Raw genomic sequence first — 55781 nt, 5'->3', positions numbered from 1 at the left:
TGCTGTCGCTGATCCTGATGGTGGGGATGACGGCGACAAACCCGTTCTCGGTCGCTGCATTCGGTGAGTTCGAATTCTGGTTCGCCGGAATCAAAGTCGCCGCGATCGTCGTCTTTTTGGCTCTCGGCTCGCTGTTTGTTCTGGGAGCCTGGCCGCGGCACGGTATCGACTTCAGCAACCTGACCTCACATGGCGGATTCTTTCCGCACGGCGTCGGCACGGTCTTCGGTGCCGTCTCGGTAGTCATCTCCGCGATGGTCGGCGCCGAAGTGGCCACCATCGCGGCCGCCGAAACCGCTGATCCCGAGCGGGCGGTTGCGCGCGCGACCAAATCGGTGGTCGTGCGGATCGTGATCTTCTACGTGGGATCGGTGTTCCTGCTGGCGGTGATCGTGCCGTGGAACGCACACCAACCGGGAACCTCGCCCTACGTTGCGGCGCTGCAGGAGATGGGGATTCCCGCCGCGGGTCACCTCATGAATGCGGTGGTGCTCACCGCGGTGCTGTCGTGTCTGAACTCGGGCCTCTACACCGCGTCGCGGATGCTGTTCGTGCTGGCCGCCCGGCACGAAGCTCCGGTGGAGTTGGTCAAAGTCGGTAAACGCGGGGTGCCCTACGTTGCCATTCTGTGTTCGTCGGTAGTGGGCTTTTTGTGTGTGGTCATGGCGTGGGTCGCGCCCGGTGCCGTGTTCGTCTTCCTGCTGAAATCATCGGGCGCCCTGGTGCTTTCGGTGTATCTGTTGATTGCGCTTTCTCAGATCGTGTTGCGTCGCCGGACGCCGCCGGAGCGGCTGCGCGTGAAGATGTGGTTCTTCCCGGGACTGTCGGTGCTCACTACGGTCGCGATCGTCGGCGTGCTGGTGCTAATGGCATTCGACCCGAGGGCTCGTGTCGAGTTGTGGCTGGGCCTGCTGTCCTGGGCGGTGGTTTTGGCGCTGTACTTCGTGCCCAGGTGGCGGCGTGGGCCCGCCAAGCTCGAGCCGGCAATGCCGCCGACCGGCAAGGCTACCCGCGTCCTGGTGCTGGCCAACAAAAACGTTTCCACGAGTGAGCTTTTCGACGTAGTGCGCCGCGTCGACGCCCGGCAGCGCGCCGATTACTTCATCTGCGTTCCGGTGAACCCGGTCGACACCGGGCAAGCCGAGCGCACCGGCCCGGTGTTCGTTCTGGACGCCACGGTCACAGCGGCGCAAGAACGGCTCGACGCCATTCTGACCGCGATGCGCGACATCGGTCTGTCCGCAGCCGGAGAGCTCGGCGACTACCGGCCGTTGCGAGCGTTGAACGCTGCGGTGCAACGCTTTCAGCCCGATCAACTGGTGATCGCCGAAGCTCGCGCATCGTGGCTGCGGCTCGGGCTGGTCGACAAAGCACGTGCCGCGTATCCGATCCCGGTTACCCACGTGGTACCTCGCCGGCAGACAGCGGATTTGGCTGCCGCGCCGATGCAGGCGACCTGACTTCGGCGTTGATGAGCGCCACACCGCAACTGCGCCAAGGTTTGTCGCAACGACAGCTGATGATGATCGCCATCGGCGGAATCATCGGCGCCGGATTTTTCGTGGGATCCGGCGTCGTCATCGGTAAAACCGGCCCCGCCGCATTCCTGACCTACGCGCTCTGCGGTGTGCTGATCATCCTCCTGATGCGGATGCTCGGTGAGATGGCCACCGCGAACCCCACGACGGGATCATTCGCCGAGTACGCCCGGCAGGCCCTGGGCGGCTGGGCGGGGTTCTCGGTCGGCTGGCTGTATTGGTACTACTGGGTGATCGTTGTCGGTTTCGAGGCGGTTGCCGGGGCGAAAGTCATCACGTACTGGTTCCACGCGCCACTATGGCTGCTGTCGCTGCTTTTGATGGTGTTGATGACGGTGACGAACTTGTTCTCGGTCGCATCCTATGGCGAATTCGAATTCTGGTTCGCCGGAATCAAAGTCGCGACCATCGTGCTTTTCCTGGTTCTCGGCATGATGTACGCATCGGGGCTGTGGCCCCATCGTCACGCGGATTTTTCCAACCTGCACTCTCATGGCGGGTTCTTCCCGAACGGTGTGCATGGGGTCTTCGCCGCAATCGTGGTCGTGATCTTCTCGATGGTCGGTGCGGAGGTCGCGACCATCGCTGCCGCGGAAACTCCGGATCCGCAGCGTGCGGTCCAGCGAGCGACGAACGCGGTGGCCGCCCGCATCGCGATTTTCTATGTGGGCTCAGTCTTCTTGCTCGTGGTGATATTGCCGTGGAACTCCGTGCAGGCTGGCTCTTCGCCGTATGTGGCCGCGTTGAAGCAGATGGGAATCCCGGGTGCCGATCATCTGATGAATGCGGTGGTGCTCACCGCGGTGCTGTCGTGTCTGAACTCCGGGCTCTACAGTGCGTCTCGGGTGTTGTTCGTGCTCGCCGGTCAGCGAGAGGCGCCGGCCCAGATGGTCAAAGTCAGCCGACGCGGGGTCCCTTACATCGCGATCGTGTGCTCGTCGGTGGTTGGTTTTCTGTGCGTCATCATGGCGGGGGTGGCTCCGGGCACAGTGTTCCTTTTCCTGCTCAACTCGTCGGGCGCCATCGTGCTGTTCGTCTACTTGTTGATCGCACTGTCGCAGATCGTTTTGCGCCTCAAGACGCCGCCGGAGAAGTTGCGGGTCAAGATGTGGTTCTTCCCGGTGCTCTCGATCCTGGCGGTAGCCGGGATCGTCGGCGTGCTAGTGCAAATGGCGTTCGACAGCTCCGCCCGTGTCCAGTTTTGGCTGAGTCTGCTGTCCTGGGCCGTGGTGGTCGTGCTGTACTTCGTTAGCAAACGTGTTGTCGCCCAAGCTAACCCACCGCCGTAGCGTAGAGAGTTGCGCGATTAGTTGGTCTTTGTCAGCAGAACCGCCTGCTCGAAGGGCATCCTGGCGAAGAGCCGCCGCGACGCGCCGCTGACGTGCGGCGCCGCCTCAGCCTTGGTGACGGTCCGCGGATTGCTGACGCCGAAGGTCTTGGCATGGCGGTGCATCCGCCCGCCGCCAGCCGCGTTGAGGTTCTTCAGCCAGTCACGGTCCGGGCCGTACGTCAACAGGATCGCCACGCCCGGCTTTCCGTCGACTTCGGCGTTGAACACTGTCAACGGGGTGCGGTACGGCTTGCCGGAGCGCCGGCCGACGTGCTCGAGAATGCCGAACGATGGGGCCCAACCGGCCCACATCCGCTGAATGGGGTTGGTGACGTGTCGGTTGAATCGGGCGAGCCGTTGCGGTAGTTGCATACCGCCATCAAACTCTTTCGGCATGGCCTACCTCAAGCCGCCGTGGTTCACCGTCAGGGTCTTCAACCGGATCGCGATGGCCACCGGCATCAGCAACAGCGAAACCCTCACCGTCACCAAGCGGGGCAGCAGAGGGCCGCAGCACATTCCCGTCGTCACGGTCGACGTCGGCGGCACCCGGTATCTGGTGTCCACCCGCGGCGAGTCGCAGTAGGTGAAAAACGTGCGGGCGCATCCGGACCGTCACGGTCACCAACAAGTCCGGCGCCGCGACCTACGTCGCGCGCGAAACACCGACCTCGCAGCGCCAGCCGATCCTGACCGCCTACCAGCAAAAGGCGGGTCGGGCCGTGGACGGCTACTTTCGCAAATTGCCCGATCCGGCCGACCACCCGGTGTTTGCGCTCACCGCGTCGGCGTGACGGGCAAAAGCCTGCGCGACAGCCGGGCCAGCCGCGACGGGGCCGGATTCCACGGCTGCCGGTCACCCGCAGGCCAGGCGTAGCAGGGCGTTTGGCCCGACAGCAGCTGCCGGAGGCCCGGCGTGTCCAGCTCGGTGGCCGACCAGGCGTAGAGGCGGTCGACCCGGGGTGAGATGACGCCGACGTCGAGCAGATGGCCTACTCCGTGTTCGAGCTGCGCGTACGGCGCGATGTCGTCGCCGAGCGGATAGCGGTCGGGCAGCACTTGCGAAAGTGACAGGAAGATGCTGGTCATGCCCAGCCGTGGATCGCCGAGGACCCGGCCGGCGGGAGCCAGCCAGCCCAGTGCCAGTCGCGGCGCGGCGACGATCGCGTGGGTGTACAGCACCCGGACCAGCACCAGGTTGATGAAGAACCGTTCGATTCGGCCTTCGCGCGCCGCCAGATGCTCATGCTCGAGGTAGGCGCCGACCACGCTCATGTTGTGCGCCCGGTACCAGCTCGCGGCGCTGGGACGTCGAATGAACTCCCGCCACGCGGCGACCGTGGGCGAGCTGGGCGGCCCGGGATGACCGAAGGCCAGCGCGCGGGCTTCGGCGCCGGCGTAGAGGAGGCGCTCGTTGATCGCCCGCCACCATGGGCTGCCCGGCCTGGGCGAGTCGATCGGGTTGAGCAGTCCTCGCCGTAGTTGCCATCGCATGAAGGCCGACGCTGCCTGCCGGAACGGCAGATAGCCGCGGTCCACGTCTGGTGGGACGCGGTACTGGCTGCGCATCAGCGCCAGCCGCCCGTCCGGGTCGTCTCGGACGGCAGCGACACTGGCGACCGCGACCGCACGGGCCGATTGGGAGGTCACCCGTCGATTGTTCCAATGCCAGGGGGTCGTCTAGCGCAAGAGGGCGGTGAGCAAATGGTTGAGCCATGCCCGCGCCCGCGTCTAATCTTCCGAGGGTGGCACCGGCTCACCGTGAGGAAACACCGCGAATGGGCCGCCGTCTGTATATTGGTCGACCGATAAGATGAGTGTTTCCGCAGGGCTGTTTAGATCATCGACATATTGATGGCGTGGCCCTTCTGTGTCGACCAGTGGCTCGATCAAATTGAGCATCTCAACCAGTTTCGCATCATCGAAACGCCACACAACAGTCTGCGATCCCAGTTCGATGTCAGCTGCACCGTCTTGTCGCGCGACGTGATGCTTAATTGCGTCGAATTCGAAGCTCGCCGCACCGTCCTCATGTGCGGATCGCACCGCGGATTGAAATACGCGCATTCCATCCCGATCCGCACCTACGAGAACCACATCCTCGCCACAGTCAAAATCTGAGAAAAAACCGACACGAAAGATGGCCAAGTCCGTCCCTGGAGTCTTATGCACGCTCGGTGCCGGCCTGCTCCGTCGGGAGCGACGGCGGCGATGGCTTGACCTGAAGAGCACCTGGGTCGGGGCCGGCTTCGCTGCCCAAAGCGGTCGATCTCTGCGAATCTACACGGGGTGGCACCGGCAAACCGTGAGGAAACGCCGCGAACGGGCCGCCGCTTACGTATTCATCAACAGATAGCATCAGCGTTGCGTCTGGATCATTTAAGTCATCGAAGTAATTATGAGCCGGCTTTATGATATCGACCAGTGGCTCGATCAAATTGAGCATCTCTGCCAGTTTCGCATCATCGAGCCGCCACACAACACTCTGCGATCCCAGTTCGATATCAGCTGCACCGTCTTGCCGCACGACGTGATGCTTAATTGCGTCGAATTCGAAGCTCGCCGCCCCGTCCTCATGTGCCGATCGCACCGCGGATTGAAACATGCGCATTCCATCTCGATCCGCACCTACGAGAACCACATCATCACCCCAAAGAAAATCTGGAAAAAACCCGACACGAAAGATAGTCATTCTCACTCCTTCCGGGGTAGAAGATCGCCTAGGCTCGGGCAACCGGCGATGGTACTGCCGCGATGGTACTGACGAATGCGTCGCGGACGGCGATACTGAGTTCGCTGATGTCATTGTGCAGGCCAGCTTGGTGTCTTATGCACGCTCGGTGTCGGTCTGCTCCGTCGGGGGCGACGGTGGCGACGGCTTGACCTGAAGAGCACCTAGGTCGGGGCCGGCTTCGCTGCCCAATGCGGTCGATGTCTGCGACTGTGTGGGGAGCGGTGGCACCGGCATACCTTGAGGAAACTCGGCGAAGGGACCGCCGTCTACATACTCATCAACCGACATCATGAGCGTTGCGTCAGGACTATTTAGGTCATCAAAATAATTGTGAGCGGAGTGTCCGACATTAATCAACCCCGCCGCCATATTCAGGATCTCCGCGAGTTTTGTCTCATCGAATCGCCAGACAACAGTTGGAGACCCTAGTTCGATATCAGCCGCACCATTTTGGCGCAGTATCCGGTGCTGAATTCCGTGGAGTTCGACGGCCCCTTCACCGTCTTCATGCGCTGATCGCACAGCGGACTCGAACACGCGCATCCCATCCCGATCCGCACCTACGAGAACCACGTCATCCCACTTGAAGTCTGGAAAAAAGCCGACACGAAAGATAGGCACTTTACTCCCTTGCGAAGGTGAAAGATCTCCTGTTCCCGGGAAACCGGCGGCACGGACGTTCCGCTCTGGTGCTGCCGTCATGGTACTGACGAATGCGTCCGGGACGGCGTCACTGAGGTCGGCGGTGTCATTGTGGTTGGTAGGATGGGGTCAATTCTGTTCGAGAATTAAGGAAAGCCAGGCCAAAATTCCCGCGATCCCGGTTAGCCCCGTCGCTGTGCCCGCTTTCGCGGCGTCGTCGTGTGAGATCGGTGGCAAGTTAATGATTGGCCCTCCCGGTGGTGGCGTGTATATCGGAGCCGGCGCGGCCGGCGGGTCTGGCATGTCCATCGGAGGGAACTGTGGCGCCGGCGAACCTGGCATTTCTTTGTGCGGCGGAAGTCCCCCTATAGGAATGTTTTCCCACTCGGGGTTGTTCCGGTCGTGCGGGTTGTAGTCCCAATGCGGATTACGGTATTCGTCACCCGGAAAATACCGCCACTCACCACCGTTTTCGTCCCAGAGACTCTTGCCGCCAAAACGCCGTGCTCTAGATTGACTGGCTGGTCCCGGCGTCAGCTTTCCCGGAATGGGAGGGCGAACACCCTCGGGAGGCAGATCTGGGTGGGGCCGGGGTGGTGGTGGCGGTGGCGGGGGGTCTTCCTTCCAAGACTTGTTGTCGACGAGTTGAATCCCGTTGTTTTTCTGCGTCGATGGTGTGGTCGCGATGCCGGTGGGCTCGTCGAAGCTGAATTCGCCGATGTTGCCGGCGGCGGCGGTGATTTTGGTGGCGATCTCCTGGTTGCTGGTGACCAGCAACGCGGCCCGATGGCGGATTTGGCCGGCCAGGGCTTGGGCCTCGGCCTGCCGAGCGGCCCGTGTTGCGGCGCCGCCGCCGGTTTGGCGATCGGTGACCGACAGGTTTTCTGTTGGGCTGAAACCAGCTTGCTCGGCGTCGGCAACGGCATCCAACGCCCACTCTTTGGCACCGATTTGTTGGGCAAACCCGTAACGGGCAGCTGTCGCCGCCTCCCGAATCTGCCAGGCAGGGCCGCGGACCTTCACCAAATCAAGCCCGGCGCGCTCCAACGCGGCCTCGCGGCCCTGCCCTTGCCAGTCGGTCTCGGCAAGACGCTGGTAGTTCTGCTCGTAGGCGGTCTCCCACCGCTCCGCCTCGGCCTCCCAGTAATCAGCCGCCTGACTCAGGTGCTCGGTGTCCCAGTTCCGTATTTGCGACAGGGTCGGCAGCGGGGTGCCCACGTCCATCTACACCCCCTGGAGGCCCACCAGTTGGAGCTTGACCGCTGATTCGGCCTCGTTCTGGAGATAGCGGGCATCCGCCTCAGCAACCCTCATCCCGGTAGCCGCCGTCCGCGCCGAAAGCGCCGCTCGCGTCATTGCCGTACCGGCGTGCACCGCCTGCACCGCAGCCGCGCTGGGCTGAAACGACTGCCCCGCACCGGTTGACGTGTCGCCGGTCAGCCTCCCTGCTGACGCCTGGTAGTAGGCCGCCGTGGCCCGAACGTCATCGGCGCTGACTCGCAACTTGCCCACGTGGGCAACCTAACCGAACAGCGGCGCCGGGACACTTCACCTTGGTGTGGCCCGTGAGGTTGAGGGGGTAGGGCAACAACTACACCCTGTAGTGAAGCCGGTCGCAGCAGCTGGGACACTAGAGGACGTGCATACCGACGCCTCGGCGAAGCTATTCGACGACGCATGCGCGGTCATTCCGGGCGGGGTGAACTCACCGGTGCGGGCCTTCAAGGCAGTCGGCGGCACCCCCCGCTTCATCACCGAAGCCCACGGCTGCTGGCTCACCGACGCCGACGGCAACCGCTACGTCGACCTGGTCTGCTCGTGGGGACCGATGATTTTGGGCCACGCCCACCCGTCGGTGGTGGGCGCCGTCGCCAAGGCCGCCACCACCGGGTTGTCGTTCGGAGCGCCGACACCCGCCGAAACCGAACTGGCCGCAGAGATCATCGACCGGGTGCCACCGGTGGAGCGGATACGTCTGGTCAACTCCGGCACCGAGGCCACCATGAGCGCGGTGCGACTGGCCCGCGGCTTTACCGGCCGCGCCAAGGTCGTCAAGTTCTCCGGCTGCTACCACGGCCACGTCGACGCCTTGCTCGCCGACGCCGGCTCCGGGGTCGCCACGCTGGGCCTGCCGTCGTCACCCGGCGTCACCGGCGCCAGCGCGGCCGACACGATTGTGTTGCCGTACAACGACATTGACGCAGTGCAGCAGAGTTTCGCCCGGTTCGGTGACCAGATCGCCGCGGTGATCACCGAGGCCAGCCCCGGCAACATGGGCGTTGTCCCGCCCGCGCCGGGTTACAACGCGGCGCTGCGCGAGATCACCGCCGCGCACGGCGCGCTGCTCATCGTCGACGAGGTGATGACCGGGTTTCGGGTCAGCCGAAGCGGTTGGTACGGAATCGATCCGGTGAACGCCGACCTGTTCACCTTCGGCAAGGTGATGAGCGGCGGGCTGCCTGCTGCGGCGTTCGGCGGGCGCGCTGAGGTGATGGAACGGCTGGCGCCGTTGGGGCCGGTGTATCAGGCCGGCACGCTGTCCGGCAATCCGGTGGCGATGGCCGCCGGGCTGGCGACGTTGCGGGCTGCTGACGACGCGGTATATGCGGCGCTGGATGTCAACGCCGACCGGCTGGCCGGCCTGCTCTCCGAGGCTCTGACGGATGCTGGTGTGCCGCATCAGATTCCGCGGGCCAGCAATATGCTCAGCGTGTTCTTCGGCGAGGCGCCGGTAACCGATTTCGCGTCCGCGCGGGCCAGCGAGACGTGGCGCTTCCCGTCCTTCTTTCACGCCCTGCTGGACGGCGGTGTCTACCCGCCGTGCAGTGCTTTCGAGGCGTGGTTCGTCTCGGCGGCGCTCGACGATGCTGCCTTCGCCCGGATCGCCGAGGGGCTGCCCGCGGCCGCCGCCGCAGCCAAGGAGAGCAAGCCCTAATGGCCGAACAGACCCGAATCCACCTGGTGCGCCACGGCGAGGTGTACAACCCCAAGCGTGTGCTGTATGGCAGGCTGCCCGGATTCCGCCTGTCCGACAAGGGAATCCGACAAGCCCAAGCGGTGGCCAATGCGCTGGCCGATCGCGACATCGTCGCGGTCATCGCCTCGCCGCTACAGCGGGCGCAGGAGACCGCCGCGCCCATTGCCGCCCGTCACGACCTGACGGTGGACACCGACCCCGACCTGATCGAGTCGGCAAACTTCTTCGAAGGCAAGCGGTTAGGCCCCGGCGACGGCGCCTGGCGCGACCCACGGTTCTGGTGGCAGCTGCGCAACCCGTTCACCCCGTCCTGGGGTGAGCCGTACAAACAGGTCGCGGCCCGGATGACGACCGCAGTGGACAAGGCCCGCGCGCGGGCCGCCGGTCACGAGGCGGTGTGCGTCAGCCACCAGCTGCCGGTGTGGACCGAGCGGCTGTACCTGACCGGCAAGCGGCTCTGGCACGATCCACGGCGCCGCCAGTGCGCGGTCGCGTCGGTGACGTCCCTGGTGTACGACGGCGAGCGGCTGGTCGACGTGCTGTACAGCGAGCCGGCGGGCGGCTGACCATGCGGCGGCTGGCGTTCGTCGCGACCGCGGTGGCCGGGCTGCTGGTCGGCTGCTCCAGCGGCGACGACGCGGTCGCTCAGGGCGGCACCTTCGAATTCGTCGCTCCCGGCGGCAAAACCGACATCTACTACGACCCGCCCGACCACCGCGGTCGACCCGGACCGGTCGCCGGCCCCGAGCTGACGGACCCGTCGCGCACCGTGTCGGTCGACGACCCCGCCGGCCCCTTTGCCGGCAAGGTCGTCGTCATCAATGTCTGGGGCCAGTGGTGCGGCCCGTGCCGAGCCGAGGTCACCCAGCTGCAGCACGTGTACAACGCCACCCGCGCCGACGGTGTCACGCTGCTGGGCATCGACGTCCGCGACAACAACCGGCAAGCGGCCCAGGACTTCGTCAAAGACCGCAACGTGACGTTCCCGTCGATCTACGACCCGGCGATGCGCACCATGATCGCGTTCGGCGGCAAATACCCCACCACCGTCATCCCGTCCACCCTGGTGCTTGACCGCAGCCACCGGGTCGCGGCGGTCTTCCTGCGTGAACTGCTCGCCGAGGACCTGCAGCCGGTGGTGCAACGAATCGCGTCTGAACCCGCCGAGCAGCCGGCACCACCGAGAGCGCAATGACCGGCTTCACCGAAATCGCCTCTGCCGGGCCAATATTGGTGGCGTTGGCGGTGTGCCTGCTGGCCGGGCTGGTGTCGTTCGCGTCGCCGTGCGTGGTGCCGCTGGTCCCGGGCTATCTGTCGTATCTGGCCGCGGTGGTCGGTGTCGACGAGCAGCCGCAGCCCGGTGCACTCAAGGCACCACCCGCGGCGCGGTGGCGGGTCGCCGGGTCGGCGGCGTTGTTCGTCGCCGGGTTCACCCTGGTGTTCCTGCTTGGCACGGTCGCCGTGCTGGGCATGACCACCACGTTGATCACCGATCAGCTGGTGTTGCAGCGGCTAGGCGGCGCGCTGACCATCGTGATGGGCCTGGTGTTCGTGGGATACGTTCCGGCGCTGCAGCGTCAGGTTCGGTTCGCGCCGCGGCAGTTGTCGACGGTGGCCGGAGCGCCGCTGCTGGGTGCGGTGTTCGCACTGGGCTGGACACCGTGTCTGGGGCCGACGCTGACCGGGGTGATCACCGTCGCTTCTGCTACCGACGGGGCGAGTGTGGCCCGCGGGATCGTGTTGACGATTGCCTACTGCCTGGGCTTGGGCATCCCGTTCGTTTTGTTGGCGTTCGGATCGGCGTCCGCGGTCGCCGGCCTCGACTGGCTGCGCCGGCACACCAGAGCGCTGCAGATTTTCGGCGGCGTGCTGCTGATCGTCGTCGGCGTCGCGCTGGTCAGCGGTGTGTGGAACGAGTTCATATCCTGGCTGCGCGACGCGTTCGTCTCCGACGTGAGGTTGCCGATTTGACCCGGCTTTTGGCCCTGACCCGCAACACCTGGCGCGCGCTGACCTCGATGGGTACCGCGCTGGTGCTGTTGTTTCTGCTGGCTCTGGGTGCGGTGCCCGGCGCGCTGCTACCGCAACGCAGCCTCAACGCCGGCAAGGTCGCAGACTACCTGGCCGCCCACCCGATGATCGGGCCGTGGCTTGATCGGCTGCAGGCGTTCAACGTGTTCGGCAGCTTCTGGTTCACCGCCATCTACACGCTGCTGTTCGTGTCGCTGGTGGGCTGCCTGACGCCGCGGATCATCGAGCATGCCCGGAGCATGCGAGCCACGCCGGTGCCGGCTCCGCGCAACCTGGCCCGGTTGCCCAAGCACGCCACCGCCACGATTGTCGGCGAACCCGACCAGCTGGCGGCGACGCTGGCCGGCCGGTTGCGGGGTTGGCGCAAGATCGCCCGCAGCGCCGGCACTGTTGAGGGCGCCATCGAAATCTCCGCCGAGAAGGGCTATCTCCGCGAATTCGGCAACTTGGTGTTCCATTTCTCGCTGGTGGGTCTGCTGGTGGCGGTCGCCGCCGGCAAGTTGTTCGGCTACGAGGGCAACGTCGTCGTGATCGCCGACGGCGGTCCCGGTTTCTGCTCGGCATCGCCTGCCGCCTTCGACTCGTTTCGGGCCGGCAACACCGTCGACGGCACGTCGCTGTATCCGATCTGCTTGCGCGTCAAAGACTTTGACGCGCGTTACCTGTCCTCGGGGCAGGCCACGTCGTTCGCCGCCGACATCGACTACCAGGCCGGGCGCGACCTCGCCAACGACAGTTGGCGACGTTATCGGCTGGAGGTCAACCACCCGCTGCGCGTCGGCGGCAACCGGGTCTATTTGCAGGGCCACGGCTATGCGCCGACGTTCACCGTGACCTTTCCCGACGGGCAGGCTCGCACCTCGACGGTGCAGTGGCGACCCGACAACCCCCGAACGCTGCTGTCGTCGGGCGTGGCGCGCATCGACCCGCCGGCCGGGGCGTATCCCGACGCCGGCGAACGTCGCAAACACCAGATCGCCATCCAGGGTCTGCTCGCGCCGACGGAGCAGCTCGAGGGCACCTTGCTGTCGTCGAGCTTTCCCGCGCTGAATGCCCCGGCGGTCGCCGTCGACATCTATTCCGGTGACACCGGCCTGGACACCGGCCGGCCGCAGTCGCTGTACACCCTGGATCCGCGTCTCATCGACCAGCACCGGCTCGCCCGGGTCAAACGGATCAACCTGCGGGTCGGCCACAGCGTGCGGCTCGATCAGGGCCCGGCGGCGGGCACAGTCGTGCGTTTCGACGGCGCCGTCCCGTTCGTCAACCTGCAGGTCTCACACGACCCCGGGCAGATCTGGGTGCTGGTGTTCGCCATCACGATGATGGCCGGGTTGGTGGTGTCGCTGCTGGTGCGCCGACGGCGGGTGTGGGTCCGGCTCATACCGACCGCAGCCGGTACGGTGAACGTCGAGCTAGGCGGCCTGGCGCGGACGGACAACTCCGGCTGGGGCGACGAATTCGAGCGGCTAACCGGCCGGTTGATCGACGGGTTTGATGCGCCGGCCGCCGCTGCTGTTGAGCCCGTCGGGACCGCAAGGAGCCTCGAATGAACACCGCGCATGTCCACCTCGGCCTGGCGCGCAATTCGGATTGGGCGTTCACTTCCGCGGTGGTGGTGCTGGTCGTCGCCTTGTTGCTGCTGGCCGTCGAACTCGCCTATGCCCGCAGCCGCCGTGCCGAACGTGAGCTGGTCAGCGCCGGATCGGTGGCCGCCGACAGCGCGACGCCGGGCGTCGTGCTGGATGTCGCACGTCGGCCGTTCGACGAACGCGTCGGGCGGGCCGGGCTGATCCTGGTCTACGCCGGCATCGGCCTGTTGCTGCTGTGCATCGTGCTGCGCGGTCTGGCCACCGTGCGGGTGCCGTGGGGCAACATGTACGAGTTCATCAACCTGACCTGCTTTTGCGGCCTGGTTGCAGGCGCGATTGTGTTGCGCCGACCGCAGTACCGTCCGCTGTGGGTTTTTCTGCTGCTGCCGGTGCTGATTTTGCTGACGGTGTCAGGGCGCTGGCTCTACACCAACGCCGCACCGGTGATGCCGGCACTGCAGTCGTACTGGCTGCCCATCCATGTGTCGGTGGTGAGCCTGGGTTCGGGGGTGTTCCTCGTCGCGGGCGTGGCCAGCATCCTGTTTTTGCTGCGGACTTCGCGGCTGGGCGAGCCGGATACGCCGGGTGCGCTTGCCCGGATGGTGCAGCGGTTGCCGGACGCGCAGACGCTGGATCGAATCGCCTACCGGACCACGATCTTCGCGTTCCCGGTGTTCGGCTTCGGTGTGATATTCGGCGCGATCTGGGCCGAGCAGGCCTGGGGCCGGTATTGGGGCTGGGATCCCAAGGAGACGGTGGCGTTCATTGCTTGGGTGGTCTACGCCGCCTACCTGCATGCTCGGTCGACGGCGGGGTGGCGGGACAGGAAAGCGGCCTGGATCAACGTGGTCGGTTTCGTGGCCATGGTGTTCAACCTGTTCTTCGTCAACCTGGTGACGGTTGGCCTGCACTCCTATGCTGGGGTGGGTTAGGCCGACATCGGGGGGGCCGATCGGCGCCACGATATGTTCGGTTACCGGACCGTTCGTCAACAAGCGACCCAAGTGTTGCAACAAGGGGAAGTGCACGTGTCTGAGCATCCGACGCAGAATGCGGGGGTATCGCATGGTCACGAAGACCATCCGACCACCCAGCTGCCGCCGCAGCCGCCACCACCGCCGGCCAGCGAGCCGCCGACCAGGGCGTTTGCCGGGTTCCGCACCGAGCGGCGGTTCAGCGAGGCGCAGACGCGGGGCGTGCCGCCCCCCGAGACCCGCGTCGAACCACGGGCCTGGGCAGCCACGCCCTACCAAGGACTTCCGCGGGTCGTCGATTCGCCCCGGCGGGTCTACGGCAACTATGGAGGACCGCCGCCATCGGCCTCGCAGGCGGACGCTGGACACCCGGAGGCCGCCTTGCCGCCGTTCCGGTATCCGGAACTGTCCACCAGCACGCTGTTGCGGCAGGTCAAGCCGCCGCCGTCGGAGGGCTGGCGTCGGTGGCTTTACCTCTTGTCAGGGCAGCTGATCAACGTGGGCGAAAGCCCACGGATCATGCGCTACAACGACCTGATCGTGCAGGTCAACAGACCGCTGCGGGGTTGCTACCGCATCGCGATGCTCTCGCTGAAGGGCGGCGTCGGCAAAACCACCATCACCGCCACGCTTGGGGCGACCTTCGCGTCGATTCGCGGCGACCGGGTGGTGGCCGTGGACGCCAACCCCGATCGCGGCACGCTGAGTCAAAAAGTGCCGTTGGAGACGCCGGCCACCGTGCGCCACCTGTTGCGCGACGTCGAGGGCATCGAGCGCTACAGCGATGTTCGCAGCTACACCTCACAGGGCCCGAGCCGGCTGGAAGTGCTGGCCTCGGAAAGCGATCCGGCGATGTCGGAGGCGTTCAGCGCCGACGACTACGCGCAGACGCTGGAAATCCTGGAGCGGTTCTACGGACTGGTGCTCACCGACTGCGGGACCGGCCTTCTGCATTCGGCGATGACGTCGGTGCTGGACAAGGCCGACGCCTTGATCGTGGTCAGCTCGGGATCGATCGACGGCGCGCGCAGCGCGTCAGCGACGCTGGACTGGCTCGACGCGCACGGCCACGAGGACCTGGTCCGCAATTCGATCGCGGTCATCAACGCGGTGCGGCCCCGCTCAGGCAAAGTCGACATGCAGAAAGTGGTCGATCACTTCTCGCGGCGCTGCCGCGCGGTGCGCCTGGTGCCGTTCGACCCGCATCTCGAGGAGGGTGCGGAGATCAGCCTGGATCGGCTGAAGCGGGAAACTCGGGAAGCGCTCATCGAACTGGCAGCCGTTGTCGCCGACGGTTTTCCGAGCGATCAGCGCCGATCCAACGAGCACTTCATCTAGCTAACGCGGGTTGTTGTCACCGTGGCTTAGCCGCCACAGGAAGTCCGGATCGTCGTCGGGGCCGATAACGCGAGTCTTCTGCCGGTTGACCTGTGAACGGATCGCGCGCCAGCCGACGTAGATCAGCGTCCCGAGAGCGAGGACGAGGAGCAGGTACAGCACTCAACACCTCCTTGGTCTGAATATACGCGGCGTCTTAGGCTCGCATGGTGCCAAAGGCTCAGAGCTCAGCGGGTCACGCCGTCGCCGGCGTCCTGCTTTATGTCGCGGCCCGGCTGGTTTTGGTGGCGGTGCTCACCGCGGTGATCTACGGCGCGGGACGACTGTTTGGCGTGCGAGAGTTCCCGGTGGTGATCGCCATCTTGTTTGCCCTCATCATTGCAATGCCGCTGGGCATCTGGCTGTTCGGTCCGCTACGGCGGCGGGCCACCGCCGGCCTCGAGGTAGCCACCGAGCGCCGGCGCCGCGACCGCGAGCAGCTGCGGGCCAGGCTGCGCGGCGAGGCACCGCCCGACGCCGACTCTGACACCTCCGACTGAAAACGCTTCCCGGGCACCGTTTACGCTCGCCTGTCAACGTTCCTTGACAGGCTGGAGAGTGTCAAGTTATGTTGACACTCGTGAGTGAACTGTCCGACCTGTCGCTGGGTACCGCCGCGGACGCCGCAGGCAGCGCCGACCCCGCAGTCGGGTTGCGCGCGGTGCGTGCACTGCAGCGGCTACAGGAGCGGTTGGAGGCGATCCACGTCGCCAACGCGCGCGAGCAGGGCTGGAGCTGGCAGGCGATCGCCAACGCGCTGGGCGTGAGCCGGCAGGCGGTGCACCAGAAATACAACCGGAGGAGATGACCGATGAGACCGTTTCAGCGGTTCGCCCGCAATGCCCGGGTTGCGGTCATGCTGGCCCAGGAAGAGGCCCGCGAACTGTGCGACCGCGAAACCGGTTCGCAGCACCTGCTTCTCGGAATCCTGCAGGCCGCAGGGGAGGAGCTCTCGGCGGTGTTGACCGGCTACGGGCTGACCGCCGAGGTTGTGCGGGCGCGGCTTGCCGAAACGTCAACCGGCGACCAGTCGTTCGACGAGGATGCCGATGCGCTGAGCACCATCGGTATTGACCTGCGGGCCGTTCGCGACAGCGTCGCTCGCACCTTCGGCACCGATGCCTTCGACAACGCCCTGTCCCGGTCGGGGCGACGGCGCCGACCACGGGGGCATATCTCATTCAGCCCCGGGGCCAAAAAGGTGCTCGAACTCGCCCTGCGAGAAGCATTGGCGCATAAAGACAACGAGATCCGCTGCGAGCACCTGCTGCTCGGCATCCTGCGAGGTGGCGACAACGCGGCCGTCGGATTGATCACCGAGCACGTCTACACGGCGCAATTGCGCGCGGCGGTCGTCAAACTGCTCGAGAAGGCCGCGTAATTATCTGCGACCGAAGTCTTCGCCGATGTCATCGTCAAGGCCAGCGAGATCAGCGTCAGCGATTTCTCGCACTCATCCGGGGTAGCCGGAAACGATTACCAGGTTCGATGTGGTGGAGCGGTGGCGCAAACCAACCACCGCCTGGTATTCGTCGGAGTCATACCAGGCCCGCGCGAGCTCCTTGCTTGGAAACTCGATGATCACGGTTCGGGTGAAGGGCCAGCTTCCTTCGACGGCTTCCACCTGCTCGTCGACGCCGACCAGCTTTGCGCTGAACTTGTCGAAGATCTCTTGGTGCCCGGCAGTTTCGTAGCTGTGGTAGCCATCCCGGTCGTTGATCGCGATTTGCACGATGACGAATGCCTTGACTTCGGGCATAAGCGGTCTCCTCGTTAGCTGTGTCCGATGCAGACAACGTAAGCATTGATTGAGTCAGTGTCAATGAGTATGACTCTATGAGTTTCCTTCGTTGAGTTGTCCTCACCGGCCCTCTTGGCGCACGATCTACCAGTGACTGCCAGCAACGCCAAAGTGACTCGACAGACGCCACGACGCGCGACGCAACGGCAGGTGCAGGCTGAACTGACCCGGCGCAAGCTTCTCGAAGCCGCTGTCGAGCACTTCTCCGCGCGTCACTTCGACGACGTCGCGACCATCGACATCACCGAAACCGCAGGTGTAGCCCAGGGTCTGCTGTTCCACTATTTCGAGAACAAGCGCGGCATCTACCTTGAGGCGCTGCGCGACGCGGCCAACAGGCTGAACGCCGCCACTACACCGCCATCTGGTGATGGCTCTCCCGGGACGCAGTTTCGACGAATGTTGCGCGCCCACCTGGAATACCTCAGCGAGCACGACGACTTGGCGCTGCGATTGGTCCTTGGCGGGAGCGGCGGCGACCCGGAGGCGTGGCAAATCTTCGATCAGTCACGCTGGCACACCATCGAATGGACGGCTCAGCTACTCGAACTCGACCTCGCCCGCCCGGCATTGCGATTGATGCTGCGCTCCTGCGCGGGGGCCCTCGATGAGGCCACCACCTACTGGCTGAAGAACGAGCGGCCGTTTGATCCCGACGCAATGGTGGAAGTGGTCGTCGAACTCCTCATCACGTCGTTACATTGCGCCGCCCGACTCGACCCGAAGATCGACGTCGGCAACGCTGTCGCGAAATTAGCCGATCCCACTGCATGAGAACTCTGGCGGCCGGCAAGGCGCGTTTGCCCGCTCAGGCCGCCAGCGTCAACGCGGCCGCCACCGCGATCGACCAGACCAGCATCGCCAGGCCGGTGTCGCGCAGTACCGGAATCAGCTCGGCACCCACCCGACCGGATCGCACCGGCGCCGCGGCCCTCAGTGCCAACGGCGTGGCCACCAGACCGAACGCACACCACGGTGTCGCCGCTGTCAGCGCGAGGGTCAACACCGCGGCGATTACCAGCAGCGACTGATAGAGCCTGCGAGTTCCGGTGTCGCCGAGGCGCACCGCCAGCGTGAGCTTGCCGGACTGTGCGTCGGTGGGGATATCCCGCAGGTTGTTGGCCACCAACACCGCCGACGACAGCGCGCCCGTCGTCACCGCCAGCACCAGGCCCACCCAGTCCACCCGCAACGCCTGGGTGTACTGGGTGCCGAGCACCGCGACCAGCCCGAAGAACACGAATACCGCCAGCTCGCCAAAACCCGCATAGCCGTATGGTTTTGATCCGCCGGTGTACAACCACGCTCCGGCGATGCAGAACGCGCCGACAGCGATCAGCCACGGCGCGCTAGTAACAGCCAGCGCCAACCCGGCCACCGCCGCGACGCTCATGCTGAGCACCGCCACCGTCAGCACCGACCGCGGCGTCGCCAGCCGCGAGCCCACCAGGCGCAACGGACCGGCGCGTTCATCGTCGGTGCCGCGGATGCCGTCGGAATAGTCATTGGCGAAGTTCACCCCGATGATCAACGCGACCGCGACGGCCAAAGCCAGCAGCGCCTTCCACCAGTTGGCCGCGTGCAGCCAGGCGGCGGCGCCAGTACCCGCGATCACCGGCGCGATTGCGTTCGGTAGGGTCCGCGGTCGCGCGCCCGCGACCCATTGCGCAAAACTGGCCACCCGTCGATCGTTGCATGCGTCGTGCACGACAATGAGCGGACGCCCGCCGGTAGGGGGTACGCCCCCTCGCCGCTGCGCGGCTGGGGGTACCCCCACCCGCTTGCGGGGGACGGAGCGATGAGGAGGAGCGGCGTAGATGACCGCCGGCGACGATGCAGAGCGGAGCGAGGAGGAGGAGCGGCGTGGATGACCGCCGGCGACGATGCAGAGCGGAGCGATGAGGAGGAGGGCGTAGATGATCGGAGTAATCGGCGGCAGCGGCTTCTACACGTTCTTCGACTCAGGCGCGCGCACCATCAATCTGGACACCCCGTTCGGCGAGCCCAGCGCCTCGGTTACGGTCGGCGGCGTCGGCCAGCACGAGGTCGCGTTCCTGCCCCGCCACGGCGCCAACCACCAGTACCCGGCGCACAAGGTGCCGTATCGGGCCAACATGTGGGCGCTGCGCGCATTGGGGGTGCGGCAGGTCTTCGCCCCGTGCGCGGTCGGCAGCCTGACGCCTGAACTCGAGCCGGGCGCCATCGTGGTGCCCGATCAGCTGGTGGACCGTACCCGTCGCCGCGCCGACACCTACTTCGACTCCGGTGCGGCGCACGTGTCCTTCGCCGATCCGTACTGCCCGACGTTGCGGTCCGCAGTCACCGGGCTGCCCGGCGTTGTCGAGGGGGGCACCATGGTGGTCATCGAGGGTCCGCGGTTTTCCACCCGCGCGGAAAGTCAGTGGTTCGCCGCCGCGGGCTTCACCCTGATCAACATGACGGGCTATCCGGAGGCGGTGCTCGCTCGTGAGCTCGAAATATGTTATGCAACAATCGCTTTGGTGACGGACTTGGATGCCGGCATCGATGCCGGCGCCGGGGTGAAGGTCGTCGACGTCATCGCCGAATTCGAGAAGAACATCGAGCCGTTCAAGAAACTCGTGCAGGAGGCGGTCGGCCAGGTCCCCGGCGAACGCACCTGCACAGAATGCCTGTCGCACACCGGTATCCAGCTGCCGTTCGACCAGCCGTGAGGGTGCTGCTGACCGGCGCGGCCGGTTTCATCGGCTCGCGAGTCGGCGCGGCGCTGCGGGCCGCTGATCATGAGGTGGTCGCCGTCGATGCCATGCTGCCCGCCGCGCACGGACGCGATGCGGAGCTGCCGCGCGATTGTCGACGCGTCGATATCCGCGACGCCGACGCGCTGGCCCCGCTGCTCGACGGCGTCGATGTGGTGTGCCATCAGGCCGCGATGGTCGGTGCCGGCGTGAATGCCGCCGACGCTCCGGAATACGGCAGCCACAACGATTTCGGGACCGCCCTGCTGCTGGCGCAGATGTTCCATGCCGGGGTAGCGCGTCTGGTGCTGGCGTCGTCGATGGTGGTCTACGGGCAAGGCCGCTACCACTGCCGCGAGCACGGGCCGGTCGCCCCGCTGCCGCGGCGACGGGCCGATCTCGATGCCGGTGTTTTCGAGCACCGCTGCCCGGTCGGCGGGGAGGAACTGGCCTGGCGGCTGGTCGACGAAGACGCGCCGCTGCAGCCGCGCAGCCTCTATGCGGCCAGCAAGACGGCGCAGGAGCATTACGCGCTGGCGTGGTCGGAGTCGACGGGTGGATCGGTGGTGGCATTGCGCTACCACAACGTCTACGGCCCCGACATGCCGCGCGACACGCCGTACTCCGGAGTCGCCGCGATCTTCCGCTCAGCGCTCGAAAAAGGCGAGCCACCAAACGTTTTCGAGGATGGCGGCCAGATGCGGGACTTCGTTCATGTCGACGACGTGGCGGCGGCCAATGTGGCGGCGGTGGTGGCTGACCGCGGTGGCTTCACCGCCGCGAACGTCTGCTCCGGGCAGCCGATTTCCATCATGGAGGTGGCGACGATGCTCTGCGAAGCGCGAGGTTCCGCTGTGGGCCCTGTGTCGCCGGTCGTCACCGGCCAATATCGCAGCGGCGACGTGCGCCACATCGTCGCCGATCCGGCCCGCGCCGCCGACGTGCTGGGTTTCCGGGCAGTGGTCAAGCCGCGGGAAGGATTGCGCGACTTCGCGTTCGCGCCGCTGCGCGGTTAGCATCTGCAGGCCGAGAAGTTGCAGGTACTCTTCGGCGCATGAGTCCCGCTTTCGAACCTGGTGATCCCGGCTACGAGCAGCGAGTGCGTGAGACCTTCGCTCGGCAGGGTCTGATGGCTACGTTCGCCGCTGAGCTTCGAAGTATCAAGCCTGGCGCGGTCGAGATCGAAGTGCCGTTCTCGCCGGGACTGAGCCAGCAGGACGACTTCTTCCACGCCGGGGTTGGCATCGCCATCCTTGATAGTGCTTGCGGTTGCGCGGCATTCACGCTCATGGCGCCCGGGATGCGCGTGTTGACCGTGGAGCTCAAGGTCAACTTGCTCGCCCCCGCGGTCGGTGACTTCCTGCAAGCGCGTGGCGAGGTCGTCCGTCCCGGTCGAAATCTCACTGTCTGCCGAGGCGATGCCTACGCCGTCTCCGGCGGCGGTTCGAAGCACGTGGCGACCATCCTCGCCACCATGACCGCCGTCGCCGAAGCCAACTGATGGCCGACGGTCTGGTGACGGTGGTGTTGCCGTGTCTGAACGAGGCCGAGTCGCTGCCGGTTGTGCTGTCCGCTATGCCCGCGGGCTACCAGGCGTTGGTGGTCGACAACAACAGCACCGATGACACCGCGGAGGTGGCCCGCCGCCACGGCGCCAGGGTGGTCGCCGAACCGCGGCACGGCTACGGCTCGGCCGTGCATGCCGGGGTGGTGGCGGCGACGACGCCGATCGTGGCGGTGATCGACGCGGACGGCTCCCTGGACCCCGCCGACTTGCCCGCGCTGGTGGGCGAGCTGGACCGTGGCGCCGACCTGGCGATCGGTAGGCGCCGCCCGGTGCCGGGGTTGCGCTGGCCGTGGGTAGCGCGGCTGGGCACGGTGATGATGAGCTGGCGGCTACGCACCAGGCACGGCCTTCCGGTACACGACATCGCGCCGATGCGGGTCTTCCGGCGGGACGCCCTGCTCAGCCTGGGCGTGCGCGACCGCCGGTCGGGATATCCGCTGGAGCTGCTGGTGCGCGCGGCCGCGGCCGACTGGCGGGTGGTTGAGCATGACGTCGCATACGGGCCCCGTGTTGGGGGTAAATCGAAGGTCAGCGGTTCGCTGCGGGGCAGTGTGACCGCGATCCTGGACTTCTGGAAGGTGATCTCTTGACCGTCGTGCCGGTGACGCTGCTGGTGGTGGCCAAAGCCCCGGTGCCCGGCCAGGCCAAGACCCGGCTGGCCGCGACGGTCGGCGACCGGGTCGCCGCACAGATCGCTGCCGCCGCGCTGCTGGACACCCTCGAGGCGGTTGCGGCCACGCCGGTCGCCACGCGGGTGGTGGCGCTCACCGGCGAGCTCGACGCCGCCGCCGACGCTGGCGAGATACGGCGACGGCTCGCGTCGTTCGCCGTGATCGATCAGCGCGGCAACGACTTCGGCGACCGGCTGGCCAACGCGCATGCCGACGCGGCCGCCGTCGACGGGCATCCGGTGCTGCAGATCGGGATGGACACCCCGCAGGTGACCGCCGAGCTGCTGGGCGATTGCGGGCGACGCCTGGCTGAGTCGACGGCGGTGCTCGGGTTCGCCCGCGACGGAGGCTGGTGGGCGCTCGGGGTCCATACCCCGGGGCTCGCCGAGTGTCTGCGCTATGTCCCGATGTCGCAGCCGGACACCGGAGTGTTGACGCTGAAATCGCTGCGCAGCAACGGTGTTGGCGTCACCCTTCTCGACGAGTTGGCTGATTTCGACGTCGCCGACGACGTGGTCGCGGTCCGTGAGGGATGTCGGCCGGGCAGTCGGTTTGCCGAAGTCACTCGCGCCGCGGGTCTGTGAAGGATCGCCGGACGATAGCGCGTCCGGTCAGGCCGATCGCGAACACCCCGAGCCCGACGACCACCGACTGCCACGGCAAGGTGGCGACCAGCAGCAGACAGCCGATGACCCCGCACACGTTCAGCACACGCGGCCACCGGCGCTGCGTGGTCGGCTGGGTGTAGGCCGACGCGTTAGCAATCGCGTAGTAGATCAGCACCCCGAACGATGAGAAGCCGATCACGCCGCGCAGATCGACGGTGGCCGCGAGAACGCAGACGACCACGCCGACCGTGATCTCGGCGCGATGCGGCACCTGGTAGCGCGGATGTACGGCGGCCAGCCAGCCGGGCAGATCCCGGTGACGGGCCATGGCCAGGGTGGTGCGCCCGATGCCGGCGGTCAGCGCCAGCAGCGCACCCAGACTGGCCAGCGTCGCGCCCACCGCCACCACCGGCAGCAGCGGCACCGCCCCAGCGGCGCGCAGCGCCTCGGCCAGCGGGGCGGGCGACCGCGCCAGCCGATCGGGTCCCGCTGCCAGCAGCACCGCGACCCCGACGACCAGATACACCACGACGGCTATTCCCAACGCGACAATGATCGCCCTGGGTATGGTGCGGGCCGGGTCACGAACCTCCTCGCCCATCGTCGCGATCCGCGCATAACCGGCGAACGCGAAGAACAGCAACCCGGCCGATTGCAGAACCCCGTACCACGTTGCCGACGACCAGGCGCCCGCACCGCTCAGATTCGACAGCTGCATGCCACCGATCGCGATGCCGATGACCACGACGGTAAGGGCAACAAACGTGCACGCCAGCAAGATTCGCGCCAATGCCGCTGTCTTGGTGATACCGCGGTAATTCAGCGCGGTCAGCCCGATCACCGCGGTGACAGCGACGAGGCGCTGCGCCCACCACGCTCCCGGCAGCGCATACGCGCCGATAGTGAGCGCCATCGCCGCACACGACGCAGTCTTGCCGATCAGAAACCCCCACCCGGCGGCGAAGCCCCACCACGGGCCGAGCTGTTCGCGCCCATAGATGTAGGTGCCGCCGGACGTCGGATAAACCGCCGCCAGCTGCGCCGAGGCGGTGGCGTTGCAGTACGCGATCGCCGCGGCAATCGCCAACCCGATCAGCAGCCCGGCGCCGGCGGCGCGCGCGGCCGGGCCGAAGGCGGCGAACACTCCTGCGCCCATCATCGATCCCAGCCCGATCACCACCGCATCGCCGGTGCCGAGTCGGCGGGAGAGTTCCGGCTGGCCCGATTGATTCCGTTGGCCGTCCATGTCGTCTACCAGTGGGTGAAGATCAGGCTGTTCAGCAACAGCGCCCCGACGACGTTGAGCGCCAGCCACAGCCGCTCAGACCGCTGCGGCAGCAGCGCCGGCGCGGAGGTCAGCCAGACGGTGAACGGCAGCCAGATCCGTTCGGTCTCGGCCTTGCTCAGCATGCTCAAGTCCGCGCAGACAATGGCGACCAGCATCGCCAGGATCAGCAGGTGCAGGCCCGACCGCCGACGTATCGCGGCCAGGTCGAAGACCCGGCTGAGCCCGGCGACGCTGCCCAAGCCGATCGCGCACACCACCGCAGCCAGGTTGGCCCAGCTCCAGTACTGGAACGGCCGATCATGGGCAATGCCCTGCCAATAGCGCTGCTGCACAAGGGCATAGCCGTCAAACCAGCAGAAGCCGGTAGCGGCGAACGCCGCCGCAACCGCGGCTGCGGCCAGAATTGCCGGCCCCAGTGCCCGTAGCGCCGAGCGCCAGCCGGTGGCGCACACCAGTACCGCCAGCGCCGGAAACGCCATCAACGTCAGGCCGTAGCTGAGGAACACCGCCCAGCCGAGCAGCAATCCCGCCGCGGCCGCCACCAGCGCAGGGAACCGAACCGTGCCGTGCGCGGCCAATGTCAGCAGTGCGATACCCCAGGCGGCGACCCCGGCGAAGTACCCGTCGGCGGAGACCGCGATCCAGATCGCGGTGGGTGCCACCGCGACGAACGGCGCGGCGCGGCGCGCAGTCGGCTCGTCGGCCAGAGCCCGCAGGGTGATCACGATTGCGGCGGCGGCACTCGACCCGACCAGCACGCACATCAACCCGGCCCACGCGCCGCCGCCCAGTCCGATGCGGTCCAGCCACACGAAGGTCAGCAGCGCCCCCGGCGGGTGACCGGAGACGTGGGTGATCCACGAGTTCGGCTGAAAATCCAGGATCCGGCTGGAGAACGTACGCAGGGCCACCGGGATGTCGGTGATGCCCGGCACCTGCGCCAGATACTCGTCCTTGTCGGTCAACCGGCTGGCGAAGCCGCGTTGCCAGCCGTCGATCATCGCCAGCGCGAACGCCCACGCGAACGATGTGGCCCACGCGACCAGAGGCAGCGCCCGCCACGAAAGTCGCTGCGCCACAACGGGTCCCCACACCACCGCGGCCAGCGCGAGTAGAATCGCGGGTCCGGTGCCCCAGCCGACGTGGGCGTTGAACCAGCCGAAGATCGGGGCAGCGCCGGCATGCCAGCCGAAACGGTCCGGCGCGTTGTGCAGCCGCGACCTGATGCCCCAGTTCAGGCGGGGCAACACGAATGCGGCCGCAACCAGGACCAACCCGATCGCAATCGCGATTGCTTCTCGGCGGGCGATCCTCACGACCGGTAAGCCGCCCGACCTAGTTGTGCGCAGGCGCGTCGGCCGCGGGTTGTTGAGGTGGCCGTCCTTTGCGCAGCGTGTCGAGCAGTTCGCGGTAGGGACCGACGAGGTAGACGGTGTCGTCGGCGTGCAGTCGGGCGTCGCGGCGGGGGTGCAGCTTGACCAGTGCACTGGGCCGGGTGATGGCAATGACCCGGGTCTGGGTGGACAGTTCGAACATGCGCAGGCCGTCGAGTTCGCTGCCGCGCGCCACCTGCATCCCGCCGACCACAAAGGAGCGTTGCCCGACCGAGAACGTGCCCAGCACCTGCAGACCGACCGCGGCGCCTATGAACCACGGCGCGGCCAGCTCGACGGTGGAGCGCACGTTTTCAAAGCCGAACCGCTGCGCCACCGCGAAACCCAGCGTGTTGTCATAGACGCGCAGTACCAGCGGAACATCGGTCCAGTTGAGCCCGGGCCGAACCTTGGTGCCCAGCATCTCGGTGAGCACGATCCCGGTTTCGATGTTGGTCATGTCGTCGCGAGTCAGCACCGCTACCGCGCGGGCGTGATCCACTCGCGCCGATCGGAGTGTCTGACCTAACGTGGCGTCGCCGAAGATCACCGGCACGTCGAGCTTCTGTACCACCGACAAGAAGCTGTTCTCCTCGTTTTTCTCGATCACCGCCACGTCGTAGCCGGCGGCGGTCAGATCGCTGATCACGCGGATGGCAAGCGCGCTCAATCCGACGACGACAATGTGGTTGCGCAGATGACGCACCCGCGGGCGTGCGGACCCGAAAACGAAGCGGCGCGACAGCAGCACGTCGGCGACGAACGCGACCAACAAAGCGGTGGTGGTCACCCCGCTGAACATCAGGAGGGTGGCGAACACTCGCAGCCAGGTGGGCTGGTGCACGAAGCTGAAGTCGCCGTAGCCGGTCGTGGTCATCGTCTCGATGGTGAAGTAGACCGCGTCGACCCAGCCCATCCGCGGCGGGGCCTGGTAGCCGAACCGCAACAACACCGTGGAGAGACTCAGCAGCACCAGAGTGCCGGCCACTATTGGATAAAACGCCGGGTTGAAGTCGTTGACCAGCGCCCGGACGGCATCGAATGCGCGCCGCAGCCGCGGCTGGCGCGTTCGCGTGCGTCTCATGCCTCGGATCTTGATTCCTTGGGCGGCCACCTCGTCGGCGGTGCCGACCATCATCGTCCAATCACCGGCGTGCACCCGCTGGTCCCGGCTCGGGCAGACCTCCAGCTCGCCGGGGGTGGGGGAGCCATCGCCGTGAATCACCCCTACCGGGGCCAGATCCCCGTACAGCTCGCGCAGCGTGGCGTCGCGGTATGCCTCGCCGCCTGAGACGACGAACTCGATGCCCGCGGCTTCGAATTGGTGCGTGGTGTGTTCCAGACATGCCTCGACCACTGACGGCGCCGCCAGTTCGGCGACGTTCAAGATCGCGCCGGGCCCGTTGTCGTCGGCGATCGCTTCGCGCAGCACGTCGTTGGCCAGCCGTGCCACCACGCGCGCGTTCGGGTTGGCTTTCCTTGCCAGCAGCGCGATTTCAAGATTTACCGCGTCGTCGTCCCCGGCGCAGACGACGGCGAGCGCATGACCGACCTCGGCGAGGGCGAGTTCACGAGAAACCCCGGCCTCGGACAGGTCGAGGTTGGCCAGCCTGGCGATCGTCACTCCGGCGTTTTTCAGCTCATCGATGATCGTCATGGCCAGCGCATCGTCACCACTAACAATGATGTGGCGGTGCATGCTCTCGTACGCTCCTGAAGGAAAGCCCGAAGGCGACCGAGTTCTCCAAGATTTCGGACCGGCCCATCGACTCATTATGTCATCCGGCATTAACAACTCCGCGCGCTGACGCGGGCGTCCAGTCTTCTAGGACAACCGTTTCCCGGCTTGGCCTGCCAGTGCCTGCCGATCCACCTTGCCGATGCCGCGCATTGGCAGCGCGTCGACGATATGCAGCTCGCGGGGCGCGGCGGTGCGATCCAGAGTGTGCATGACGTGTGCCCGCAACTCCTCGAGCGAAGGCGGAATGTGACCATCGGCCAGCACGACGGCAGCGACCACCCGCTGGCCCAACCGCTCGTCGGCCAGCCCGAAAACCGCGCAGTCGGACACCGCGGGGTGGGTCCGCAGCGCCGCCTCCACGGGCTGCGGCAGCACGGTCAACCCGCCCGTGCTGATCGCCTCGTCGGCTCGGCCCAGCACGCTGAGTACGCCCGAATCATCAACAGCACCAATATCGTCGGTGCGAAACCAGCCCGGCTCGGCGAACGGGTCGGAGTCGGGTGGGTTGCGATAGCCCTTGGCCAGGGTCGGGCCCCCGATCACGATCCGGCCGTCGGCGTCTACCCGGACCTTGACGCCGTCGAGCGGGACACCGTCATATACACAGCCGCCGGCGGTTTCGCTCATCCCGTAGGTCCGGACCACCGTAATATCCGCGGCTGCGGCGGCGTCCAGGATCGGTCGTGGGGCCGGTCCGCCGCCAACCAGCACGGCGTCTAACTCGGCCAGCGCCGCAGCGGCCGCGGGATCCGTCAGCGCCTTGGCCAGCTGCGTGGACACCAGCGCCGTGTAGCGCCGACCGGAGCCGAGTTCGTCTACAGCAGAAGGCAATCCGCTGACGTCGAAGCCGGCCGACACGTCCAGCCCGACCGGAACGGTGCCCGCCAGGAGGCTGCGCACCAGCACCTGCACACCGGCGATGTGATACGGCGGCAAAGCCAGCAGCCACCGGCCCGGCCCGCCGAGACGGTCATGGGTGGCCGCCGCGCTGGCGGTCAGCGCGGCAGCGGTGAGCAGCGCACCCTTGGGCGCGCCGGTGGTTCCCGACGTCGTGACCACTACGGCGATGTCGTCGTCGATCGCTTCGCCCACCCGCAGCGCCGACAATGTCGACCGGCGATCGGCACCGGCAGGCAACGGCAGCAGTGCAGACGCACGGCCGTCCAGAACCTGCTCCAGGGCCGCGAGCAGCGGGCGCGCCGAAGAGCCCTGCGCCACGGCGAACGCGCGCAGGACGGCTATCCGGCCTCCTCGCCGTCGCGAGCATCGTCCAACGGCCAACCCTTGGCAGCCAGGCGTGCCCGCACCCGCTCGATGTCGTCCGGCGACGGCAGCTCGTCGGTCATCTGGGTGATCAACACACCGATGTCGATGTCGTCGACGTTGCCCTGCTGCATCAGTTCGCGGGCCACCGCCTTGACCTCATCGTTGGACAGCCGACGCGACAGCAGGGCGAGCACCGGAAAGTAGTCGGTGGGTGGTATGCCCTCTGGATACCCGGCGCGGAGCCAGGCCACTATCGAGGTCAGAAATCGGTTCACACTGCCTCAACTTCCCCCGCAAGGCGTTGGTTAAGCCTGATCAGCGAATGAATTTGAATGTTACGCGGGTTTGGCGCCGAGGATACACCAGCCGGTGTGGTAGCCGATGAAGTCCCGGGCGACGTACAACACGCCGATCACGACCGCGGCCAGCGCCAACGCGTACAACGCGTAGCTGAGAGCGGTCAGCGCCGGATTCTTGTGCCCCACGGCAGTGCCATCGGAGCCCTCGACACCGGCGCCCGCGGCGCCCGCCCGCACGCCGAGTGCGAACAGCGCAGGCAGCCCGCTACCGAGGACCAAACCGAAGAGCAGGATCTTCAACGAAGCCTCGTAGTTGAACCAAGTGCTCATGGCATGCCTGCTTTCTTCGCCGGGGCGGTGCCGGGAGCGGCGTCGGTAACCTTTCCGTTCCCGCCGGGGACTTCCGCGCCGACGTTGGCCGTCGGCTGGCCGTCCTCGTCGAGCCCGGCGGTCAGGTCGCCCTTCCACTCGGCGTTGACGTTGTTGTGGTCTACCTTCGTCTTGCGCGACCGCAGGTAGATGGCCGCGGCCGTCGCCACCAGCAGAGCGAAGCCGACGATCGAGCCGAAGAAGCCACCGATCGAGTGGACCACCCAGTAGGTGATGGCACCGACGGCACCGGCGGCGGGCAGCGTGATCAGCCAGGCGACGGCCATGCGGCCGGCAACCCCCCAGCGCACCTCTGCTTCGGGTTTGCCCACCCCGCTGCCGAGCACGGATCCGGTTACCACCTGAGTGGTGGACAGCGCGTACCCGAAGTGAGCGGACAGCAGAATGATGACCGCCGAAGACGATTCGGCGGCCATGCCTTGCGGCGAGCTGATCTCGACGAGTCCCTTGCCCATGGTGCGGATGATCCGCCAGCCGCCGGTGTAGGTACCCAGTGCCATCGCGCAAGCGCAGGCCACGATGACCCACATGGGCGGCAGGGCGGCTGTCCGGCTGACCGCGCCGTAAGAGATCAGCGCCAGGAAGATCACGCCCATCGTCTTCTGCGCGTCGTTGGTGCCGTGTGCCAGCGAGACCAGCGACGCCGAGAAGATCTGGCCGCGGCGGAAAGCGGCCTCGCTGCGCTTCTCCGGGACGCCGCGGGCGAGCCGGTAGACCAGCCAGGTGCCGACCGCACCGACCAGCCCGGCCAACACCACCGACACCAGGGCCGGGATCAGTACGCGCGACACCACACCGGTCCAGATCACCCCGTGTCCGCCGACGGCGGCGATCATGGCGCCGACGATGCCGCCGACCAGGGCATGCGAGGAGCTCGACGGGATACCCAGCAGCCAGGTCATCAGGTTCCAGACGATCCCGCCGACCAGACCGGCGAAGACCAGTTGCAAGGTCACCAGGTGACCGTTCACCAAGTCCTTGGCGATTGTTCCGGCGACAGCGGTGGACAGGAACGCTCCGCCAAGGTTCAGCACGGCCGAGAGCGTTACCGCGGCCTTCGGCGAGAGCGCGCCACTGGCGATGGAGGTGGCCATGGCATTTGCGGTGTCGTGAAACCCGTTCGTGTAATCGAATGCGAGGGCGGTGATCACGACGATGATCAGAAGGAACAACTGGAGGTTCACGGGCCTAATTCTGGGGGTAGGTGGGTGGTGTTGTCGAAAGAACGGTGATGCGAAGACAAGGTATTTTGCACTCGTCGCCAGATGTTTGCTTCGGGTTAACCTTCGGGATTGCGACGTTCACCACGAGTGTCGCGGCGTAGTGGGTGATCACCGGGTATCTGGACGAAGATCACGGTTACGCCGTCGGGATCGGTGACATGCATTTCATGCAGACCCCATGGTTCGCGGCGGGCCTCGCGGGCGATCGACACGCCTCTGCTCTCCAGCTCCGCCTGCGTCGCGGCAACGTCGCGCACTTGCAGCCACAGCGCGCCGGGGAAAGGCCCGGCCGGGTGGTCCGGCGCGCCGTGGCCGGCCAGCTCGATCAGTGACTGGCCGGCGTAGAACACGGTGCCCGCGCCGTACTCACGAGCGATCGCCAAGCCAAGCTGGTCGCGGTAAAAGCTCAGCGACCGCTGATAGTCCGCCGGCCGGAACAACATCCGGCTGGCGAGAATTTCCATACCTTCGTGTTTATCACGCGTCGCCGGGCTGAAGCCGCTGCCGCCGTATCATCGTGGTCGCCAAACCGGGACCGATGGTGTCCAGCGCCTGCGAGAAGACGGCCATCCGCGGCGCGATCCGGACCGGCCGGGTGCGCGCCGCTGTGATCATCCAGCCGGCGGCCTCTTGTGACGTCAACGCCGGCAGCCCTTGGTATTGCTTCGTCGGCGCGATCATCGGGGTAGCCACCAGCGGGTAGTACAGCGTGGTCGAGTGCACACCCTTTGTCGCCCATTCGGTTTCGATCACCCGGCTGACCGCGGACAGCGCGGCCTTCGACGCGTTGTACACCGAGAACAGCGGTGACGCCTCGCTGAAGACCCCCCAGGTCGCCACGTTGATGATGTGGCCGTCGCCGCGCTGCAGCATCCCGGGCGCGAGCCCGCGGATCAGCCGCAGCGGCGAGTAATAGTTGAGCACAATCGTCCGCTCGACGTCGTGCCAGCGTTCAAGCGACTCGGCCAGCGGTCGGCGAATCGAGCGACCGGCGTTGTTGATCAGGATGTCCACTCCGCCAAGACGCTCCTCGACGTCGGCGGCCAGTGCGTCGACGGCGTCCAGGTCGGACAGATCGCAGGGGATAGCGATCGCGGTACCGCCGTCGTCTTCGATTCGGCCTACCAGCGCCTCCAGCAGGTCCTTACGGCGGGCAGCGACCACCACGGTGGCGCCGCGGCGGGCGAACTCCTCGGCGGCGCTCTCCCCGATTCCCGACGACGCTCCGGTGAGCAGGACGCGCTTGCCCTCGAGGTCGACAGATTTCGCGGTCGGGCGGTACGCCGCGAGTCGCGCCGCGATGGGCGGGCGCATGGTGGCCAGCACGAACTGCTCGGTCAATCGTCGAAGCGGGTTTTTGCTCACAGTTCGGGAGTCTAGGGGGATGCCCTACCTGCACCGAGCGTCACGCTGGCGTGGCGCTCGCATCCCAGTGCCACGCTGGCGTGACACTCGGCGTCGCTAGAAGTAGCGCGGGAACCCGCTCCAATCGGGAGGCCGCTTCTCCAGGAATGCGTCGCGGCCTTCGACGGCTTCGTCGGTCATGTAGGCCAGCCGGGTGGCCTCGCCGGCGAACAGTTGCTGGCCCACCAATCCGTCGTCGAGCAGGTTGAACGCATACTTCAGCATCCGTTGCGCCTGAGGCGATTTCGCGTTGATCTCGGCCGCCCATCGGACACCCACCGACTCCAGTTCGGCGTGGCTGACAACGGCGTTGACCGCGCCCATCGCGTGCATCTGCTCGGCGGTGTAGTCACGGCCGAGGAAGAAGATCTCGCGGGCGAACTTCTGGCCGACCTGCCGGGCCAGGTATGCGCTGCCGTAGCCGCCGTCGAAGCTGCCGACGTCGGCGTCGGTCTGCTTGAACCGGGCGTGGTCGCGGCTGGCCAGGGTCAGGTCGCACACCACGTGCAGGCTGTGCCCGCCGCCGGCCGCCCACCCGTTGACCAGGCAGATCACCACCTTGGGCATGAACCGGATCAGCCGCTGCACCTCGAGGATGTGCAGTCGGCCCGCCCGGGCGGCGTCGACGGTGTCGGCGGTCTCGCCGGCGGCGTACTGGTAGCCGCTGCGCCCGCGGATGCGTTGATCCCCGCCGGAGCAAAACGCCCAACCCCCGTCCTTGGGTGACGGCCCGTTTCCGGTCAGCAGCACCACTCCGACGTCGGGCGACATCCGGGCGTGATCGAGCGCCCGGTAGAGCTCGTCGACCGTGTGCGGGCGAAACGCGTTACGCACCTCGGGCCGATTGAACGCCACTCGCACGGTGGCGTCGGCGACGTGGCGGTGATACGTGATATCGGTCAGCTCAGCGAACCCGTCGACCGGCTTCCAGTCCTCAGCGTGAAAAGGATTGTCGCTCATCGGGTTACACCGGGTCCAACCGGAACACCGCGCAGCGGCCGGCCAGCGCCTCGAATTCCTCAGGCCTGCCTTCGGTGACGAGTCCAGCCCGCTTCATGAAACCGACACCGGTGGGCACCTCGGTCGGAAATACCCGCAGCAGCGGCCGCGCATCGTCTGTCGACAATTCCACCATGTTCACCCGCCGTACATTCCCGCCGCGGGCCAGCCTGGCCTGTCCTGCGGCTCGCACGTTGGCCACCCAGTCGGCGCCGGGGAATCCGGCGACGACGTACTCCTGACCGTCGACGCTCATCGGGGTGACCGGGGTCGATCGCCCGCGTCCCGATTTGCGTCCGGGCACGGTCAGCACGACCGGGCTCTCGCCGCCGAAACTCATGCCCAGTCGCGACATCTGGATGACGACCTTGTTCGCCGGTTTCAGCCACCATGGCGGCCGGACTGGTTTGCTGCCGGACATACCGGCGACGTTACCCGTCACCTTGGATAGCGCTTCGGCAAGGCCTAATGTGTGGCTCCGTGACCGCTAAACCGCATCCGCATGAGCCTCATCTGGGTTCGGTCTCGGCCCGATTGAATTGGCTGCGCGCCGGGGTGCTCGGCGCCAACGACGGGATCGTGTCAACCGCGGGCATCGTCGTGGGCGTGGCCGCGGCGACCGTCGCTCGCGCCCCGATCATGACCGCGGGAGTCGCCGGGTTGGCCGCCGGCGCGGTGTCGATGGCGTTGGGCGAGTACGTGTCGGTCAGCGCGCAGCGCGACACCGAAGAGGCGCTGCTGCGGCAGGAACGCCGAGAGCTTCGCGCGGACCCCAGCGCCGAGTTGGACGAACTCGCCGCACTCTATGAAGCCAAGGGTTTGTCGCCGGCGACAGCACGGACCGTCGCCGAGGAACTCACCGACCATGACCCGATCGCCGCGCACGCCGAAGTGGAGCTGGGCTTCGATCCCTCTGAGCTGACCAACCCGTGGCAGGCCGCGCTGTCGTCGGCCTTGTCGTTCAGTGTTGGGGCGGTGCTGCCACTGATCGCAATTCTTGGCGCACCGATTGCACTGCGGATCCCGGTCACCGTCGCGGCAGTGCTGCTGGCGCTGGTGGTCACCGGGGCGGTGTCGGCGGGCCTGGGCGGGGCGCCGAAAAACCGTGCAGTACTTCGAAATTTCGTCGGCGGCGGCTTGGCCCTGGCGATCACGTACGCGATAGGTCATCTGGTCGGGGCTGCGATCACCTGACCATCAGCGCCTCTCAATGAACCTCTCGACGCCGTGGCGGTACTGCGGGCTTGCCTCGGGCGGGCTGACCGCGTCCAGCCGCCCCCCGGCCTGCAGGGCGGACGATACGACAGCCAGACCGGCCCGGCCAGACGATGAACCAGAACGAGGTTCGATTTCGGCCGCGAGCGGTCATCCGGTCATAATGTGCAGATGGACACCGGGCCGATCGACCGCGAGGCGCTGCGGGCGAGGTACCTCGACGAGCGGACGAAGCGGCTGCGGCCCGACGGCAACGCGCAATACCTCGAGCCGACCGGCCGGCTCGCGCACCTGCTGGGCGACCCGTACACCGAGCCGGTCGACCGCGCGTCGCGCTCCGACGAGGTCACCGTGGCCGTCATCGGCGGCGGCTTCTCCGGGCTGGTCACCAGCGCTCGGCTGAAGCAGGCGGGCGTTTCCGACGTACGCCTGATCGAGGGCGGCGGTGACGTCGGCGGGGCGTGGTACTGGAACCGCTACCCCGGCGCCATGTGCGACACCGCCGCGATGGTCTACCTGCCGCTGCTCGAAGAGACCGGGCACCGCCCCACCCGGAAGTACACCTTCGCGCCCGAGATCTTCGGTCATGCGCAGCGGATCGCCCGCCAGTTCGACCTGTATGAGAACGCGCTGTTCTCGACCGAGGTCACGAACCTGGCGTGGGACGAGAGGTCGTCGCGCTGGATTGTCGAGACGAACCGTGGCGACCGGATCCGGGCCAGGTTCGTCACGATGGGCACTGGCCCGTTGCACCGGCCGAAGCTCCCCGGCACCCCCGGCATCGAGACCTTCGGCGGACACTGCTTCCACACCAGCCGCTGGGACTACGACTACACCGGGGGTGACTTCACCGGCGCGCCGATGGACAAGCTGGGCGACCAGCGGGTCGGCATCATCGGGACCGGCGCGACCGCCGTGCAGTGCATCCCGCACCTGGCGCAGGCGGCCGGGGAGCTGTTCGTCTTCCAACGGACGCCGTCGTCGATCGACGTCCGCAACAACTATCGGCTCGATTCGGAGCTCTTTGACTCGCTCGAACCCGGCTGGCAGCAGAAGTGGCTGATGAACTTCACCGTCCTGTATTCTGGCGGCTTCGCCGATCAGGACCTGGTCATGGACGGCTGGACCGACATCGGGCAACGGATCCGCGACCGGGTGGTCAGTCACATGACCGAAGCGGGCCCGGTGTTCGGGCCCGATGGGTTCCGGCGGGCGTACGAGGAGAGCGACGACGCGAAGATGACCGAGATCCGGGCCCGGGTCGACGCCGTCGTCACCGACCACAAGACCGCCGAGGCCCTGAAACCTTGGTATCGCCAGCTCTGCAAGCGACCGTGCTTCCACGACGAATACCTGCAGGCCTACAACGAGCCGAACGTCCATCTGGTCGACAGCGACGGGCAGGGCGTCGAGGCCATCGACGAGACCGGCGTCTGGGTCGGCGGGGTGCACTACGAGCTCGACTGCCTGATCTTTGCGTCCGGCTTCGAGGTCGGCACGGAGTATTCGCGACGATCCGGCTTTGACGCGACCGGGCGCGATGGGCGCCGGCTCTCGGAGCACTGGGCGGACGGCATGCAGACCCTGCACGGCATCCACTCACACGGCTTCCCCAACCTGTTCATCGTGGGGCCGAAGCAGGGCGCCTACCTGATCTCCAACATCACCCACAACCTGGTCGAAGCGGGTACGACGATCGCCGCGGTCGTCGCGCATGCGCTCGAGGACGGCGCGGACGAGGTCGAGGTGAGCGAGGGCGCTGAGCAGTCGTGGGTCCAGATGCTCGAAGCCGCCCCGCAGTCGTTCCTCGACGATCCCCACTGCACGCCCGGTTACTACAACAACGAGGGCAAGCCGATGGGGCGCCGCGAGCTGCTCAACGAGGGCCGCTATCCGGGCGGTCCAGTCGCCTACTTCCACTACATCGACGCCTGGCGGCGGTCGGGGGAGTTCGAGGGCCTCGAGTTCCGCGCCAACGCGGCCGCAGCGCAAAGCATCGGCTGACCGAGGCCGACGGGCGAGGAGTGACGACACAGTCAGCGACGGCGGGCGACCCGATGGCACGCGTGCGTTGGGTCGGCGCGACCGTCATCCCGGCGCTGGCCGTTCTCGCCGTACAGCTGATCTTCTTCCCGATGCCGTTCGGGGTGGTGCTGCAGGGCGTCATCGTCGGGCTGCTCGGCGCGCTCGTGGCAGTCGGGATGGCACTGATCTACCGGGCCAACCGGGTGCTGAACTTCGCCCAGGTGCAGCTCGTGCTGGCGGTCTCGCTGACCCGAACACCTTTCCGCCGGACAACGCGCCGCCGGGATTCGTGACGCACATCCACATCGACAAAGTCGGTGGGATCGGGTCCTGGTCGTCCTGACCCAACTGGTGCCGAGCAGACACAAAAGCGCCCAAACCTTTGGCGTGTCGGGGGCTTTTGTGTCTGCTCGCGGCAGTGTCTCAGCCGACAGCTCGCCCGGCGCCTTCCCAGAACCGCGCGCGCACAGCCTTCTTGTCCGGCTTGCCCAGCCCGGTCAACGGCAGCGAGTCGACGATCACCACCCGCTTGGGTGACTGCACCGAGCCCTTGCGATCCTTCACCGCCGTCTGGATTTCGGCGGTCATTGCCTCGATCGCGGCGTCGTCGGTCGCCGCATCGGCGCGTAACACCACCACGGCGGTGACGGCCTCACCCCACTTCTCGTCCGGCGTGCCCACCACGCACACTTGCGCGACCGCCGCGTGTTCGGCGATGACGTCCTCGACCTCGCGGGGGAACACGTTGAAGCCGCCGGTGACGATCATGTCCTTGACCCGGTCGACGATGAAGTAGAAGCCGTCCTCATCCTCGCGGGCCATGTCGCCGGTGTGCAGCCAGCCGTCCTTGAACGTGTCGGCCGTCGCGTCCGGCAGATGCCAGTACCCACCGGCCAAAAGCGGTCCGCTGACGCAGATTTCGCCCGGCTCACCCTGCGGCACCGGCTTGCCATCGTCACCGAGCAGCGCCACCCGCGCAAACAGGGTGGGCCGCCCGCACGAGGTGAGCCGCTTCTCGTCATGGTCGGCCTTGGCCAGGTAGGTGATCGCCATCGGCGCCTCGGATTGGCCGTAGTACTGGGCGAAGATCGGGCCGAACCGCCGGATCGCCTCGGCCAGCCGAACCGGGTTGATCGCCGAGGCGCCGTAGTACACGGTCTCCAGCGACGACAGGTCCCGGGTTTGCGAATCGGGGTGGTCCATCAAGGCATACAGCATCGACGGCACCAGCATGGTGGCTGTAATGCGTTGCTCTTCAATGACTTTCAATACCTCGGCCGGATCGAACTTGCCGAGCACGAACATCGAGCCGCCCTTGACCACGGTGGGCGTGAAAAACGCCGCACCTGCGTGCGACAGCGGCGTGCACATCAAGAATCGCGGGTTCTCCGGCCACTCCCATTCGGCGAGCTGGATCGACGTCATGGTGGCGATGTTCCCCGTGGTGCCGATCACGCCTTTGGGCTTGCCCGTCGTGCCGCCGGTGTAAGTCAGGCCGCCGATGTGGTCCGGCGGCAGATCCGCCACCACTAGTGGCTTCGGGGAGTACTTGGCCGCCTCGGCGTTCAGGTCGACGGCCACATCCTTGAGCTGTTCGGGCACCGGGCCGATCGTCAGGATCTGCTTGAGCGAGTCAACCTTCTCCAGCAGGCCCAGCGCGCGCTCGACGAACATCGGGTTGGGGTCGATGATCAGCGCGCTGGCGCCGGCGTCGGAGAGCACGTAGGCGTGGTCATCCAGCGAGCCGAGCGGGTGCAGGGCGGTGCGGCGATAGCCCTGGGTCCCGCTGGCGCCGATGATCATCAGCACCTCGGGGCGGTTGAGTGATAGCAGGCCGACCGTGACGCCGGTGCCGGCCCCCAGCGCCTCGAACGCCTGGATGTACTGGCTGATCCGCTCGGCCAGCTGGCCGCCGGTCAGCGTGGTGTCGCCGAGGAACAGCACCGGCTTGTTCTTGTGGCGCTTGAGTGCGCCGACCAGCAAGTGGCCGTTATGGGTCGGATTGCGCAGCAGCTCGTCACTCATGAGGCAAGACTAGAACGTGTTGCAATTCGTGTCTGTCGCGCCCTGTCGCCACCCTGAAGATCAGTAGGCTTTCTGCACATGGTGCTGTCGGCCGATCCCCGCGCGGTGCCCCCGGAGCGCATCGCCGACCTCGGGGTCCGCGCGACGTTCCTGGCTGGCCTCCAGGTCTACGCGCAGTGACTCCCGCCCCGCCGGTCAGTCTGGACGACGTCCTGGACCGCCTGCATGTGGTGGCGCTGCCGATGCGGGTGCGCTTCCGCGGCATCACCAACCGTGAGCTGGCGTTGATCGACGGTCCGGCCGGATGGGGCGAATTCGGCGCCTTCCTGGAATACGGCGACGCCGAGGCCGCGCACTGGCTGGCCGCCGCCCTCGACTCGGCCTACCGGCCGGCGCCGCCGCCGCGACGAGACCGCATCGCCGTCAACGCCACCGTCCCGGCCGTCCCCGCCGCGCAGGTGCCCGAAATCCTCGCCCGTTTCCCCGGCGCGGGCACCGCGAAGGTGAAAGTCGCCGAACCCGGCCAGACCCTCGCCGACGACGTCGCCCGCGTGGACGCGGTCCGCGGCCTGGTTCCCACCGTGCGGGTCGACGCCAACGGCGCCTGGACGGTCGCGCAGGCCGTCGAGGCCGCAGCCGCGCTGACCGCCAGCGGTCCGCTGGAGTATCTGGAGCAGCCCTGCGGCACGGTCGACGAACTCGCCGAACTGCGGCGTCGCGTAGACGTCCCGATCGCCGCTGACGAGAGCATCCGTAAAGCCGGCGATCCGCTGGCCGTGGTCCGCGCCGGTGCCGCCGATGTCGCCGTGCTGAAAGTGGCGCCGCTGGGCGGTATTTCGGCTCTGCTGAAGATCGCAGCGCAGATCGACATTCCGGTCGTGATCTCCAGCGCACTGGATTCGGCGGTCGGGATCGCCGTTGGCCTGGCCGCTGCCGCCGCCCTGCCGGACCTGCATCATGCCTGCGGGTTGGGCACCGGTCGGCTGTTCGTCGAGGACGTCGCCGAGGCCGTCGCGCCCGCCGACGGCTATCTGCCGGTCGCGCCGGTGACACCCGACCCGGCTCGGCTGCAGGCGCTGGCCGTGCCGCCGCAGCGCCGACAGTGGTGGATCGACCGGGTCAGGGCCTGCTACCCGCTGATGTCCTGATTTGTGGGGTGCATGGCGTAGACGACACCGCGTCTGTCGCGAACACTTAGCTCTATGGCGCGAAAAGTCCTGATAGTCGGCTTCCCGGGCGTCCAGGCCCTCGACATGGTCGGGCCATTCGATGTGTTCGCCGGGGCATCACTGGCTCTGTCCGCCGAAGGCAAAGAGGGCTATCAGCCGGTGGTGGCCTCGATCGACGGGCAGCCGGTGGCCACCGGGACCGGGCTGACCTTCGCCACCGTCAAACTGCCCGACCCGAGTGAACCCGTCGACACCCTGGTGCTGCCTGGCGGTCACGGGGTACATGCGGCCCGGCAGGATTCACGCATCATCGACTGGATCGCCGCAGCCGCGCCACATGCCCGCCGGGTGGTCAGCGTGTGTACCGGAGCATTCCTGGCCGCCCAGGCCCGTCTGCTCGACGGTTGCCGGGCGACCACCCATTGGGCCTTCACCGACCAGTTGGCGCGCGAATTCCCGGCGGTCGACGTCGACCCGGACCCGATCTTCGTGCGCAGCTCGCCGAGCGTGTGGACGGCCGCCGGCGTCTGCGCGGGGATCGATCTGACGCTGGCGCTGGTCGAAGAGGATCACGGCACCGAGGTGGCACAAACGGTGGCCCGGTATCTGGTGCTGCATTTGCGTCGGCCCGGCGGGCAGACGCAGTTCGCGGCGCCGGTGTGGGTGGCGCGGGCCAAACGCGAACCGATCCGCACCGTCCAAGATGCCATTGAGTCCGAACCTGGTGCCGCGCACAGCATTTGTGAGCTGGCCCGCCGCGCCGCCATGAGCCCGCGGCACTTCACCCGAGTATTCACCGACGAAGTCGGCGAGGCGCCCGGCGCGTACGTCGAACGGGTCCGCACCGAGGCAGCCCGCCGTCAACTCGAGCAGACCGACGACACCGTGGTGGCGATCGCCGCGCGTTGCGGCTTCGGCACCGCGGAAACGATGCGCCGCAACTTTATTCGCCGGATCGGCGTGTCGCCCGACCAGTACCGAAAAACATTCGCCTGAATCAAGGAGCACCGCATGACACAGATCGCGATCGTGATATACCCAGGTTTCACCGCGCTGGACTTCATCGGCCCGTACGAGGTGCTGCGCTGGCTGCCCGACGCCGAGATCCGATTCGTGTGGCACGAACCTGGTCCGATCACGGCCGACTCCGGCGTGCTCGTCATCGGGGCCACTCATTCGTTCGCCGAAACCCGTTCGCCCGATGTGGTTTTGGTGCCAGGCGGGATGACCACCGTGGCACACGCCCGCGATGAGACGCTGCTGGACTGGGTGCGCACGGCGCATCGGAGCGCGACCTGGACGGCGTCGGTCTGCTCGGGTTCGGTCATCCTCGCGGCGGCCGGCCTGCTCGATGGCAAACGCGCCACCTCGCATTGGATGGCTCTTCCCATCTTGAAAACGTTGGGCGCCATCCCAGTTGGCGATGAACGAGTCGTCCACGAAGGTGACATCGTCACCAGCGCCGGGGTGTCCGCGGGTATCGACTTGGCGCTGTGGCTGGCCGCCCGGATCGGCGGTGACGATCGGGCGAAGGCCATCCAGCTGTCGATGGAATACGATCCGGAGCCGCCGTTCGACTCCGGCCACATGTCCAAGGCATCCGCTAAGACCAAGGCGGCGGCCACCGCGCTGATGGCCAGGGATGTGGCCAAACCGGCTCAGCTGAAGGCCGGGACGCTGCTGCTGTGGGACCGAGCGCTGTCGGCGGCACGGGCCAAGGTCGTCCGCCGCTGAATTGCCGCAGCTGGCCAGCTTCTACCGGCCATATGCTTGGCCGGATCTTGGATCGAATCGCGTCGCGGGGGCATGACTGCCCGTTTTGGGGTTGAGCCGGGAGCGTCGGTAGGTTCATCGTCGTGATCAACCTGGCTTACGACGACAGCGGGAAGGGCGAGCCCGTCCTCTTCATCGCCGGCCGTGGCGGCTTGGGACGCACCTGGCATCTGCAACAGGTCCCCGCCTTCCTGGCGGCCGGCTACCGTGTCATCACCTTCGACAACCGCGGGGTCGGCGCGACAGCGAACGCCGACGGTTTCACGACCGAGACCATGGTCGCCGACACCGTGGGGCTGATCGAATCCCTGGAAGCGGGCCCGGTGCGCATCGTGGCGGTGTCGTTGGGTTCCTACATCGCGCAAGAGTTGCTGGTGGTCCGGCCCGATTTGGTGAGCCAGGCGGTGTTGATGGCCACCCGCGGCCGTCTGGACCGTGCACGGGATTTCTTCCGGACTGCGGAGGACGAGTTCGCCGCGTCCGGCGTCCAGCTGCCCGCTTCCTATGACGCAAAAATCCGTTTGCTGGAGAACTTTTCACCCAAGACGCTGAGCAACGACGAGGTCGTCGCCGAGTGGATCGGCATGTTCAACCTTTGGCCGATCAAGCTCACTCCGGGATTCGTCTGCCAAGGCAAGGCCTCGCCGCAGGGCAGCCGGTTGCCCGCGTATCGAAGTATTCCGACGCCGTTGCTGGTGCTGGGCTTCGCGGATGACGTGGTGACACCGCCGCACCTTGGCAAAGAAGTCGCCGATGCCATGCCTAACGCCACTTACCTGAAGATCGCCGACACCGGGCATCTCGGGTTCCTCGAGCGGCCGGAGGTGGTCAACACCGCGATCCTGGACTTCTTCACCGAGGTGCCGTTCTAACCGGGCTCCTCAACTGACCCAACTAAACCCAGTGGTCGGGCTCGCCCCCGCAAGCGGGAGGTACCCCCACCTCAGGCCGTCCCGGCCTGCATCGTCGCCCGACTAGGCTGGGCTGGTGAATCCCTCGACGGCACAGGCCCGCGTCGTCGTCGACGAACTGATCCGCGGCGGCGTCCGCGATGTGGTGCTGTGCCCAGGCTCGCGCAACGCCCCACTGGCGTTTGCGCTGCAAGAAGCCGATCGCGCCGGCCGGATCCGGTTGCACGTGCGCATCGACGAGCGGACCGCCGGGTATCTGGCGATCGGGCTGGCCATCGCGGCGGGCGCGCCGGTGTGCGTTGCGATGACATCGGGTACCGCGGTGGCCAATCTGGGTCCGGCCGTGGTGGAGGCCAACTACGCGCGGGTGCCGCTGATCGTGTTGTCGGCCAACCGGCCCTACGAGCTGCTCGGCACCGGCGCCAACCAGACCATGGAGCAGCTGGGCTACTTCGGCACCCAGGTCCGCGCCACGATCAGCCTCGGGCTGGCCGAGGACACACCGGAGCGGATGGACGCGCTCAATGCGACCTGGCGGTCAGCCACCTGCCGGGTACTGGTCGCCGCTACCGGTGCCCGCAGCGCCAACGCCGGGCCGGTGCACTTCGACATCCCGCTGCGCGAGCCGCTGGTGCCCGATTCCGACCCCGGCCCCACCCCGCACGGTCGCCCGAACGGCAGACCGTGGACGTACACCCCGCCGGTCAGCTTCGACCAGCCGCTGGACGTCGACCTGAACCTGGACACGGTGGTCATCGCCGGTCACGGCGCCGGCGAACAGCCCGAATTGGCCGCGTTGCCGACGGTCGCCGAGCCGACCGCCCCGCCCGCGGCCAATCCGCTGCACCCGCTGGCGCTGCCGCTGCTGCGCCCGCAGCAGGTGATCATGCTGGGCCGCCCCACCCTGCACCGACCGGTGTCGGCGCTGCTGGCCGACCCGTCGGTGCCGGTTTATGCGCTGACGACCGGCCCGCGCTGGCCTGATGTGTCGGGTAATTCGCAGGCCACCGGCACCCGGGCGGCCACCACCGGTGAGCCGAACCCGGCCTGGCTGGGCCGCTGCGCCGAGCTCAACCGTCACGCGATCGCTGCGGTGCGCGGGCAGCTCAAGGCCCACCCGCTGACCACCGGCCTGCACGTGGCCGCCGCCGTCGCCGACGCGCTGCGCCCCGGTGACCAACTGGTGCTGGGTGCGTCCAACCCGGTGCGCGACGCCGCCCTGGTGGGCCTCAATCCGCACGGCATCAAGGTGCGCTCCAACCGTGGGGTCGCCGGCATCGACGGGACGGTGTCTACCGCGATCGGGGCGGCGCTGGCGCACGAGCAGACGGGCGGTCGCACCGTGGCGCTGATCGGCGATCTGACGTTCGTGCACGACAGCTCCGGATTGCTGATCGGGCCGACCGAACCGATACCGTCCCAGCTGACCATCGTGGTGTCCAACGACAACGGTGGAGGCATCTTCGAACTGCTCGAGCAGGGCGACCCACGGTTTTCCGACGTGTCCTCCCGGGTCTTCGGCACCCCGCACGACGTGGACGTCGGCGCGTTGTGCCGCGCCTACCACGTTGACAGCCGGCAAATCGAGGTCGCTGAACTCGGCCCCGCGCTCGACGAGCCGGGCGCCGGCATGCGAGTGCTCGAGGTCAAGGCCGACCGATCCTCGCTGCGGCAGCTGCACGCCGCCATCAAGGCTGCATTGTGAAGGTCCCCGCTAGGGCCGTGACGGCCCTCGCATCACTGAAAGCTGTGGTGCGCATCCTCATTCACGGTCGCAGCGGCGATGTCCCCGACACTCGGGGGCATCGCGTGATGCGCTGGGCACGCCTCGGCGTGCTGATCCTGACGGGCCTGGTCACGCTGCAGTCGTTGCTGCTGGTGGCCGGGGCGTGGCGCAACGACATTGCCATCCAACGCAATATGGGAGTGGCGGAGGCCGAGGTGCTCAGCGCGGGACCGCGGCGCTCCACCATCGAATTCGTCACACCGGACCGGGTCACCTACCGCCCAGAGCTCGGTGTGCTGTATCCGTCCGAATTGGCAACGGGGATGCGGATTTACGTCGAATACGACAAACTCAACCCCAACCTGGTGCGGGTGCAGCACCGCAACGCCAAGCTGGCTATCATCCCGGCCGGATCTATCGCGGTGGTTGGTTGGCTAGTCGCCGCGGCCGCCCTGGCCGGGCTGGTGTTGGTGGACAAACGGCTGGACCGTCAGCTGGACAAGGCGTCAAGCCAGCCCGGGTCCTGAATATCGACGACTCTGTTCGTTTTGAGGTCGTAAACCGTTGGGGTGGCCGGGTTTGCCGGGTTTACCTGAGCGAGACGTGCTCGGTTGGCGTCGTTTAGCGCGGCGGCATCGACCGCGTAATCGCCGGCAGCGATCCGGTCGGCGAGCACCTCGGGCACCCCGCTTTCGCGGGCCATCGCCGCGATGTCGCTGTTGTTCGGGCCGTCGGAACTCCGATGGCGGTAGAGGTCTTGCACGAAAGCCTGATACGCGGTCGCCGGGGATGTCGGGTCGGCCGCTACAAAAAGCGCATTCGCTATCCGGCCGGAAACGTCGTTGTGACGCTTGCCATCAAGGAAAGTCAGCCATCGATACGTGACCGCGAGTCGGCCGCTGGCCAGGTCACCGGCAACCCGGTCGCCGTAGCTCGACTCCAACTGCGCGCAGTACGAGCATTGGGGTTCGCAGAAGATCTCCAACTGCACTGGGGCAGCGGCAGACCAGCCGGACCCAAGCACCACCCCGTCGCCGTCCGGGGTGCGTGGCACGTCGGCGTGCGCGATCCGGGCGCCAAAAAGCGCCGACCACATCACAGTCGCGGCCAATAACCGCAGGCAGAACCCCATTGACCAACCTCCTTTGCATCAGAGTTCGCGTGTCGTATGCCCGTCGGTAACCATATCGACAGGCGGCGCTGACACCGTGATGGTGTGCGCGTAGCGATTGTCGCGGAGTCCTTTCTCCCGCACGTCAACGGCGTCAGCAACTCGGTAGTCCGGATACTCGAGCACCTGCGCCGCACTGGTCATGAAGCCCTTGTCATTGCGCCCGACACGCCGCCGGGACAACTGCCCGCCGATCGGATCCACGACGGTATCCGGGTGCACCGGGCGCCGTCGCGGATGTTTCCGAAGGTCACCACGCTACCGCTCGGAGTGCCCACACCCCGGATGACGAGCGTGCTGCGCCGATTCGATCCCGACGTAGTGCATTTGGCGTCGCCGGCGCTGCTCGGATGGGGCGGTGTGCGGGCGGCGCGTCGTCTCGGGGTGCCGGCGGTCGCGGTATATCAAACCGACGTACCGGGTTTCGCGGAGAGCTATGGCATCGGGATCACCACCCGGGCGGCCTGGGCGTGGTTCCGCCACCTGCACCGCCTCGCCGACCGCACCCTGGCGCCATCCAGTGCGACGATGGAGTCTCTTGTCGCTCATGGCATTCCACGGGTGCACCGGTGGGCCCGCGGGGTCGACGTGATTCGCTACGTGCCGTCGGCTCGCAATGAGGCCCTCCGGCAGCACTGGTCGCCAGATGGCAAGCCGATCGTCGGATTTGTGGGCCGGCTCGCGCCAGAGAAGCATGTCGAGCGACTCATCACGTTGGCTGCTGGCAACACGGTACAGGTGGTCATCGTCGGCGACGGGGTCGACCGTGCCAAGCTGCAATCGGCAATGCCGACAGCTGTTTTCACCGGCGCACTGTATGGCGAGGAACTCGCCGAAGCGTATGCCAGCATGGATGTTTTCGTGCACGCCGGTGAGCACGAGACATTTTGCCAAGTCGTGCAGGAAGCGCTGGCGTCGGGGTTGCCAGTAATCGCCCCCGACGCCGGCGGCCCACGCGACCTGGTTACCCCGTGGCGCACCGGACTGCTGTTGCCCGTCAACGAGTTCGAGGCGCGGCTACCCGAGGCTGTCGCGCACCTGGTCGCGGAACGCGAGCGCTACGCGGTGGCCGCGCGGCGCAGCGTGCTGGGCCGCAGCTGGCCGGTCGTCTGCGACGAGCTGCTCGGCCATTACGAAGCGGTACTGTCGCCCATCGCGCGGGCCCGCATGGCGCGCAGGCAACGCGCGCAGGGTGAGTGAGCTACCCCTGGGCCAACTCGGCAACCGGCTGCCATTGTTCCCACGTGCCTAGCCGGTTTTCGTAATCGGCCTTCGCCAGCCCCAGCGGCGCCTCGCCGAAGAACACCCGAAGCGGCGGTTCATCGGCGTCCACCACTTTCAGCAGCGCGGCCGCAGAAGCTTTCGGATTGCCCGGCGCTGACCACCGTTGCTGGCGTACCGCCTCGGTCGCCGCATGCACTTCGGCGTATGCGGGTAGCGGATCGGCGCGCCTGGACGACGAACCGGACCAGTCAGTGTCGTAACCGGCCGGCTCGATCAGCGTGACATGGATGCCGAACGAAGCGACTTCTTGGGCCAACGCTTGGGAGAAGCCCTCCAGCGCCCACTTCGACGCGTGGTAGATGCCGACGTTCGGAAACGCTGTGATGCCGCCGATCGAGGAGACCTGGATGATGTGCCCGCTACGCTGCTCGCGCAGGTACGGCAAGGCGGCCTGAGTGATCCACAGCGCGCCGAACACATTGGTCTCGATCTGGTCGCGTGCGTCCTGCTCGGACAGCTCTTCGACGAAGCCGAACTGGCCGTAACCGGCGTTGTTGACGACGATGTCCAGGCGCCCGAAGTGATCGTGCGCCTGCCCGACTGCGGCGAAGTCCGCGTCCCGATCGGTGACGTCCAGTTGGATCGGCAGAATCGCGTCGCCGTACTTGTCCACCAGGTCGTCCAGCGTCGCGGTGTTCCGCGCGGTGGCCGCGACCTTGTCGCCTCGCTGCAACGCGGCGATCGCCCATTCCCGTCCAAAGCCGCGCGATGTACCTGTTATGAACCACACTTTTTCGCTCACGCAGTCAAGTAACGCACACGTCGGCAGCTCATTCCCGGGCACAGGTAGCGTCGACGGCGTGAACCGCGCGACCCTGGACAAGGATCCTCGCGAGGTGGCGTCGATGTTCGACGGCGTCGCCCGGCGCTACGACCTGACCAACACCGTGCTCTCCCTGGGTCAGGACCGGTATTGGCGTCGCGCCACCCGGTTGGCGCTGGGCATCGGGTCGGGTGAGAAGGTGCTGGATCTGGCGGCGGGCACCGCGGTGTCGACGGTAGAGCTGGCCAGCTCCGGGGCGTGGTGCGTGGCGACCGACTTTTCGGTCGGAATGCTCGCGGCCGGGCATGCCCGGATTGTGCCGAAAGTCGCGGGTGACGCCACCCGATTACCGTTCGGCGACAACGTGTTCGACGCGGTCATCATCAGTTTCGGGCTGCGTAATATCGCGGACCGCGACGCGGCGCTGCGCGAGATGGCTCGGGTCACTCGAGCCGGTGGGCGGTTAGTGGTGTGCGAATTCTCCACGCCCACCAATCGGCTTTTCGCCACGGCCTACAAGGAGTACTTGATGCAGGCGTTGCCGCGGGTGGCGCGCGCCGTGTCGAGCAATCCGGACGCGTATGTCTACCTGGCCGAGTCGATTCGGGCCTGGCCCGACCAGGCGGCGCTGGCGCACCAGATTTCGCGCGCCGGGTGGTCGGCGGTGCGGTGGCGCAACCTGACCGGCGGCATCGTCGCGCTGCACGCCGCCTACAAGCCCTGACCGCTGCCGAGCAGACACAAAAGCCCCCGACACGCCGAGGCGTGAGGGGCTTTGGTGTCTGCTCACCGGGGAACGCGGTCAGCTGAACGGCTTTCGGCGGTCTATCAGCCGCGAGGCCAGCCCGCCGCCGCGCCACACCCGCGCGACCCGGTCGGCGTCGTCGTCGGTGACCAGGTTGCCCATCACCCGCACGGCGATGCCCATCAGCGTCGTCGAGCGCATCGCGATCGGACCCGTCGCAGGCAAGAACCGCGGGAACGTCAGCAACAACGCCAGCCGGCGCGCCACCGAAAACCCGCGACCGTAATGGGATTGCAGCAGTTGCGGCCATGCCCTGGACAGGTCACCCGAGCCGAGCCTTTCTAGCATTTCCGCGGCCAGTCGCCCGGTCTCCAGCCCGTAGTCGATGCCCTCGCCGTTCAACGGGTTGACGCAGGCCGCCGCGTCGCCGATCAGCATCCAGTTCCGACCGGCGATCCCCGACACCGCCCCACCCATCGGCAGCAGCGCCGACGACACCGCGCGGGGCTGGCCGGTGAACCCCCACTCGTCGCGGCGCAGGTCGGTGTAATACGACATCAGCGGCCTCAGCGCCAGCTCCGCCGGCCGCTTGGAGGTGGACAGCGCGCCTACGCCGATGTTCACCTCGCCGTTGCCCAGCGGGAAGATCCAGCCGTAGCCGGGCAGCACCGCGCCGTCGGGGGAGCGCAGTTCCAGGTGCGAGGTCAGCCACGGTTCGTCGCTGCGCGGCGTGGTCAGGTATCCGCGGGCGGCGATGCCGTACACCGTCTCCTGATGCCATCGTCGACCCAAAACGCGGCCCAGGGTCGAACGGGCGCCGTCGGCGACGATCAGCTCGCGGCAGCTGATCTCCGTCCCGTCGGACAGGGCCACCGAGACCACGCGGGCCGACGAATCATGATGAACACCAACAGCTTTGACGCCAAGACGCATGCGCGCACCGGAGTCCTCGGCGACTTTGCGGATCCGGTCGTCCAGCTCGACGCGGGCCACCGCGCTGCCGGTCGACGGGAACGACGGGCCGGGCCATTCGACTTCCACCTCGCCGCCGAATCCGCTCATCCGCAGTCCGCGATGCCGGATCCGGGCATCCAGCCAGTCGCCCAGCCCCAACCGCTCCAACTCGGCGACGGCTCGCGGCGTCAGTCCGTCACCGCAGGCTTTGTCGCGGGGAAAGTTCGCCGCGTCGACGACGAGCACGTCGTGGCCCGCCCGGGCGGCCCAGGCGGCCGCCGCCGATCCCGCCGGTCCGGCGCCCACCACCACCACGTCGGCGCTGCTGTGCATGCTCACCAGTATGTTGGTCGGGTGAGGACTCCGGCGACGGTGGTGGCGGGCGTGGACTTCGGCGATGCCGCATTCGCCACGAATGTGCGCGACGGGGTGGCCCGCATCGAGCAACTGATGGAAACGGAGTTGCGCGGGTCAGACGACCTGATGACAGAGGCTGTGCTGCACCTGTTCGAGGCCGGCGGCAAACGATTCCGCCCGCTTTTCACGGTGCTGTCCGCCCAGTTAGGGCCGCGGCCGGACGCCGATGAGGTGACGATCGCCGGTGCGGTCATCGAACTGGTGCACCTGGCCACGCTGTACCACGACGACGTGATGGACGAGGCTCAAGTGCGCCGCGGGGCTCCCAGCGCCAACCTGCGGTGGGGCAACAACGTCGCGATCCTGGCCGGCGACTACCTGTTCGCGACGGCGTCGCGGCTGGTGTCACAGCTGGGTCCCAACGCGGTGCGGATCATCGCCGAGACGTTCGCCCGACTGGTGACCGGTCAGATGCGCGAGACCCGGGGCATAGATGAAGCGGCCAACGGCGCCGATCCGATCGATCACTACCTGAAGGTGGTGTATGAGAAGACGGCCTGTCTGATCGGTGCGGCGGGCCAGTTCGGCGCGATGTTCTCCGGTGCCGACGAGGAGCAAATCCAGCGGCTCAGCCGACTGGGCAGCATTGTCGGTACGGCGTTCCAGATCTCCGACGACATCATCGACATCGACAGCGACCCAGACGAGTCCGGCAAGCTGCCCGGCACCGACCTGCGCGAAGGTGTCCATACGTTGCCGGTGCTCTACGCGTTGCACGACAGCGGACCGGATGCTGATCGGCTGCGCGAACTGCTGGTCGGGCCGATCGACGACGACGCGCGGGTGGCCGAGGCGTTGGCGCTGCTGCGGGCCTCGGCAGGGATGGCCAAGGCCAAGGACAATGTGGCGCGATACGCCGCGCAGGCGCGGGAGGAGTTGGCCGCGCTGCCCGAGAGCCGTGGTCGGCATGCGCTGGCCACTCTGGTCGACTACACGATCCACCGACACGGCTAGGTTTCAGGAACTCATGGGGCTGCCTTGAGCGTTTAATGAGCGACTAGGAGGAAGCTGATGACCTGGCATCCGCATCACAACACGTTCAAGACGTTCGCCTTGCTGGTAGGCATGTCGGCGCTGATCGTGTTCGTCGGCGGGCTGTTCGGCCGGACCGCGCTGTGGATCGCTGTGCTGTTCGCCGTCGGTATGAACGTCTACACCTACTTCAACAGCGACAAGCTGGCGCTGCGGGCGATGCATGCGCAGCCGGTGTCGGAGCTGCAGGCGCCGGCGATGTACCGGATCGTGCGTGAGCTGGCCACCGCCGCCCACCAGCCGATGCCGCGGCTCTACATCAGTGACACCGCCGCGCCCAACGCATTCGCCACCGGCCGCAACCCGCGCAACGCCGCGGTGTGCTGCACCACCGGGATTCTCAACATCCTCGACGAGCGCGAGCTGCGTGCGGTGCTGGGTCACGAGCTTTCGCACGTCTACAACCGCGACATCCTGATCTCCTGTGTGGCCGGTGCGCTGGCGTCGGTGATCACCGCGTTGGCTAACATGGCGATGTTCGCAGGTGCATTCGGCGGCAATCGCGACGGCGGCAATCCCTTTGCGCTGCTGCTGGTTTCGCTGTTGGGCCCGATCGCGGCCGGGGTGGTGCGGATGGCTGTGTCGCGATCGCGTGAATACCAAGCCGACGAATCGGGTGCGCTGCTGACCGGCGACCCGTTGGCGTTGGCCTCGGCGCTGCGCAAGATCTCCGGTGGTGTGCAGGCCGCGCCGCTGCCTCCCGAGCCGCGGCTTGCGGCGCAGGCACACTTGATGATCGCCAACCCGTTCCGCAACGGTGAGCGAATCGGTTCGCTGTTTGCCACCCACCCGCCGATCGCCGACCGGATCCGCCGGCTCGAGGAAATGGCCGGGCACTAGTCTCACCAGCCTCAGGAGTCCCCACAAGCCGAGCATGCGGTGACTTTCCGATTCGACGGCGCATGCGATATCACGGCCGCCGGTACGGCTGTGACTGGTGGGGCTGCTGCGGGCTCAGAACCCCGGTCCGTGGACCTCGTGTCCTGGAGTCTCGACCATCAGCCCGCGGTAGGCCTCCTCCACGTTAGAGCCGTGGTTGATCACCCCATCGACCTCGCGCGCGATCGGCATGTTCAACCCGTACTTGTCGGCGAACTCCATAATCACGGTGGCGGCCTTGACGCCCTCGGCGACTTGGTTCATCGACGAGATGATCTCGTCGATGGGCTTGCCGGCACCGAGTTGCTCGCCGACGTGGCGGTTGCGGCTGCGCTGGCTGGTGCAGGTGACGATCAGATCGCCCAGGCCGGCCAGGCCGAAGAAGGTATCGCGCTGTCCACCCATCGCCTCGCCCAGCTTTGACATCTCGCGCACCGAGCGGGCGATCACCATGGCCCGAGTGTTCTCGCCGATACCCAGCGAGTAGCCCATCCCGACGGCGATCGCATAGACGTTCTTCAATGCGCCGGCCATCTCCACGCCAAGCACATCGTCGACGGTGTACACGCGAAAACGTTTGGTGCCGAACAGCTGTGCCACCCTCGCGGCGAGGTGCTGGTCGGGCATCGCCAGCACCGCCGCGGCCGCGTAGCCTTCGCCGACCTCGCGGGCGATGTTGGGCCCGGCCAGGATGCCGGCGGGATGGCCGGGCAGCACTTCGTCGACGATCTGAGACATCCGCATGTTGGTGCCTTGCTCGAGCCCCTTGACCAACGACACCACCGGCACCCATGGCCGCAACTCGGTCGCCAACTCGGTGAGCACGCCGCGGAACCCGTGCGACGGCACCCCCATCACGATGACGTCGGCGCAGCTGGCGGCCTCGGAGAAGTCGGTGGTGGCGCGCAGGGTTTCGCTGAGGTCGACGTCCTTGCCCAGATAGCGCGTGTTGCGGTGGTTCTCGTTGATGTCCTTGGCGGTCTCTTCCGATCGCACCCATTGCAGCGTCGGTCCGCGGCGCGCGCAGATGGACGCGACAGTAGTGCCCCAGGAACCACCGCCCAAAACGACGACGTTCGGTTCGCGCTTAGCAGCTGCCATGGCGACCAGCGTATTGCCGTCGCCCAATCTTTACCGGCGGTTGGTTAGAAGTGGCCCCGCCGCGTTGGCCGTCCCAGCCCCCGCAGACTCCGTTGGAGCAAGCGTTGACCGTGCCACCCTGGAATGGGTTCCAGCCGCCGCAGCCGTTCCAGCCGGGACCGCTCCCGCAGCCGCCTCCGCCACCCTGATCGTCCGGGCCGCCGCCGCCATTCGCTGGGTCGGCGAGAATGACGTGACTGGTTGCGGTGGTCGGCGCCGTCGTGCTCACGACGGCTATCGATGCGGCGGCAATCGCCCCAGCGGCAGCTCCCGCCACGACCAGCGATGTGACGAAATTCCGTGTGATTAGCATGGCTCAATAATGCTCCGGTAAGTGCGCGGCTGCCAGTCCAGTTATCGGTGTGTCACCGACATTTCGCGAACGGAGCAGTTATCCGGCCAGCGCCGCCTTTTCGTCGGCGCGGCCGAAGACCATGGCCTCTTCGATCCGGTCGAACCGGTAATCGATGGCGTCGGCGAAGTAGTTCTGCCGAACGTTCCACGGCCGCTTGGTGCCGGATTTGGGCAGCGCGTGCGGCGAGCGCAGCACGTAACCGGCCTGGATATCCCACGAAGGCTTTTCGGGCATCGGCTCACCGTCGAGATGCGGATAGGCGTGCGTATAGCCGCGGGATTTCATGTGCGCCAGCAGCTTTGCCGTCGCGCGGGCGGTGATGTCGGCGCGCAGCGTCCATGAGGCGTTGGTATACCCGACGCACCAGAACAGGTTCGGCACATCCTCCAACATGTGGGCCTTGTAGACGAAGCGGTGCTGCGGCTTGATCTCGCCGCCGTCGACTGACACCGCCACGCCGCCCAGCGCCTGCAGTTGCAGACCGGTGGCGGTGACGATGATGTCGGCGTCGAGATGCCCGCCGGACTTCAAAACGATGCCGCTGGAATCGAAGTGGTCGATGTGGTCGGTCACCACGTCGGCGCGCCCATCACCGATCGCGACGTACAGGTCGGCGTCGGGGATCAGGCACAGTCGCTGGTCCCACGGGTTGTAGCGAGGCTTGAAATGTGTGTCGACGTCGTAGCCCTCGGGCAGATTGCTGATCGCGATGCGGCGGATCAACCACTTCACGAAGCCCGGCACCTTGCGCGCCAAGAACCAGATCATGCCCTCGAGCAGCGCACTGCGTTGCCGGATGATCGAGTGGGCAACCCTGCCCGGCAACACTTTCCGCAAGAAATCCGCTGCGGCACTGTATTTCGGCCCCGAGAACAGATAGGTCGGCGACCGCTGCAGCATGGTCACCTTCGACGCCTTCTCGGCCAGCGACGGGATCAGCGACATCGCGGTGGCGCCGCTGCCGATAACCACCATCTTCTTGTCGGTGTAGTCCAGGTCTTCGGGCCAATGCTGCGGATGAACGACGGCGCCGTCGAACTCTTCGATGCCGGGGAAGTCCGGGGTGTACCCCTCGTCGTAGTTGTAGTAGCCGGACCCGAAGAACACGAACCGGCCGCGGTAGATCTTTTCCTCGCCGTCCTGCTCGGCCGTGACCGTCCAGGTGTCGGTCGACGAATCCCAGTCCGCCGAGCGCACGTAGCTGTTGAACCGGATGTGGCGGTCGATGCCGTACTTGCGCGCGGTGGCGGCGAGGTATTCGCGGATATGCACCCCGTCGGCCACCCCTTCTTTCCGGGTCCACGGCTCGAACGGGAAGCACAAGGTGAAAATGCTGCTGTCGGAGCGGACCCCGGGGTAGCGGAACAGGTCCCAGGTGCCGCCGATCTGCTCGCGCCGCTCCAAGATGACGTAGCTGGTCCCTGGGTTGCGCTCGCTGATGCGGTAGCCCGCGCCCAGGCCCGAGAAGCCGGCGCCGATGATGACGACGTCGAAGTCTCCGCCATCCTCCGGGGTAGGGACGGTGTCAGCAGCGGCTTGGGGCGTCACGCTCATTGCGAACCTCGCTTCTCCCGCGGCGGCGCGGTGCTGATCACCACATTAGGCAACCACCGGTTGGTTGAGCCAGCGTGGCGCCGATCATGACGGTTGAAGTAGTACGTCGATGTGCAGTGGCGCGCAATGGTCGATTAGCCACTTCTGGTCGGCGGGGCTGGCGAAGATGCGCGCGTGCGACATGTCCTGAGCGAACGCGTCAGCGCACTCGTCGCCGAAAAACACGTACGCCTTGGCGGTATTGCACAGTCGCGACATCCAGACCATGCCGTCCACGCCGATCCCGTGCGCGGCTTCGGCCCATTGCACTGTGGTCGCGTAAGTGGACGAGGGGCTCGACGTGACATCCTCGGGGCTGACCTTGAGGCGTCGTAAATCCAGACCGTGCAGGACTGCGAGGCGCAGTTCGCGGATCACCTCCAGGCGGGCGAGCGCTTTGCGGGAGTAGTCGTCGTAGGGCAGAAGGCCCCCTTCGACCGGGATATCGTGCAGAAGCGTCTCGGCAACGGCCGCTTCTTCGGTGTCGGCTGCGTACATGATGGGTACCTTCGGCTGGCCGAAGAAACCGAACCGGGTCGGTGCGCCCACGCCGGGGTTGAACTCGCTGGCCGTGCGGGTTGACGTGAAGACGCGATACAGCAGGTGTCCCGTGGGCAGGGTGTCGGTGGCCGGTTTGAAAGGGGTCGGCGGCCCTTTCACCACGACACGGCCAGGGCATCTCTCGCCACATCGACGACTCGGTCCGGGTCCTCGGCGAGGCGGTCTACGGGTCGATCTCCGTCGAAGTAAGTCGTCGGCGAGCACAGCCACTGCACGAGACCAGCTTCCGACCAGTCGTTGGCTTCCGCGGTCTCGCGCAGGCGGCCGATCACGGCGAGGGGTTGCCCGTCCGGCCCGAACTGAAAGCCGGGGTAGACGAGGCTGTTGCCTTGCCGCACGGCGACGAGCGTGTTGTTGCGGTGTGCAGTCGCTGCGAGGTTGCGGGGAGCACGTGACCGCGACCCCATCCGAGTGCCGGCCTCGGTGCTGGTCAGCATTCCGAACTCATTCTCGATTCGGGCGTAGAGGTTCTGCTCGGCCTGGACGGCCCGGGCAATGGCGGGCTCGGTGTACACCGCGACCGATGCCAGGGCAGCGCCGACGGCTTGCGCACTCTCCCGAACGCGTTGCGTCGCGACGACGAGGTCCTCGGCAGTGGTCATGGCAACCATGCTACATGCGATTCATGCATCTGGACAGGGTGCACGAACCGCACGATCTACCGGTAGTTGACGAACTGCAGCGCGACGTCGAGGTCGGCCTTCTTGAGCATCGCGATGACGGCCTGCAGGTCGTCGCGCTTTTTGCTGGTGACGCGGACCTCATCGCCCTGGATCTGGGTCTTGACGGTCTTGGGTCCCTCGTCGCGGATGAGCTTGGTGATCTTCTTGGCGTTCTCGCTGCTGATGCCCTGTTTGAGGGCGCCGGTGACCTTGTAGGTCTTACCGGAGGCCTGCGGCTCGCCGGCGTCGAAAGCCTTGAGGCTGATGTCGCGACGGATCAGCTTCTCCTTGAACACGTCGACGGCGGCCTTGACCCGCTCCTCGGTGGAACTGGTCAGCTCGATCGCCTCCTCGCCCTTCCAGGCGATCTTGGTGTCGGTGCCGCGGAAGTCGAACCGGGTGGCGAGTTCCTTGGCGGCCTGGTTGAGGGCGTTGTCGACCTCTTGCCGGTCGATCTTGCTGACGACATCGAACGATGAATCCGCCATTGGATGCGTCCCCTTTCATCGGTGTTGGCCGTTTGTGCACCCGGTACATCCTCGTTGTACTCTTGCTACCCGTACCACACAGGCAGGTTGCCCGAGCGGCCAATGGGAGCGGACTGTAAATCCGTCGGCTTACGCCTACCCAGGTTCGAATCCTGGACCTGCCACCAAGGTCAAAGCTGGTTCTACCACTGACCGATCGGCGCCGGGACAGCCACCGCGTGGGCAGCTGCGGCATTACATGGCGCAGCTGCGGTCAATCGAACGACCGCGCACTTCGTCGAAGTCGCTCGTATGCTCCGCGTTGCGGGGTCCGCGCTCCTAGGCTTTGGGGGTGCGTTTGTCGTGGCCGTT

61 protein-coding genes, 1 tRNA gene and 3 pseudogenes (1 of these 65 running past the window's edge) are annotated in these 55781 nt (G+C 66.8%); 34 read left to right on the top strand and 31 right to left on the bottom strand.

Annotated features, from left to right (window positions below; genetic code table 11):
* A protein-coding gene (locus ACLQI9_RS29580; RefSeq protein ID WP_442392603.1) for an amino acid permease crosses the window boundary here: on the top strand, window positions 1–1460 show its 3' portion. Its footprint begins 370 nt before the window's first position; the window shows 1460 of its 1830 coding nt (coding positions 371–1830); its start codon lies beyond the left edge, outside the window; the stop codon is at window positions 1458–1460.
* Between the two features lie 11 nt (window positions 1461–1471).
* Window positions 1472–2827, top strand: a complete 1356-nt coding sequence (locus tag ACLQI9_RS29575; protein ID WP_442392601.1) for an amino acid permease — start codon at window positions 1472–1474, stop codon at window positions 2825–2827.
* 17 nt (window positions 2828–2844) lie between these two features.
* On the opposite strand, the gene ACLQI9_RS29570 is transcribed toward ACLQI9_RS29575, so the two are convergent.
* Window positions 2845–3240, bottom strand: a complete 396-nt coding sequence (locus tag ACLQI9_RS29570; RefSeq protein WP_442392629.1) for a nitroreductase family deazaflavin-dependent oxidoreductase — start codon at window positions 3238–3240, stop codon at window positions 2845–2847.
* 22 nt (window positions 3241–3262) lie between these two features.
* On the opposite strand from ACLQI9_RS29570, the pseudogene ACLQI9_RS29565 reads away from it, so the two are divergent.
* Window positions 3263–3662: pseudogene (locus tag ACLQI9_RS29565) on the top strand (nitroreductase/quinone reductase family protein).
* On the opposite strand, the gene ACLQI9_RS29560 reads toward ACLQI9_RS29565, so the two are convergent.
* The 6 genes from ACLQI9_RS29560 to ACLQI9_RS29535 all read right to left on the bottom strand — a co-directional run bounded on the left by ACLQI9_RS29560 (window position 3646) and on the right by ACLQI9_RS29535 (window position 7756).
* A complete protein-coding gene (locus tag ACLQI9_RS29560; protein ID WP_442392599.1) occupies window positions 3646–4518 on the bottom strand; it encodes a hypothetical protein in 873 nt (290 codons plus the stop codon). The pseudogene ACLQI9_RS29565 and the gene ACLQI9_RS29560 sit on opposite strands and share 17 nt — an antisense overlap.
* A gap of 81 nt (window positions 4519–4599) precedes the next feature.
* Window positions 4600–5016, bottom strand: a complete 417-nt coding sequence (locus ACLQI9_RS29555) for a hypothetical protein (protein ID WP_442392598.1) — start codon at window positions 5014–5016, stop codon at window positions 4600–4602.
* A 16-nt stretch (window positions 5017–5032) separates the two neighbouring features.
* Window positions 5033–5560 carry a hypothetical protein gene (locus ACLQI9_RS29550; RefSeq protein ID WP_442392596.1) on the bottom strand — a complete coding sequence of 176 codons (528 nt, stop codon included), beginning with the start codon at window positions 5558–5560 and terminating at the stop codon, window positions 5033–5035.
* 135 nt (window positions 5561–5695) lie between these two features.
* The gene (locus ACLQI9_RS29545; RefSeq protein WP_442392594.1) at window positions 5696–6223 is read right to left on the bottom strand and encodes a hypothetical protein; all 528 of its coding nucleotides are present in this window, start codon (window positions 6221–6223) and stop codon (window positions 5696–5698) included.
* 150 nt (window positions 6224–6373) lie between these two features.
* Entirely contained in the window at window positions 6374–7468 is a 1095-nt protein-coding gene (locus ACLQI9_RS29540) for a hypothetical protein (protein ID WP_442392592.1), read from the bottom strand.
* Entirely contained in the window at window positions 7469–7756 is a 288-nt protein-coding gene (locus tag ACLQI9_RS29535; RefSeq protein ID WP_442392590.1) for a hypothetical protein, read from the bottom strand. It abuts the gene before it with no gap.
* A 127-nt stretch (window positions 7757–7883) separates the two neighbouring features.
* Between ACLQI9_RS29535 and hemL the strand changes: the two genes are divergently transcribed.
* The 7 genes from hemL to ACLQI9_RS29500 all read left to right on the top strand — a co-directional run bounded on the left by hemL (window position 7884) and on the right by ACLQI9_RS29500 (window position 15156).
* Complete coding sequence (hemL, locus tag ACLQI9_RS29530) at window positions 7884–9179, top strand: glutamate-1-semialdehyde 2,1-aminomutase (protein ID WP_442392588.1); 1296 nt, start codon at window positions 7884–7886, stop codon at window positions 9177–9179.
* Complete coding sequence (locus ACLQI9_RS29525) at window positions 9179–9787, top strand: histidine phosphatase family protein (protein WP_442392586.1); 609 nt, start codon at window positions 9179–9181, stop codon at window positions 9785–9787. The genes hemL and ACLQI9_RS29525 overlap by 1 nt, the downstream gene beginning before the upstream one ends.
* Before the next feature lie 2 nt (window positions 9788–9789).
* Complete coding sequence (locus ACLQI9_RS29520; protein WP_442392584.1) at window positions 9790–10416, top strand: TlpA disulfide reductase family protein; 627 nt, start codon at window positions 9790–9792, stop codon at window positions 10414–10416.
* Window positions 10413–11192 carry a cytochrome c biogenesis CcdA family protein gene (locus ACLQI9_RS29515; protein ID WP_442392582.1) on the top strand — a complete coding sequence of 260 codons (780 nt, stop codon included), beginning with the start codon at window positions 10413–10415 and terminating at the stop codon, window positions 11190–11192. The genes ACLQI9_RS29520 and ACLQI9_RS29515 overlap by 4 nt, the downstream gene beginning before the upstream one ends.
* Window positions 11193–11239: 47 nt before the next feature.
* Window positions 11240–12805, top strand: a complete 1566-nt coding sequence (locus tag ACLQI9_RS29510; RefSeq protein ID WP_442392627.1) for a cytochrome c biogenesis protein ResB — start codon at window positions 11240–11242, stop codon at window positions 12803–12805.
* A complete protein-coding gene (gene ccsB, locus ACLQI9_RS29505) occupies window positions 12802–13776 on the top strand; it encodes a c-type cytochrome biogenesis protein CcsB (RefSeq protein WP_442392581.1) in 975 nt (324 codons plus the stop codon). The genes ACLQI9_RS29510 and ccsB overlap by 4 nt, the downstream gene beginning before the upstream one ends.
* A gap of 90 nt (window positions 13777–13866) precedes the next feature.
* Entirely contained in the window at window positions 13867–15156 is a 1290-nt protein-coding gene (locus ACLQI9_RS29500; protein WP_442392579.1) for a MinD/ParA family ATP-binding protein, read from the top strand.
* Here ACLQI9_RS29500 and ACLQI9_RS29495 read toward each other — a convergent pair whose 3' ends face one another.
* Entirely contained in the window at window positions 15157–15318 is a 162-nt protein-coding gene (locus tag ACLQI9_RS29495; RefSeq protein WP_442392576.1) for a hypothetical protein, read from the bottom strand.
* A gap of 47 nt (window positions 15319–15365) precedes the next feature.
* Between ACLQI9_RS29495 and ACLQI9_RS29490 the strand changes: the two genes are divergently transcribed.
* From ACLQI9_RS29490 to ACLQI9_RS29480, 3 genes are all read left to right on the top strand, one after another.
* Entirely contained in the window at window positions 15366–15695 is a 330-nt protein-coding gene (locus tag ACLQI9_RS29490; protein ID WP_442392574.1) for a DUF4229 domain-containing protein, read from the top strand.
* Window positions 15696–15784: 89 nt separating this feature from the next.
* Window positions 15785–16003, top strand: coding sequence for a helix-turn-helix domain-containing protein (locus tag ACLQI9_RS29485; protein ID WP_442392625.1), 219 nt, complete (start codon window positions 15785–15787; stop codon window positions 16001–16003).
* Window positions 16004–16006: 3 nt separating this feature from the next.
* Window positions 16007–16576 carry a Clp protease N-terminal domain-containing protein gene (locus tag ACLQI9_RS29480; RefSeq protein ID WP_442392573.1) on the top strand — a complete coding sequence of 190 codons (570 nt, stop codon included), beginning with the start codon at window positions 16007–16009 and terminating at the stop codon, window positions 16574–16576.
* A gap of 72 nt (window positions 16577–16648) precedes the next feature.
* On the opposite strand, the gene ACLQI9_RS29475 is transcribed toward ACLQI9_RS29480, so the two are convergent.
* Window positions 16649–16954 carry a DUF1330 domain-containing protein gene (locus tag ACLQI9_RS29475; protein ID WP_442392571.1) on the bottom strand — a complete coding sequence of 102 codons (306 nt, stop codon included), beginning with the start codon at window positions 16952–16954 and terminating at the stop codon, window positions 16649–16651.
* A 132-nt stretch (window positions 16955–17086) separates the two neighbouring features.
* Between ACLQI9_RS29475 and ACLQI9_RS29470 the strand changes: the two genes are divergently transcribed.
* On the top strand, window positions 17087–17770 hold the full coding sequence (locus ACLQI9_RS29470) for a TetR/AcrR family transcriptional regulator (RefSeq protein WP_442392569.1): 684 nt from the start codon (window positions 17087–17089) through the stop codon (window positions 17768–17770).
* Between the two features lie 34 nt (window positions 17771–17804).
* Here the strand turns inward: ACLQI9_RS29470 and ACLQI9_RS29465 are convergent, their stop codons facing one another.
* Window positions 17805–18677: a 1,4-dihydroxy-2-naphthoate polyprenyltransferase gene (locus tag ACLQI9_RS29465; RefSeq protein WP_442392567.1), complete on the bottom strand. Its 873-nt coding sequence runs from the start codon at window positions 18675–18677 to the stop codon at window positions 17805–17807.
* 235 nt (window positions 18678–18912) lie between these two features.
* Here ACLQI9_RS29465 and ACLQI9_RS29460 point away from each other — a divergent pair, with 235 nt between their 5' ends.
* The 5 genes from ACLQI9_RS29460 to ACLQI9_RS29440 are packed head-to-tail and all read left to right on the top strand — an operon-like array spanning window position 18913 to window position 22535.
* Complete coding sequence (locus ACLQI9_RS29460) at window positions 18913–19689, top strand: S-methyl-5'-thioadenosine phosphorylase (RefSeq protein WP_442392565.1); 777 nt, start codon at window positions 18913–18915, stop codon at window positions 19687–19689.
* Entirely contained in the window at window positions 19686–20729 is a 1044-nt protein-coding gene (locus ACLQI9_RS29455) for an NAD-dependent epimerase/dehydratase family protein (RefSeq protein WP_442392563.1), read from the top strand. The genes ACLQI9_RS29460 and ACLQI9_RS29455 overlap by 4 nt, the downstream gene beginning before the upstream one ends.
* Before the next feature lie 38 nt (window positions 20730–20767).
* Window positions 20768–21214, top strand: coding sequence for a PaaI family thioesterase (locus tag ACLQI9_RS29450; RefSeq protein ID WP_442392561.1), 447 nt, complete (start codon window positions 20768–20770; stop codon window positions 21212–21214).
* Window positions 21214–21870: a glycosyltransferase family 2 protein gene (locus ACLQI9_RS29445; protein WP_442392559.1), complete on the top strand. Its 657-nt coding sequence runs from the start codon at window positions 21214–21216 to the stop codon at window positions 21868–21870. Before ACLQI9_RS29450 ends, ACLQI9_RS29445 begins: the two co-directional genes overlap by 1 nt.
* Window positions 21867–22535 (top strand): TIGR04282 family arsenosugar biosynthesis glycosyltransferase, encoded by a 669-nt coding sequence (locus tag ACLQI9_RS29440; RefSeq protein ID WP_442392557.1) that lies wholly within the window; start codon window positions 21867–21869, stop codon window positions 22533–22535. Before ACLQI9_RS29445 ends, ACLQI9_RS29440 begins: the two co-directional genes overlap by 4 nt.
* On the opposite strand, the gene ACLQI9_RS29435 is transcribed toward ACLQI9_RS29440, so the two are convergent.
* From ACLQI9_RS29435 to ACLQI9_RS29385, 11 genes are all read right to left on the bottom strand, one after another.
* Complete coding sequence (locus ACLQI9_RS29435; RefSeq protein ID WP_442392554.1) at window positions 22513–23805, bottom strand: APC family permease; 1293 nt, start codon at window positions 23803–23805, stop codon at window positions 22513–22515. The two genes, ACLQI9_RS29440 and ACLQI9_RS29435, sit on opposite strands and share 23 nt — an antisense overlap.
* Before the next feature lie 5 nt (window positions 23806–23810).
* Entirely contained in the window at window positions 23811–25163 is a 1353-nt protein-coding gene (locus ACLQI9_RS29430) for a hypothetical protein (protein WP_442392552.1), read from the bottom strand.
* Between the two features lie 19 nt (window positions 25164–25182).
* On the bottom strand, window positions 25183–26919 hold the full coding sequence (locus ACLQI9_RS29425; protein ID WP_442392550.1) for an NAD-binding protein: 1737 nt from the start codon (window positions 26917–26919) through the stop codon (window positions 25183–25185).
* Window positions 26920–27045: 126 nt separating this feature from the next.
* A complete protein-coding gene (gene menE, locus ACLQI9_RS29420; RefSeq protein ID WP_442392623.1) occupies window positions 27046–28107 on the bottom strand; it encodes an o-succinylbenzoate--CoA ligase in 1062 nt (353 codons plus the stop codon).
* A 92-nt stretch (window positions 28108–28199) separates the two neighbouring features.
* Entirely contained in the window at window positions 28200–28502 is a 303-nt protein-coding gene (locus ACLQI9_RS29415) for a DUF3349 domain-containing protein (RefSeq protein ID WP_442392548.1), read from the bottom strand.
* Between the two features lie 60 nt (window positions 28503–28562).
* Window positions 28563–28856, bottom strand: a complete 294-nt coding sequence (locus tag ACLQI9_RS29410; protein WP_442392546.1) for a hypothetical protein — start codon at window positions 28854–28856, stop codon at window positions 28563–28565.
* The gene (locus ACLQI9_RS29405) at window positions 28853–30100 is read right to left on the bottom strand and encodes an anion permease (protein ID WP_442392544.1); all 1248 of its coding nucleotides are present in this window, start codon (window positions 30098–30100) and stop codon (window positions 28853–28855) included. The genes ACLQI9_RS29410 and ACLQI9_RS29405 overlap by 4 nt, the downstream gene beginning before the upstream one ends.
* A gap of 95 nt (window positions 30101–30195) precedes the next feature.
* Window positions 30196–30603 (bottom strand): VOC family protein, encoded by a 408-nt coding sequence (locus tag ACLQI9_RS29400; protein ID WP_442392543.1) that lies wholly within the window; start codon window positions 30601–30603, stop codon window positions 30196–30198.
* A gap of 13 nt (window positions 30604–30616) precedes the next feature.
* Window positions 30617–31504: an SDR family oxidoreductase gene (locus ACLQI9_RS29395; protein WP_442392541.1), complete on the bottom strand. Its 888-nt coding sequence runs from the start codon at window positions 31502–31504 to the stop codon at window positions 30617–30619.
* Window positions 31505–31600: 96 nt separating this feature from the next.
* Entirely contained in the window at window positions 31601–32503 is a 903-nt protein-coding gene (locus ACLQI9_RS29390; protein ID WP_442392539.1) for a 1,4-dihydroxy-2-naphthoyl-CoA synthase, read from the bottom strand.
* Between the two features lie 4 nt (window positions 32504–32507).
* The gene (locus tag ACLQI9_RS29385; RefSeq protein ID WP_442392537.1) at window positions 32508–32963 is read right to left on the bottom strand and encodes a nitroreductase family deazaflavin-dependent oxidoreductase; all 456 of its coding nucleotides are present in this window, start codon (window positions 32961–32963) and stop codon (window positions 32508–32510) included.
* A 59-nt stretch (window positions 32964–33022) separates the two neighbouring features.
* On the opposite strand from ACLQI9_RS29385, the gene ACLQI9_RS29380 reads away from it, so the two are divergent.
* The 3 genes from ACLQI9_RS29380 (at window position 33023) to ACLQI9_RS29370 (ending at window position 36075) form a co-directional block, all read left to right on the top strand.
* Window positions 33023–33736 carry a VIT1/CCC1 transporter family protein gene (locus tag ACLQI9_RS29380; protein WP_442392535.1) on the top strand — a complete coding sequence of 238 codons (714 nt, stop codon included), beginning with the start codon at window positions 33023–33025 and terminating at the stop codon, window positions 33734–33736.
* Window positions 33737–33928: 192 nt separating this feature from the next.
* Window positions 33929–35761 (top strand): flavin-containing monooxygenase, encoded by a 1833-nt coding sequence (locus tag ACLQI9_RS29375; RefSeq protein WP_442392534.1) that lies wholly within the window; start codon window positions 33929–33931, stop codon window positions 35759–35761.
* A 20-nt stretch (window positions 35762–35781) separates the two neighbouring features.
* Window positions 35782–36075: a hypothetical protein gene (locus ACLQI9_RS29370; RefSeq protein WP_442392532.1), complete on the top strand. Its 294-nt coding sequence runs from the start codon at window positions 35782–35784 to the stop codon at window positions 36073–36075.
* Between the two features lie 130 nt (window positions 36076–36205).
* Here ACLQI9_RS29370 and fadD8 read toward each other — a convergent pair whose 3' ends face one another.
* Window positions 36206–37807: a fatty-acid--CoA ligase FadD8 gene (gene fadD8 / locus ACLQI9_RS29365; RefSeq protein ID WP_442392530.1), complete on the bottom strand. Its 1602-nt coding sequence runs from the start codon at window positions 37805–37807 to the stop codon at window positions 36206–36208.
* A 78-nt stretch (window positions 37808–37885) separates the two neighbouring features.
* On the opposite strand from fadD8, the pseudogene ACLQI9_RS29360 reads away from it, so the two are divergent.
* The 7 genes and pseudogenes from ACLQI9_RS29360 to ACLQI9_RS29330 form a co-directional block, all read left to right on the top strand.
* Window positions 37886–37987, top strand: a pseudogene (locus ACLQI9_RS29360) (hypothetical protein); the annotation flags it as partial.
* Between the two features lie 20 nt (window positions 37988–38007).
* Window positions 38008–38955: an o-succinylbenzoate synthase gene (locus ACLQI9_RS29355; RefSeq protein WP_442392621.1), complete on the top strand. Its 948-nt coding sequence runs from the start codon at window positions 38008–38010 to the stop codon at window positions 38953–38955.
* Between the two features lie 54 nt (window positions 38956–39009).
* Window positions 39010–39972 (top strand): GlxA family transcriptional regulator, encoded by a 963-nt coding sequence (locus tag ACLQI9_RS29350; protein WP_442392528.1) that lies wholly within the window; start codon window positions 39010–39012, stop codon window positions 39970–39972.
* Window positions 39973–39987: 15 nt separating this feature from the next.
* Complete coding sequence (locus ACLQI9_RS29345) at window positions 39988–40710, top strand: DJ-1/PfpI family protein (RefSeq protein WP_442392526.1); 723 nt, start codon at window positions 39988–39990, stop codon at window positions 40708–40710.
* 122 nt (window positions 40711–40832) lie between these two features.
* Window positions 40833–41621 (top strand): alpha/beta fold hydrolase, encoded by a 789-nt coding sequence (locus ACLQI9_RS29340; RefSeq protein ID WP_442392524.1) that lies wholly within the window; start codon window positions 40833–40835, stop codon window positions 41619–41621.
* A 115-nt stretch (window positions 41622–41736) separates the two neighbouring features.
* Complete coding sequence (gene menD / locus ACLQI9_RS29335) at window positions 41737–43365, top strand: 2-succinyl-5-enolpyruvyl-6-hydroxy-3-cyclohexene-1-carboxylic-acid synthase (protein ID WP_442392522.1); 1629 nt, start codon at window positions 41737–41739, stop codon at window positions 43363–43365.
* Between the two features lie 44 nt (window positions 43366–43409).
* Window positions 43410–43913 (top strand): DUF3592 domain-containing protein, encoded by a 504-nt coding sequence (locus tag ACLQI9_RS29330; protein WP_442392619.1) that lies wholly within the window; start codon window positions 43410–43412, stop codon window positions 43911–43913.
* Here ACLQI9_RS29330 and ACLQI9_RS29325 read toward each other — a convergent pair.
* Entirely contained in the window at window positions 43877–44518 is a 642-nt protein-coding gene (locus ACLQI9_RS29325; RefSeq protein ID WP_442392520.1) for a DsbA family protein, read from the bottom strand. The two genes, ACLQI9_RS29330 and ACLQI9_RS29325, sit on opposite strands and share 37 nt — an antisense overlap.
* A gap of 84 nt (window positions 44519–44602) precedes the next feature.
* Between ACLQI9_RS29325 and ACLQI9_RS29320 the strand changes: the two genes are divergently transcribed.
* The gene (locus ACLQI9_RS29320; RefSeq protein ID WP_442392519.1) at window positions 44603–45757 is read left to right on the top strand and encodes a glycosyltransferase family 4 protein; all 1155 of its coding nucleotides are present in this window, start codon (window positions 44603–44605) and stop codon (window positions 45755–45757) included.
* Window position 45758: 1 nt separating this feature from the next.
* Here the strand turns inward: ACLQI9_RS29320 and ACLQI9_RS29315 are convergent, their stop codons facing one another.
* Window positions 45759–46583, bottom strand: coding sequence for an SDR family oxidoreductase (locus tag ACLQI9_RS29315; RefSeq protein ID WP_442392518.1), 825 nt, complete (start codon window positions 46581–46583; stop codon window positions 45759–45761).
* Window positions 46584–46641: 58 nt separating this feature from the next.
* Here ACLQI9_RS29315 and ACLQI9_RS29310 point away from each other — a divergent pair, with 58 nt between their 5' ends.
* Complete coding sequence (locus tag ACLQI9_RS29310; protein ID WP_442392517.1) at window positions 46642–47328, top strand: demethylmenaquinone methyltransferase; 687 nt, start codon at window positions 46642–46644, stop codon at window positions 47326–47328.
* A 78-nt stretch (window positions 47329–47406) separates the two neighbouring features.
* Here the strand turns inward: ACLQI9_RS29310 and menJ are convergent, their stop codons facing one another.
* Entirely contained in the window at window positions 47407–48642 is a 1236-nt protein-coding gene (gene menJ / locus ACLQI9_RS29305; RefSeq protein WP_442392516.1) for a menaquinone reductase, read from the bottom strand.
* A 15-nt stretch (window positions 48643–48657) separates the two neighbouring features.
* On the opposite strand from menJ, the gene grcC1 reads away from it, so the two are divergent.
* Together grcC1 and htpX are read left to right on the top strand one after the other, a co-directional pair.
* Window positions 48658–49674, top strand: a complete 1017-nt coding sequence (grcC1, locus tag ACLQI9_RS29300) for a nonaprenyl/(2E,6E)-farnesyl/geranylgeranyl diphosphat synthase (protein WP_442392515.1) — start codon at window positions 48658–48660, stop codon at window positions 49672–49674.
* A gap of 57 nt (window positions 49675–49731) precedes the next feature.
* Complete coding sequence (htpX, locus tag ACLQI9_RS29295) at window positions 49732–50592, top strand: zinc metalloprotease HtpX (RefSeq protein WP_442392514.1); 861 nt, start codon at window positions 49732–49734, stop codon at window positions 50590–50592.
* Between the two features lie 114 nt (window positions 50593–50706).
* On the opposite strand, the gene ACLQI9_RS29290 is transcribed toward htpX, so the two are convergent.
* The 6 genes and pseudogenes from ACLQI9_RS29290 to ACLQI9_RS29265 form a co-directional block, all read right to left on the bottom strand.
* Window positions 50707–51732 carry an NAD(P)H-dependent glycerol-3-phosphate dehydrogenase gene (locus ACLQI9_RS29290; protein ID WP_442392513.1) on the bottom strand — a complete coding sequence of 342 codons (1026 nt, stop codon included), beginning with the start codon at window positions 51730–51732 and terminating at the stop codon, window positions 50707–50709.
* A gap of 58 nt (window positions 51733–51790) precedes the next feature.
* A pseudogene (locus ACLQI9_RS29285) lies at window positions 51791–52084 on the bottom strand (hypothetical protein); the annotation flags it as partial.
* 78 nt (window positions 52085–52162) lie between these two features.
* On the bottom strand, window positions 52163–53680 hold the full coding sequence (locus ACLQI9_RS29280; protein ID WP_442392512.1) for a flavin-containing monooxygenase: 1518 nt from the start codon (window positions 53678–53680) through the stop codon (window positions 52163–52165).
* A gap of 84 nt (window positions 53681–53764) precedes the next feature.
* Window positions 53765–54379: an RES family NAD+ phosphorylase gene (locus ACLQI9_RS29275; RefSeq protein ID WP_442392511.1), complete on the bottom strand. Its 615-nt coding sequence runs from the start codon at window positions 54377–54379 to the stop codon at window positions 53765–53767.
* Window positions 54376–54882, bottom strand: a complete 507-nt coding sequence (locus tag ACLQI9_RS29270) for a hypothetical protein (protein ID WP_442392510.1) — start codon at window positions 54880–54882, stop codon at window positions 54376–54378. Before ACLQI9_RS29270 ends, ACLQI9_RS29275 begins: the two co-directional genes overlap by 4 nt.
* Window positions 54883–54938: 56 nt before the next feature.
* Window positions 54939–55430, bottom strand: coding sequence for a YajQ family cyclic di-GMP-binding protein (locus ACLQI9_RS29265; RefSeq protein ID WP_442392509.1), 492 nt, complete (start codon window positions 55428–55430; stop codon window positions 54939–54941).
* A gap of 81 nt (window positions 55431–55511) precedes the next feature.
* On the opposite strand from ACLQI9_RS29265, the gene ACLQI9_RS29260 reads away from it, so the two are divergent.
* Window positions 55512–55597 (top strand) — tRNA-Tyr (locus ACLQI9_RS29260).
* Window positions 55598–55781 lie beyond the last annotated feature (184 nt).

It is taken from the genome of Mycobacterium sp. (genome assembly GCF_052143115.1).
Lineage (GTDB): Bacteria > Actinomycetota > Actinomycetes > Mycobacteriales > Mycobacteriaceae > Mycobacterium.
Note: the sequence above shows the minus strand (reverse complement) of the source record. Positions and strands in the feature narration are given on the sequence as shown.

Excerpts from the sequence above, each read along its gene's own strand:
- ACLQI9_RS29510 (WP_442392627.1), top strand. The coding sequence starts at position 11,240 with ATGGGTACCGCGCTGGTGCTGTTGTTTCTGCTGGCTCTGGGTGCGGTG.
- ACLQI9_RS29280 (WP_442392512.1), bottom strand. The coding sequence starts at position 53,680 with ATGAGCGTGACGCCCCAAGCCGCTGCTGACACCGTCCCTACCCCGGAG.
- ACLQI9_RS29575 (WP_442392601.1), top strand. The coding sequence starts at position 1,472 with ATGAGCGCCACACCGCAACTGCGCCAAGGTTTGTCGCAACGACAGCTG.
- ACLQI9_RS29290 (WP_442392513.1), bottom strand. The coding sequence starts at position 51,732 with ATGGCAGCTGCTAAGCGCGAACCGAACGTCGTCGTTTTGGGCGGTGGT.
- ACLQI9_RS29435 (WP_442392554.1), bottom strand. The coding sequence starts at position 23,805 with ATGGACGGCCAACGGAATCAATCGGGCCAGCCGGAACTCTCCCGCCGA.
- ACLQI9_RS29460 (WP_442392565.1), top strand. The coding sequence starts at position 18,913 with ATGATCGGAGTAATCGGCGGCAGCGGCTTCTACACGTTCTTCGACTCA.
- fadD8 (WP_442392530.1), bottom strand. The coding sequence starts at position 37,807 with ATGAGTGACGAGCTGCTGCGCAATCCGACCCATAACGGCCACTTGCTG.
- ACLQI9_RS29540 (WP_442392592.1), bottom strand. The coding sequence starts at position 7,468 with ATGGACGTGGGCACCCCGCTGCCGACCCTGTCGCAAATACGGAACTGG.
- ACLQI9_RS29480 (WP_442392573.1), top strand. The coding sequence starts at position 16,007 with ATGAGACCGTTTCAGCGGTTCGCCCGCAATGCCCGGGTTGCGGTCATG.
- ACLQI9_RS29325 (WP_442392520.1), bottom strand. The coding sequence starts at position 44,518 with ATGGGGTTCTGCCTGCGGTTATTGGCCGCGACTGTGATGTGGTCGGCG.
- ACLQI9_RS29445 (WP_442392559.1), top strand. The coding sequence starts at position 21,214 with ATGGCCGACGGTCTGGTGACGGTGGTGTTGCCGTGTCTGAACGAGGCC.
- ACLQI9_RS29515 (WP_442392582.1), top strand. The coding sequence starts at position 10,413 with ATGACCGGCTTCACCGAAATCGCCTCTGCCGGGCCAATATTGGTGGCG.
- ACLQI9_RS29425 (WP_442392550.1), bottom strand. The coding sequence starts at position 26,919 with ATGCACCGCCACATCATTGTTAGTGGTGACGATGCGCTGGCCATGACG.
- ACLQI9_RS29270 (WP_442392510.1), bottom strand. The coding sequence starts at position 54,882 with ATGACCACTGCCGAGGACCTCGTCGTCGCGACGCAACGCGTTCGGGAG.
- htpX (WP_442392514.1), top strand. The coding sequence starts at position 49,732 with ATGACCTGGCATCCGCATCACAACACGTTCAAGACGTTCGCCTTGCTG.
- ACLQI9_RS29265 (WP_442392509.1), bottom strand. The coding sequence starts at position 55,430 with ATGGCGGATTCATCGTTCGATGTCGTCAGCAAGATCGACCGGCAAGAG.
- ccsB (WP_442392581.1), top strand. The coding sequence starts at position 12,802 with ATGAACACCGCGCATGTCCACCTCGGCCTGGCGCGCAATTCGGATTGG.
- ACLQI9_RS29550 (WP_442392596.1), bottom strand. The coding sequence starts at position 5,560 with ATGACTATCTTTCGTGTCGGGTTTTTTCCAGATTTTCTTTGGGGTGAT.
- ACLQI9_RS29400 (WP_442392543.1), bottom strand. The coding sequence starts at position 30,603 with ATGGAAATTCTCGCCAGCCGGATGTTGTTCCGGCCGGCGGACTATCAG.
- ACLQI9_RS29450 (WP_442392561.1), top strand. The coding sequence starts at position 20,768 with ATGAGTCCCGCTTTCGAACCTGGTGATCCCGGCTACGAGCAGCGAGTG.
- ACLQI9_RS29525 (WP_442392586.1), top strand. The coding sequence starts at position 9,179 with ATGGCCGAACAGACCCGAATCCACCTGGTGCGCCACGGCGAGGTGTAC.
- ACLQI9_RS29570 (WP_442392629.1), bottom strand. The coding sequence starts at position 3,240 with ATGCAACTACCGCAACGGCTCGCCCGATTCAACCGACACGTCACCAAC.
- ACLQI9_RS29385 (WP_442392537.1), bottom strand. The coding sequence starts at position 32,963 with ATGTCCGGCAGCAAACCAGTCCGGCCGCCATGGTGGCTGAAACCGGCG.
- ACLQI9_RS29375 (WP_442392534.1), top strand. The coding sequence starts at position 33,929 with ATGGACACCGGGCCGATCGACCGCGAGGCGCTGCGGGCGAGGTACCTC.
- ACLQI9_RS29350 (WP_442392528.1), top strand. The coding sequence starts at position 39,010 with ATGGCGCGAAAAGTCCTGATAGTCGGCTTCCCGGGCGTCCAGGCCCTC.
- ACLQI9_RS29410 (WP_442392546.1), bottom strand. The coding sequence starts at position 28,856 with ATGAGCACTTGGTTCAACTACGAGGCTTCGTTGAAGATCCTGCTCTTC.
- ACLQI9_RS29475 (WP_442392571.1), bottom strand. The coding sequence starts at position 16,954 with ATGCCCGAAGTCAAGGCATTCGTCATCGTGCAAATCGCGATCAACGAC.
- ACLQI9_RS29390 (WP_442392539.1), bottom strand. The coding sequence starts at position 32,503 with ATGAGCGACAATCCTTTTCACGCTGAGGACTGGAAGCCGGTCGACGGG.
- ACLQI9_RS29345 (WP_442392526.1), top strand. The coding sequence starts at position 39,988 with ATGACACAGATCGCGATCGTGATATACCCAGGTTTCACCGCGCTGGAC.
- ACLQI9_RS29520 (WP_442392584.1), top strand. The coding sequence starts at position 9,790 with ATGCGGCGGCTGGCGTTCGTCGCGACCGCGGTGGCCGGGCTGCTGGTC.